This is a genomic window from Serratia montpellierensis, from assembly GCF_020858655.1.
Classification (GTDB): Bacteria; Pseudomonadota; Gammaproteobacteria; order Enterobacterales; family Enterobacteriaceae; genus Serratia; species Serratia montpellierensis.
This window is the reverse complement of sequence record NZ_VOSN01000013.1, coordinates 685957-738828: the sequence shown is the minus strand read 5'-3', so window position 1 is coordinate 738828 and position 52872 is coordinate 685957. Positions and strand designations below refer to the sequence as shown.

Genomic DNA, 52872 nt, shown 5'->3' with positions numbered 1-52872 from the left:
TGACGCCGGAAATGCTGCCGATGATCGTCAGCTCCAACCTGGCGAAAGGGGCGATCGCCATGTCGCGCCGCAAGGTGGTGGTGAAGCGCCTGAACGCCATTCAAAACTTCGGCGCCATGGATGTACTCTGCACCGACAAGACCGGCACCCTGACCCAGGACCGCATCATTCTCGAGCACCATATCGACGTCAATGGTGCCAGGGATAATGAGGTGCTGCACCTGGCCTGGCTGAACAGCTTCCATCAGAGCGGCATGAAGAACCTGATGGATCAGGCGGTGATCCGTTTCGGTCGCGGCAAACCGGGGATCGAAGCCCTGGGCCGTTTCAGCAAGGTGGATGAGCTGCCGTTCGATTTCGTGCGCCGCCGTCTGTCGATCGTGGTGGCGGATGAGAATGGCAAGCAGCAGCTGATCTGTAAGGGCGCGGTAGAGGAGATGCTGGAGATCGCCACTCACGTGCGTGAAGGCGACAAAACGCTGGAACTGGACGACGCACGCCGTGCGGCGCTGCAGGCGCTGGCCCGCGAGTATAACGAAGACGGTTTCCGCGTGCTGGTGCTGGCGACGCGCGAGTTGGATGCGCAACGCCCGGCCGAACCGCTGAGCGTGGCCGACGAGCGCGACATGGTGGTGCAAGGGCTGCTGACCTTCCTCGATCCGCCGAAGGAGAGCGCGCAGCAGGCGATCGCCGCGTTGCAGGAAAACGGCGTGACGGTGAAGGTGCTGACCGGCGACAACCCGGTGATCACCTGCAAGATTTGCCGTGACGTTGGGCTGGAGCCGGGTGAACCGCTCTCCGGGCTGCAGATTGAACAGATGGATGACGAAGAGCTGGCGCGCGAAGTGGAACAGCGCACGGTCTTCACCAAGCTGACGCCGCTGCAAAAATCGCGGGTGCTGAAAATGCTGCAGAGCAACGGCCATACCGTCGGTTTCCTCGGCGACGGCATCAACGATGCGCCGGCGCTGCGCGACGCCGACGTCGGCATCTCGGTCGACACCGGCACCGACATCGCCAAGGAATCGGCGGACATCATCCTGTTGGAAAAGAACCTGATGGTGCTGGAAGAGGGGGTGGTCAAAGGGCGCGAGACCTTCGGCAATATCATCAAGTACCTGAACATGACCGCCAGCTCCAACTTCGGCAACGTGTTCTCGGTGCTGGTGGCCAGCGCCTTCATCCCGTTCCTGCCGATGCTGGCGATCCACCTGCTGATTCAAAACCTGATGTACGACATTTCCCAGCTGTCGCTGCCGTGGGACAAGATGGACAAAGAGTTCCTGCGCAAGCCGCGCAAGTGGGACTCCAAAAACATCGGGCGCTTTATGCTGTGGATTGGGCCGACCTCGTCGATCTTCGATATTACGACGTATGCGCTGATGTGGTACGTGTTTGCCGCCAACAGCGTGGAACACCAGGCGCTGTTCCAGTCCGGCTGGTTCATTGAGGGGCTGCTGTCGCAAACGTTGGTGGTGCACATGCTGCGCACCCAGAAGATCCCGTTCATTCAGAGCACCGCGGCGCTGCCGGTGTTGCTGACTACCGGGTTGGTGATGGCGCTCGGCATCTACATTCCGTTCTCGCCGCTCGGCGCCCTGGTTGGCCTGCAGCCGCTGCCGTGGGAATACTTCCCGTGGTTGGCCGCCACGCTGGTCAGCTACTGCGTGGTCGCACAGTTGATGAAGCGTTTCTATATCCGCCGCTTCGGCGAGTGGCTCTAAGCCGCCTCGGCGTTCACTTCGGGGGCGAAATTCTTCGCCCCCGCACCCCTACAGCAGTTTGTTGACCAGCAGGCCGAGCATGATGGTCAGCGTGAAGGAAAACAGCGTGCCGAGCAGCACATACTCGGTGCGCATCTTATCGTCACTCTGGCGCAGATCCCCGAAACGGAAGATAGATTTGGCCGCCAGCAAAAAGCCGATCGCCGGGATTTGCCCCAGCAGCACAAAGGTCAGGATCAGCGTTCTTTCCAGATAGCCAATCTGTTTGCCCGCGCGCAGCAGCGAGTCGTTGTCGGCCTTGGCCGAAGGCGGCATTTGCGGCGTCCAGCGCGCCAGCAGCTGCCCGATCAACAGGCTCATCGGCAGATAGATCAGGCTGTAGGCCACCAGCACCAGGCCGGTTTGCCAACGCCCCAGTTGCCGCCCCAGTGCGGCGAGCAGTTCACCGGCATTCGGCGTCAGCCCCAGCCACAGCAAGGCGATCACCGCCAGATGCAATCCCTGATCGAGCAGGAAACTGCGGGCCGGGCTCAGGCGGCTCATCGCGGTGACTTTCAGCAAGTCGATCAGGTAGTGGCTGACGGCGATGACCAACAGGCTGGCCAGCACCTGACGTGAAGAAAGCCCGCCGTGCAACAGGCCGAAACCGGCCACCACCCAGGCGGCCAGCACCCCGTGCAGCGACGCGTGCAACACCAGAAAACGTGAACGCGCGCGATGTTGGATTTTATCTTCCACCCAACTCAGCGGCTGCAGCGGAAAATCCGCCAGCAGATGGACGAGCAACAGCCAGGCCAGCAAAGGCGCATAGGTCAGATCCATAGTCAGACGATCCTGTTAATGGCGTGAATAAACCGCATGATTTCCTCGTAGGCCGCGCGTTTCAGCGCGGCGGAGACCGTGGAGGCGGCTTTCTGCAGCTGGTCCGCCACGGCGGCGCCGCTGTCGGCGAATATTCTCGCCTGAACGATGCGCGCTTCGGCCTGTGACAGGCGGCCAATCACATGATCTAACATCGGCAGCAGATCGCTGACAATGGCGTTTGTCCGATCGTTGTCGGTTTTCAGAGCCAGCCGGCAATTTTTTGCCATGGCGTCCAGCGCGCTGCCGGAGTTGATAAAGGCGCTGCCGTAACCGGCGGCGTCGGGCCGTTGGCTGCCCAACCCGATGGCGATGCGCGCATCCCAGTGCGCGGCGCCCATCGCCCGCAGCGCAAGGCGAATGTACACCGCCAGCAGCAGTCCGTTCTCCGGGGCGGCCTGCGCCTGGAAGGCATCGCCGCGAAAGATTTCCACCTGATGCAGCCGCCCGTCGCGCCGCAGCCGATCGAGCAGGCTATGCAGCCCATTGAGGTAGTTGGCGGTGTCTGACCGGCGGGAATCGACCAGATCGCCGCTGATTACGCTGATTGGCGTCGGCATGGCGTGTTCCGTTGTTTGCAGAAGGATGACTATAAATTCGCACCTGGATACGAATATGTCAATAATTCGCCTGTAGATGCGAATTTATCGAATTTTCGCCGGTGAGGACGAAACGAGGTAGGGCGAGGGGGGGATGAACGGCCGGGAATGCGCGGGCCTGTCAGGCTCGCCACCGGCGACGTAGACGGAAAGTGGCCGGCAACCGGCCGCTCAGAAGCTTTTAACCAGCACCTCACGCGGCATTTCGCTGCCGTGTTTCAGCAGGTGCTCAAACGATCGTTCGCTGCTTTTCAGCTGCTGCAAAAACTCTTGTGGCGACAGATCGTGTTTTTTGCCGCTCATGTAAGCCAGCGCCAGTTCTTTTGCCTGATAGCGGGAGAAGTTGTACATGGTGTCCTCGATACGGTGAATGTCAGTGCTCACAATTGTAGCGAAAGAGCACATAATGAACAGTGGCTTTGGCGTATGGAATCGATAGCCGAAACTTAACTTGCCGGTTGCAACAGCTCATCGCACAGGCGTTTGATCACCTGAGCCTGCGGCAGGCCGTTGTGCAACATCTGACGGATATGCTCCGAATCGCTGATGCCCTGGCGGACATGGCGCTCGACGGCCTGTAGCACGGCCCGATCCTCCCGCCGCTCGGCGACATCGCTCAGCGCCTCCAGGGTGTGCAGGATGTGGGCGGTCAGGCTGCAGCGGCGCAGCGTCGCGGGATCGACGTATTCGGCGGCGAAACCGCTGCGATAGGCGTTGATCTTGTTGTAGTGGGTGAAGGCATCGTATTCCGGCGCGATCGGCGTCCGGCGTTGCAACAGAAAATCAGCCAGCAGACGGCAGTAACCGACCAGCAGCACGGCGTGCGCGAGGCGCAGTGGCGTATCGCAGATGCGGATTTCCACCGTGCCCAGCTCCGGTTTCGGCCGCGCATCCCAGTAAATATCCTTTACGCTTTCAATCACGCCGGCGGCGTTAAGCCGTTCGTAGTAGGCGGTGAATTCGCGCCAGCTATAGATGTGTTCCAGGCAGCCGTAGTTGGGGAAGGAATTCTGGGCGCTGAAGCGGGAGCTGGCAAAGCGCGTGTCGACGCCCTGATACAGCGGCGACGAGGCGCTGAGCGCGATCAGCTGTGGAAAATAGGGCGTCAGCGCATGGCACAGGTACATCGCCTCGTCCCCATCGTTGACGCCGAGGTGAATGTGTTGACCGAATACGCAGGCCAGCTTGGAGAGATAGCCAAAGCGGCTGGCCAACTGCCTGTAGCGCGCGTTGTCGCTGATGACCTGCTTGCGCCAGTCGTTGCTCAGATGGCGGCCGCCGCCGCAGACGTCGCAGCCCAGGCGCTGCGCGCTGTGCCGGACGATTGCGGTCAGGGCGCGCAGCTCGACGTGCAGTTCATCGAGGTCGCGGTGCACCGAGCTGTTCAGCTCCACCATCGATTGGGTGAGCTCGTGTTTGACGCGCCGGCGGTCGCCGATCTCGCTGACCACCCGGTCGGCCCGATCCGTAAGATCGTAGTGTTCGGCATCGACCAGCTGCAGCTCTATTTCGGTGCCGATAGAGAGCCTTTCCGAACGTTTGAATGTGAGTGACATGGTGCCTCCCCCTCAATACGCAACGTTAATTCAGTATACGTCGCGGGGGGAGGCTTTGCCGCCGAAGGGACGTTAGTGCAGTTCGGCCCCGCTGCGGTCGGCCAGCGCTTCCAGCAGCGGGGCGGAAGGCACGAAGAACAGGGTGCCGGTCACCGCGTGGCTAAAATCGAGCAGCCGATCGTAGTTGCCGGCCGGGCGGCCGATAAACATGTTTTCCAGCATCTGCTCGATCGGCTGCGGGGAGCGCGCATAGCCGATAAAGTAGGTGCCGAATTCGCGCAGGCCGGGGCGGCCGAACGGCATGTTGTCGCGCAGAATTTTCACCTCGTTGCCTTGCTCGTCGGTGATGGTGGTCAGCGAACTGTGCGATGACGACGGTTTGACCGCTTCATCCAGCTCGATGTTGGACTGCTTATGGCGGCCGATGATCTTCTCCTGCGTTTCCACGCTGAGCGAGTTCCAGCCCTGCATATCGTGCAGGTATTTTTGTACCAGCACGTAGCTGCCGCCGCTGAACGCCGCGTCTTCGTCGCCAATCACTGTATAGTCGAAGGCTTCGTGCCCCTCCGGGTTCTCCGTGCCGTCGACGAAGCCGATCATGGCGCGCTGATCGAAGTAACGGAAGCCGTGCACCTCTTCGATCACCGTCACGGCGTCGCCGAGCTTGGCGGTCAACTGAGAGGCCAGTTCGAAACACAGGTCCATTTCATCGGCGCGGATATGCAGCAGGATATCGCCAGGCGTGGCGACGGCGATGCGTTCCCCGCTGCCGATCGGGCTGAACGGATGCAGCTGGCGAGGGCGCGGCGCACCAAACAGCGTATCCCAGGCTTCGGAGCCGAAGCCGCAGACGCAGGTGAGGTTGCCCGCCGGCGCGCGTTTGCCGACCGAACGCACCACGGCGGCAATGTCGCCGCACCAGGCGCGCACCGCCGCCAGATGGGCGGGAACGGGCGACAGGGTGGCGACGATGAAGATGGCATGGCGCGTCACCGGCGTGAATACGGCTTGCGGCAGAGGGTTATTTGCATTCATTGCATTCGGCTCCAGTGTGTTCGGGTGAAATCGTCAGATCAAATTAAAGTGCTCGTCGGGTTTCATCGGCGGCGGCAGCGGGCTTTGGTCGTTCATTTCCAGCAGGTTGCGCTCGATGGTGTTGCAGATGGCGTTTAACGGCAGATGGTTGGCCGACACGCCAAACGGATCCTCCAGCTCTTCGGCCAGTGAGTCCCAGGATAAGAAGGTATAGGAAATGAACACCGAAACAAACGGTGTCATGTAATGCAGGTCGGTCACCAGGGCAAAAGGCAACAGGCTGCAGAACAGGTAAACGGTGCGCTGCAGGATCAGGGTATAGGCGAACGGTACCGGCGTGCTGGCGAGACGTTCGCAGCCGCCGAGGGTGTGCGACAGTTCGCTTAGCTTATCGTCGATCAGCCCGTAGGTAATGTCGCTCAGCAGCCCCTGACGGCGCAGCTCGCCGATTTCCTGGCCCAGCATCAGCAGGATGCGGTTGGTCGGCATCGGGCTGGCGATCACCTCCGTCAGCTCTTTGCTGGTGAGGTTGTGGTACAGATCGGCGGTCGGATCGGTGGCGCGCAGCTGATGCTTCAGGCTCCAACTGAAGGCGATCAGCAGTTTGGCGACCTTTTGCTGCACCGCCGGTTCGTCCGGCAGCAGGCTTTTGATCTGGCGCAGCAGCGATCGCTCGGTAATCAGCAGCGAGCCCCACAGGTTGCGCGCTTCGACAAAGCGGCTGTAGCCGGCATTATTGCGAAAGCCGAGAAAAATCGCGATGGCAATGCCCAGCAGGCTGAACGGCGCAATGGTTAAATGCACGCCGAGCTGTTCGTACCATTGGTAGCTGATCACCGCCACTATCGACATCAGTACGTTCAGCGACAGGCGAAAGGTGATCTTTGACAGCACGGAACCGTGCCAGGCGAACAGGCGAAAAAACCAGTTCTGATTCGGGCGAATTATCATGACGTGGGTGCTTCCTGGTGTCCTGCTATTGAGAATAGTCGATTCTTATCCGGCGGCGTTAGGCCGCCGTTGTCGATTGCCAGAGCCGCTGCGGATGCGTATAGACGGTGGCGCGCCCCGGTTTGCTGAAGCCCACCAGCGTCAGGTTGCTGCGTTCGGCCACTTCCACCGCCAGGCGGGTGGCGGCGGAAACGGCGAACAGGATCTCGACGCCGCACATGGCGGATTTTTGCACCATTTCATAGCTGGCGCGGCTCGACACCAGCGCCGCACCCTGCAGCCACGCCTGTTGGCTGCGGTAGCCCAGCAGCTTGTCGAGCGCCACGTGGCGGCCGACGTCTTCACACCCGCCGCTGAGCGCGCCGTCCGGCTGGATCCAGGCCGCCGCGTGGGTGCAGCCGGTCAGTTTTCCTACCGTTTGCACCTCCTGCAGCTGCGCTAACGCCCGGTCGAGCAGCGCCAAATCGAAACGTTGCGTGAAAGGCAGCGGCGCGATGGGCTGAGCAACCTCCTGCAGCTGTTCCACCCCGCAGACGCCGCAGCCGGTGCGGCCGGCCAGGCTGCGGCGCTTCTCTTTCAGCTGCATAAAGCGGCGGCTCGAGAGTTCTACATGCACTTCGATACCGTTGCAGGCCGGTTGTTGGCGGATGTCGTAGATATCGTCGGGGGAGGCGATGATGCCTTCGGACAGCGAAAAACCGATGGCGAAGGCCGCCAGATCTTTCGGCGTCGCCATCATCACCACGTGGGAAATGCCGTTGTACACCAGGGCGACCGGCACTTCTTCCGCCAGCCAATCCTGCTGCGCCAGGGCCAGATCGTTACGCTGCCAAACCGCGTGGCGCGACAGGCATTCCTGTTTGATATCGTCGGTTTCTGCGAGGAGTAGGTGCTTGTTCATAACGTTCTCGTGACTGTCGGTGACGAGGCGCCGACGGGGATGAATTCTTATTAGCAGGTGTGGGGATTATACAGGATTCTGATCCCGCTCGCGTAGGGAATCACGCCCTGCAGGTTATCCACAGTTTTAGTGGATAACGTGTGTGCAAGGCGGAGTGAAACCGTTAGCAGGCGTAAAAAAAAATCGCTCAGAAAATTATTATATTACGCGGGAAAGCGCGATCCGCAGGGGGATTGGGGGTTGCACGCGTTCGCGTTTTGTTTATGCTTAACTGTATAAATATACAGTTTGGTTATGATTATGCTGAGCAATTCAAGATTGTATGCTTTTTCACCAGGTGAACCCCTGACGTTACCGCTGTTTGCCGATCGCGTGGCCTGCGGTTTTCCCTCCCCGGCGCAGGACTATGTCGAGAGCCGGCTGGATATCGGCAAACTGCTGGTGCGGCATCCTAATGCCACTTATTTCGTGCGCGCCAGCGGTGAGATGGAGCGAGCAGCATGGATCAGGCACTGAATTTTTCACTCAGCTATGCGCAGCTGACCCGGGAAGCAGAAGATGCGATTAAAAAATGCAATCTGAACCAGGGCGGGATGGGTTACACCCTAGAGTTGGGTAAGGCTTCTGTCATTCTGAGTTTCTGGTACGGTCTGGCGCTGCAGGGCTATCCGGGCACAATAATGGATGAACGTGTTGATGCCGACCGGCTGCGCCTGCATGTCCTCATCTAGATGCGGAAGTATGCCGCCCCCAAACGGTAACTGATATTTTGCTGGTTGAGCAGATAGACCGCCTGACCCGTCTCAGCAACAGTGACTGGATGACGTTGAAAAAGCAGATTGAGCAGCATGAGTTACGGATTGTCAGCCTGCATGTCCCTACCTCATGGCAGGCGCTGTCAGAGAAAGATCCTTCACAGGCGGACCCGATCACCCGTGCAGTAATAACCGCCATCAATAACATGCTAATCGACCTGATGGCCGCGATGTCACATAAGGACTGGTTGAGTCGCCGCCAACGGCAAAAGCAGGGAATTGAACGGGCGCATACGTTGGGTAGATACCGGGGAAAGCAGGCAGATCAGGAACGACATCAGAAAGTCCTGTACTACCGACAGATTAAGAAACTGAGCATCCGAGAAACAGCAGACGCGACAGGCTACAGTACTTCCCAAGTTTGTCGCATTCAGGCCTTCTATAAAGAAGTTGAGACTGATTAAAAAGCAGCCTTAATGTACAATAATTTTCGATATCCAAACTGACCCCATGAACAATCAATGAGTTAGAGGTGAAAGATGATTTCATACAAAAAAATCATACCTGCTCTTGTCATATTCGCTCTATCTAATGCTGTGGCATATGCGAATGATTTCGACAAATCAAATGAAGCGATGGCAATTTCAGCAATAGGTTTTTCTGGCTCAAATGCTCGTGTTGCACATGATGTTTGTGGGGCAACCAATGAGATAATTGATAAATATAAAAAACAAATAAAAGACTCATTAACTAGAACATTAAAGTATGAACAGTCAGGATTCGATACGCATTGGGATAATGGTTGGAAAAATGCTGATTTTTTGGTTAAGTCATTAAGTAATGATGAAGCCTATAAAAAAGAATATTGCCGAGAGGTTTTAGATGGAATTAATAATCCTGAAATGAATTAAGGATTATTCCTTATTCGGGGTTCTACGCCGGAACCCCAGATTTTTCCGTCCGCTAAAATTATCCCGGTTGAGCAGCTTTATACCGTCAGCTCGCAGTGGACCATCAGGGGAAATGTGGCGGTACAGCGTTTGTCGGGTTATCCCAAGCTCCTGGCATAACGTACTGACTTTCGTCTCTGGCCGTCCCATTGATGCCATTACCAGTCGCAATTTTATTGGCGTCATTTTGTAAGGCCGTCCGCCGTTCCTCCCGTGGGCTCTTGCTGAGGCAAGGCCTGCCGCTGTTCTTTGCGGCGTTGTACGCAGCAGAGACCGACGGCCGCGCGCGACTGGCTCGACACCCGCTTAGCCCCGCCCTCTGGTCAAATGCAGGCTGACGTGTACAGCCTGCAGGCAGAGGATTTCGTCTGGCAACCGGTATCGCCCGCCGTCGGCGCCGTTCGCAATGACAATCCCTCACTCATCCTGCCCATCGATACGCCAACGGTCTGAGTGCCGCATTATCCACAGTTTTGGTGGATATCATGTGTGCAAACACACGTGAAGAACGCCAAAAGCTGCAGGAAAAATCGCTCAGAAAATTATTATATTACGCGGGAAAGCGCGATCCGCAGGGGGATTGGGGGTTGCACGCGTTCGCGTTTTGTTTATGCTTAACTGTATAAATATACAGTTTGGTTATGATTATGCTGAGCAATTCAAGATTGTATGCTTTTTCACCAGGTGAACCCCTGACGTTACCGCTGTTTGCCGATCGCGTGGCCTGCGGCTTTCCTTCCCCGGCGCAGGACTACGTCGAAGGCCGGCTGGACATCGGCAAGCTGCTGGTGCGGCACCCGAACGCCACCTATTTCGTGCGCGCCAGCGGCGAATCGATGATCGACGGCAACATTCGTGACGGCGATCTGCTGATCGTCGACAGCGCCTTGACGCCGGAGCACGGCAATATCGTGATCGCCGCGGTGGATGGCGAATTCACCGTCAAAAAACTGCAGCGTCACCCCGATGTGCGGCTGTTGCCGATGAACCCCGCCTACGCGCCGATCGTGTTCGACGACGAGGCGCAGCTGGAGATCTTCGGCGTGGTGACCTTTATCGTCTACGCGGCGCGGTGACTTCGGCATTTTTTTTTCACTTTTTTCTGCCCGATCTTTTTATTGGCGTGACCTCTCTACTGAGTTTCCAGTTCATTACACTCAGGGGAATCCTTCATGGCCATAAAAAACAAGAACGGCGCAGGGCGTACGTTCACATCAGCCAAACGTACCGCCGGGAAGCGGGTCGCTATCGGGGTAGGGTGCGCATTATCGGGCATGCTCACCTCCGCGATGGCGGCGCCCGGTGCGTCGGTGCCACCGGCGGCGGTCGAACAGTCCGCTATCCTGTCCTTCGCCATTCCCGCCGGTGACCTGGCGCCCGCCTTGCAGACGGCGGCCGCTAAGGCCGGCGTGATAGTGATTTTCACGCCCGAACAGACGCGTGGAAAAAACACTGCGGGCCTGCAGGGGCATTATCGCCTCACCGACGCGTTCGATACGCTGTTGGCGGGCAGCGGATTGCGCGCTCAGCAAACCGCACAGGGATATCGGTTGGTCGACGCCGGGCCGGTTCAGCCGTTGACGATACCGGAACTGTCGGTGGTCGGCGGTTTGTCCGACAGCGTCGCCGCCGGCCGTTCGGTGTTGGATAAAGAAGACATCGAACGCGTGCAGGCAGACAATATCGCCAGTTTGCTTGATCGCTTGCCTGGCGTAGGGATGGCGGGCTCGCCACGCCCGGGCGGCCAAAGCCTGAATATCTGGGGCATGGGGGACATGGAAGATGTGAAGGTGGTGCTGGACGGGGCGCCGAAGGGATTTGAGAAATATCGGCAGGGCTCGGTATTCATTGAACCCGAACTGCTGAAAAAGGTTGAGGTCGATAAGGGGCCGCATAACCTGTTGAACGGCAATGGCGGCTTTGGCGGGACCATTACGCTGGAGACCAAAGATGCTGGGGACATGCTGCTGCCGGGCGAAGATTTTGGCGGCTTGCTGAAGTACAGCTACCATACCAACGATCGCCAGGGTATTTACAGCGGTGCGTTGTACGGCCGTACGCCGGAAGGATCCGCCGACGGTTTGATCTACATGAGCAAGCGTGACGGCGGCAACCTGAAGCGGCCGGACGGCACGCGCTTTGCCTATTCCGCCAACGATCAGGCTTCCTACCTGTTAAAAACCAATATTTATCTGAGCGAGGCGCAAACGCTGACGCTGTCGGCGATGCGATCCGATTCCGATGGCTGGCAGCCTTTTGCCGCCAAGCGGGACGATATCGCCGCGCCCAGCCAGGCGGATATCGATAAATATGGCCGGGAAGAAGCGTGGCGCCGCATTCTGGTGTATCGCGACCAGACAGACACCAATTACTCGGTGAAATGGAATCTGGCGCCGGAAACGCAGCCGTTGCTGAATCTGACGCTGTCTTATGCCTATTCGAAGACAGAACAGCATGACAAGCGGCCGGATTCCGCTTCAAAGTCCAGCTATCTCGGTACGCTGGGCAATGAAAGCTGGGTGAACTATACCGATCGGCAGTTTGACGTCAGCAATGAAAGCCGTTTCGCCAGCGGGCCGCTGGATCACAAGCTGTTGCTCGGCGCGCGTTGGCATAAACATCAGCGCGATACCCTGATGTATTACCCCCCGCAGGTGAAAAACGCCAGTTACAACTACGGTTATTTCCAGCCGTACTACATGCCGGCGGGCGAACAGGAAACCCGCAGCGTTTATCTGCAGGATGCGGTCAGCTTCGGCAGCCTGACCGTGACGCCGGGCGTGCGTTACGATCATGTGACCAACACCGGGCAACCGAACCGGGCACCGCGCTATAACGACAGCGATCCAAGCGCGGGCCATGATTACAGCAGCGTGACCTATACCGGCTGGTCGCCGCATTTGGGCGTGATGTGGAAAGCGACGTCGAATCTGTCCCTGTTTGCCGACGTCAGCCGCACCTGGCGCGCACCGGTGATTGACGAACAGTATGAAGTGCAATCCGCCGCATCCAGCGTGCCCGGTACCAGCCGCGGCCTGCAGGTGGAACGCATGACGGGCGTTCGTCTCGGCGCGGTGCTGGACTTCAACGATGTGTTGATGGCGCGAGACAGCCTGCAGATCCGCACTACGTTGTTCCGCAATCGCGGCAAGGACGAGATTTTCTATCGTCGTGGCGTGTTGTGCGACGCCGCACGGCAGGGGGGCCAATGTGGGCAACCGTTGTCGAACTATCGCAACTTGCCGGGCTATACCATTGAGGGCGTGGAGCTCGAATCGTTTTATGACAGCGAAAGCCTGTTCGGCAGCCTGTCGTTCTCCTCGATTCGCGGCAAACGCGACGCTTCACCACGTGATCCGTGGGGCAGCGAAACCTGGATTGCCGAAATTCCACCCGTTACGGCACACGCGATGCTGGGCATGAAAGTGCCGCAGTGGGACATGGCCTTCGGCTGGACCGGCGATTTTGTGCGTAAACAGGATCGTTCACCGGCCGACGGCGATCCGATGGCCGTTGTCTGGGCGCTGCCGAAAACCTCGGGTTATGCATTGCACGGCCTGTTCGCCTCGTGGCAGCCCAGCGGTTTGCAGGGCTTCGAAGCTCGCGTCGCGGTGGACAACCTGTTCAACCGCGATTATTACCCTTACCTGGGCGAATCGGTGTCCGGCGTAGGGCGCAACATCAAGTTTAGCGTTAGCCAACGTTTCTGAATATCCTGCTGACAGGGGCCATTTCGGCCCCTTTTCACGTTTCCTCCCCCCGTATTTCCCTACTTTTTCGCCGTTTATAAATCATCAGCAATCGCTTGACACAGAAGTTACAATTTTAAAATAATAATAATTATCATTTTCAATCTCATTATCAATTGGTGTCACCGAATGGCGAGGAAAGAGGCCGCGGCAGCCAACGGGTTTGCTCAACAGCTTTACCTTGAGCATCACAGTTGGCTATGCCATTGGCTGCGACAGAAGGTTGGGTGTGCGCATCACGCCGAAGACCTGGCGCAGGATACTTTCATCAGTATTTTACTGAGCCCGCAGTTGCTCGCCATTCGGCAACCACGCCCCTTCCTGGCGACCGTAGCGCGCCGGCTGGTGGCGAATTATTACCGGCGTAAAACAATCGAAGAGAGCTATCTGCAGGCCTTGAGCGAGTTGCCGGCGATCGAGGCGCCCTCGCCGGAGGTTCGTCAACAAACCCTCGAAATGCTCGAACAGTTGGATCAGGCGTTGGACGGATTGCCGGCGCACGTCCGCGAGGCTTTCCTGTTGGCGCACCTGCAGGGCATGCGTTATTGCGACATCGCTGAACGTTTACGGGTGTCGACCAGCTCGGTGAAACAATATCTGCAGCGCGCTAATTTGCACTGTTTCTTTGCATTGGCGGCGTAACGGCAGGTGCGGAACCCATGATGGAATCGGATATCGATCGGCAGAGCGCGCGTGAGGCCGCCGCGTGGTTAACGCAGCTGATGTCGGAAGAGGCAAGCGACGCGGATAGGGAAAACTGGCGGCGTTGGTATCAGGCGAAACCGGAAAATGAACGCGCCTGGCGGCATATCGCCGCGTTTTCATCCCGTTTTTCTCTGCTTAACGGGGCGGCGGCGCAGCGTAGTCTGTCGCAGTTACCGAACCCGCAACGTCGTCGGTTGCTGAGAAGCCTGGCGGCCATCGGCGTGGTGGGGACGGTTGGTGTCGGTTCGGGCGCGCTGCCATGGCGCCCCTGGCTGGCGGATTACCGTACGGCGGTGGGGGAGCAGCAAACCGTCGCGTTGGCGGATGGCGCGCAGTTGATGCTGAACACGCAAACGGCGGTCAACGTCAGCCGTCAGCAGGCCACATTGCTGGAAGGCGAAATGATGGTGAATCTGCCGCCGGAAAGCGGTGCGTTGACGGTGAGATTGCCGCAGGGCGAGATCATGGTGCAGGCTGCTCGCTTCAGCATTCGCCTGTGGGAAACTTACAGTGATATCGCCGTTTATCTTGGTCGGGTCACGATCCTTTCACCGGCGCATCGGAACGCGGTGCTCAACGCCGGTCAGGGCGGCAGATTAAGCCGGCAAGGCATTGGCGAACCGTATCGCGTGACGCAAGAGCCCGGTTGGCGGCAAGGCATGCTGCTGGCCGACAACATGCGGCTGGACGACTTCCTGATGGAACTGGGGCGTTATCGTCAGGGCGTTATTCGCTGCCGGCCGGAGGTCGCCGGCCTGAGGCTCTCCGGTGCGTTCCCGCTGGCTGACCCCGAGCGCGTCATCGCGGCACTGCCCGGCGCGTTGCCGGTTAGGGTAAATATGCTGTCAAAATACTTCATCACCGTATCCTAAAGTTTTTTACTCTGCCATTAGGGTATTTCCTTTTCTATTGACCTGTTCTTTCTCGTTACCTGCCCGGTGCCGCGTGCCTAAACGACCTTTCTGACATACCCCGACTGCCGTTGACCGCTGCGTACGTTGGTCTGTTTTGCGCTTAACCTGAGTACCGTTTTCTATGTTCAATCACAACGTATTATCTGGCGATTTCTCTTTACCCCCTACAGGCGGGCGATGGCGCTGGGCTACCGCCAATGTGTTGGCGTTGGGTCTGCATGGTGCGTTGTTGCTTGGCCTTGGTTATCACCTGGTGCCACCGTTGCTGCCCGCGGCGCAACCGATGGTGTTGATGATGGTTGCCGAGCAGGCTGAATCGACACCCAACACGGAGCCGATGCCAACCGGTGTGCGCCAGGTACAGGCGGTGGCGCAACGGCAGGTAAATCGGGAACCGGAGGCGGCGATGCCTCCGCTGATTCATGCGCCGCGTGCAACGGAGCGGCAGAGCAAGGCCAAAGGGCAACGGAACGACCCCATCAAACCGAAGACGGAACCGCCGCGCCCAAGGCAAGAGGAACAGGAAAAAATGGCGTCTGCAAACTCAATAGCATCAAGTACCAGCGCGCCGCCGTCTCTGGACGGAAAGCGTGTTGCCGCGCCGCAAACCAGCGTGGCGTCGCAGCTTAGCCAGGATGCCTCGGTCTGGAGCGGCCTGCTGTTGGCGCATTTGAGCCGCTTCAAACGTTATCCCGCCCTGGCGGTACGCCAACAGCGCCAAGGTGTGGTTCAGGTTGCCGTGACGCTGGATCGGCAGGGAAACGTGCTGGGCGTGAAGCTATTGCGATCGAGTGGCGTTGCTTCGCTCGATCGGGAGGCGCTTCAGTTACCGCAGCGCGCTTCTCCACTTCCCGCACCCGGCAATGAGATCGCAGCGGGGCAGCGGGAATTCAGCGTGACTATTCCGATTCGTTTCGATCTGCGAGAAGTACGCCGTTAATGCAAAATTCGGCCCCGGGTAAACGGAGGCTGAGTTAAAAGCCAATGTGCATCAAACGGATAGCAGCGATAGGGTGGTTTCTACTTGATCGTCGCCAGAAAAACACAAATACTGTATGCATGAACAGTTATTTGGTGCCGCTATGAATAATAACCCACTGATGATAACGCCGGTCTGGCCTCTGGCGATGAAGGGGCAGTAGCCATGTTCGCCCTGGTAGACGTCAACAGCTTCTATGCTTCCTGCGAGACCATCTTTCGGCCCGATCTGCGCGGGCGGCCGGTGATCGTGCTGTCCAACAACGACGGCTGCGTGATCGCCCGTAGCGCCGAGGCGAAGGCATTGGGCGTACCGATGGGAGCGCCTTATTTCAAAATCAAAGAGGAGATGCGCCGCCGCAACGTTGCGGTGTTCTCCTCCAACTACGCGCTGTACGCCGACATGTCCCGCCGGGTGATGGACACGCTGGAAGAGATGGCGCCGGCGGTGGAGATTTATTCGCTGGACGAAGCCTTTCTGCGGCTGGACGGCGTGGCGCACTGCGAGGCGCTGGAGCCATTCGGCCAGCGGGTGCGCGATCGCATCCGGCGCGAGCTGCATTTGACTGTCGGGGTTGGCATTGCGCCGAGCAAAACGCTGGCCAAGCTGGCCAACTTCGCCGCCAAGAAATGGCGCGGTACCGGCGGCGTGGTGGATTTATCCGATCCGGCGCGCCAGCGCAAACTGCTGGCGTTGCTCCCGGTGGAAGAGGTGTGGGGCGTGGGCCGCCGCCTGACTCGCCAGCTGCAGGCGATGGGCATTCACACCGCGCTGCAGCTGGCGGACTGCGATACCCGGCTGGCGCGTAAAACCTTCAGCGTGGTGCTGGAGCGCACGATACGCGAGCTGCGCGGCGAATCGTGCCTGAAGTGGGAAGATGAGGCGGCCGCCAAAGAGCAGATCATCTGTTCCCGTTCGTTCGGCCAGCGGCTGACTCACTACCCACACATGCGCGAGGCCATCTGCAGCTACGCCGAGCGCGCCGCCGAAAAGCTGCGGCAGGAAAAGCGCTATTGCCGCAACGTGTCGGTGTTTATCAAAACCAGCCCGCATTCGGCGGGTGAAGGGGATTACAGCAATATGGGCACCGCCCGGCTGCAAACCCCGAGTAACGACAGCCGCGACATCATCGCCATGGCGGTGCGTGCGCTGGAAAGCATCTGGCAGGAGGGGCGACGTTACCTGAAGGGCGGCGTGGTGCTGGGGGATTTCAGCGCCGCCGCCATGGCGCAGATCGATCTGTTCGATGACTGCCCGCCGCGCCGCAACAGCGAACGGCTGATGGCGACCCTCGATCGCCTGAATCAGGAAGGGCGCGGGCGCGTGTGGTTCGCCGGGCAGGGGATCGTCAAGCCGTGGCAAATGAAGCGTGAAATGCTGTCGCCGGCCTACACCACCCGGCTGGCGGACATTCCGGTGGTGCGGCTGGGGGAGCGGGCGCCGTGCTCCGCCGAATCGAAGGAAGAAAAACGCCGCGGGTGACAACCGGCGGCGTGGGTAGGCTGAGTGTTACTTCACCGCCGCCGGATCCGGCTTATCGGGGGCGATGCCGTACAGCACCATGGCGCGGTTGACCTCGCTGCGGGCGATACGGCCTTCGTCTGCCAGCAGTTTCAACGCGGCGAGCGCGATGAAATGGCGGTTGACCTCGAAGAACTCACGCAGCGCCTCGCGGGTGTCCGATCGGCCAAAGCCGTCGGTGCCCAAGGCGATAAAGGTACGGTCGGGCAAGAACGGCTTGATCTGATCGCCGACGATCTTCATATAGTCCGTCACCACCACCACCGGGCCGGGATGCGCCGCCAGCAGGCTCTGGATATAAGGAACTTTCGGCGGATCTTCCGGATGCAACAGGTTCCAGCGTTCGGCCGCCATGCCGTTGCGGCGCAGCTCGCTCAGGCTGGTGGCGCTCCAGATATCGCTGGCGACGCCAAAGTCCGCCGCCAACAGCTCTGCCGCCGCCAGCGCCTCGCGCATGATGGCGCCGCTGGCGACCAGCTGAGCACGCGGGCTCTCTTGGTTTGCCGTTTCGCTCTGCTTGAGCAAATACGCCCCCTGGATAATCCCGTCTTCAACGTCCGCCGGGATCGGCGGCTGCGGGTAGCCTTCGTTGAGCAAGGTGATGTAGTAGTAAATATCCTCTTGTTCAACGAACATCCTGCGCATGCCGCTCTGGACGATCACCGCGAGTTCATAGGCATAGGTCGGATCGTAGGAGACGCAGCTGGGGATGACGGAAGACAGCACGTGGCTGTGGCCGTCGTCATGCTGCAAGCCTTCGCCCATCAGGGTGGTTCTGCCGGAGGTGGCACCGAGCAGGAAGCCCTTGGTGCGCGCGTCGGCCGCCGCCCAGGCGAGATCGCCCACCCGCTGCAGCCCGAACATGGAGTAGAAGATATAGAACGGGATCGTCGCGACATCGTGGTTGCTGTAGGCGGTGCCGGCGGCGATCCAGGTCGATATCGCGCCGGATTCGTTGATGCCTTCCTGCAAAATCTGGCCGTCTTTGGCCTCTTTGTAGTAGCTGAGCTGCCCGGCGTCTTGCGGGGTATACAGCTGGCCGAGCCAGGAGTGGATGCCAATCTGGCGGAACAGGCCTTCCATGCCGAACGTGCGCGACTCGTCCGGTACGATGGGCACGATCAGTTTGCCGATGTTGGCGTCTTTGAGCAGCGTGCCGAGGATATTAACGAAGGCCATGGTGGTCGACATGTTACGTTCGCCGCTGCCTTTCAGGAGGCCGTCGAAGCGCGATAGCTCCGGTATCGCCAGCGGGGCGGATTGGCCGAAACGGGCAGGGATGTGGCCGCCCAGCGCGGTGCGCGTCGCGGTGATGTACTTCGCCGCCGCGCTGTCGGGCTCGGGCTTCAGGTAAGGGATCTCTGCCAGTTGGGCGTCGGAGATCGTCAGCCCTAAACGGTCGCGGAAGGCTTTCACCGCATCCAGGCTCATTTTTTTCAGCTGGTGGTTGATGTTCTGCCCTTCACCGGCTTCCCCCATGCCAAACCCTTTGACGGTCTTGGCCAGCACCACCGTCGGCCTGCCCGTGGTATGCACCGCCTGATGGTAGGCGGCATATACCTTTTGCGGATCGTGGCCGCCGCGGTGCAGCGCCCAGATCTCATCGTCGCTCAGGTCGGCGACCAGCTCAAGCAATTCCGGGTACTTGCCGAAGAAATGCTCCCGCACATAGGCGCCGCTTTGCGACTTGAAGGTTTGGTAATCGCCGTCGACGCACTCCATCATGCGCTGCATCAGCAGCCCGGAGCGGTCTTTTTGCAGCAATTTGTCCCAGCCGCTGCCCCAGATCACCTTGATCACCTGCCAGCCGGCGGCTTTGAAGGTGCCTTCCAGCTCCTGAATGATCTTGCCGTTGCCGCGCACGGGGCCATCCAGCCGTTGCAGGTTGCAGTTCACGACGAAGATCAGGTTATCGAGTTTTTCTCGCCCGCCCAGCGCAATCGCCGCCAGCGATTCCGGCTGATCCATCTCGCCGTCGCCAAGAAACGCCCACACCTTTCTCCCCTGGTGCGGTTTCAGTTCGCGGTATTCCAGATAGCGCATGTAGCGCGCCTGGTAGGCGGCGGTCAGCGGCCCCAACCCCATCGAAACGGTGGGATATTGCCAGAAATCCGGCATCAGCCGCGGGTGCGGGTAGGAGGAGAGGCCGCGGCGCGCGGATTCGCGGCGAAAGTTGTCGAGCAGCTCCTCGTCGATGCGGCCTTCAAGATAGGCGCGGCCGTATATGCCGGGGGCGGAGTGGCCCTGGATATACACCATGTCGCCGGCGAAATCATCGGTGCGCCCACGGAAGAAGTGCGTGAATCCCACATCGTAAAGCACCGCGGCCGACTGATAGGTGGCGATATGCCCGCCGACGTTGGAATGTTTGCCGGCGCGCAGCACCATCGCCATGGCGTTCCAGCGAATAAATGCATTGATGCGCGCTTCAGCGGCCAGATCGCCGGGATACGTCGGTTGCTTATAGGCTGGGATCGTATTCACGTAGGGCGTGGTGACCAGGCTGAAGAAATCACCGTGTTTGCGTTGATCGGCTTCGGCCATTCTTTCCAACAAAAAATGCGCGCGTTCACGGCCGTCGATGTCAGTGACACCTTCAAATGCCTCAAGCCATTCAGCCGTCTCTTGTGGGTCAAGATCTGCTTTTACCGCGGGTTGGTTCATAAAAGCTCCAAATGTACTTACCTGATAAGGCGCTGAGCGATACAGGAATTTAGTTAATTGCAAGTGCAAGAGTTGCAAATGCAACAATGGCGAAAGCCACTCTATCCCTTTACAATTGCAATTGCAACTCACCGGCTTTGACGAGAAAAATGACATGACAGATAAACAACCCGACCTGTGGTTCTCCTTTGTGCGCGCGCATCGGGCGATTATCAGAAAGATAGAGACGAAGTTGTCGGAAGCGGGACTGCCGGTTTACGCCTGGTATGACGTGTTATGGGGATTGGAAAGCGGAGAAAACGGCACACGCCGCATGCATGAGCTGGCGGACGTGTTGGTGATTGAGCGTTACAACCTGACCCGCCTGATGGATCGTCTGGAAAAAGAGCGGCTGGTCACGCGTTTCCGATCGGATGACGATCGCCGGGCCTCCTTCGCGACTATCACCGAGGAAGGCAAGGCCCTGCGGAAAAAGATGTGGGAGATCTACCGCACGGTGGTCAAAACCCACTTTCTCAACCAGTTCAGCGATGAAGAGATCGCACGCTTCTCCGACGCGTTGAACAATGCGATGCAGCTGGCCAGAGAGTGATCAGGCATCGGGCGTGATGTGCAGAACGCGCAGCGCATCGGCGATCAGCGCCGAAGGGATTTTCTGCTCGTCGGCCAGCAGTTTGAGGGCGCAGAGCGCAATCCATTCCGCCTGCGGGTAGTGGATTTCGCCGCGCACCCGTGAATCTGAGCCCACCGCGGCAAAGCGTGCGGGAATGAATCGCCTGAGCTGGTTGGCAATCAGGTGCGAGTAGTCGGTGACGGCGACGACGGGGGCATTCCCGGCGCCCAGGCACGTTTTCAGATGGCATGCGCCGCCGCTGTCCTGGCGCTGCATGTCGGCGAGTTCGGCGTCCTGCGCCAACCGCGTGTAGCTGGGGCAGCTCCAGATTTCAGACGCAATCCCCCAGTTTTTCAACACCTCGGCCGCCTGCTGAACGCGGGCGAGCGCTCGGCCGGCGCCGCACAGACGAACCTGCAACGGTGAGTCTGTCGCCGCGGCGACGCGATACATTCCCCTGAACGCCTGCTCCCCGGCAAACGGTTCCGCTGAGGTGGGGGCCGCTGTGTCTGCGTTGGTCGCGAGATACACCATCTTCCTCGCGCCCTCCACATAGAGTGTGCGCAGGGCGTGATGGAGTATCGCGCCGGTTTCCCGGGCATTGGCCGGATCGAAAGGCAACCAGCCCGGCATGGCCGTGAGCTGAAGCGGGAACCAGGCCTGTACGCCTTTCGGCAAATCGGCACTGCCGGTATCCGCATCGCTGATGAAAATCCCCTTGCGATTGGTTTCCGGCTCAAGCCCGCGCAACATATCCACCGAGGGCGTGTTGACGACGTAAAACAGCGGTTTTTCATAACGCCCGGATTGATGACCAAACCAGAGCGGCCAGGCCGTGGCGTAATGGGAACTCGGCGGCTCGGCGCGCCTTCTGCCGTCAATTAACCAGATGTCGCCACTGGCGTTAAGTTCGCCCAGGGCTTGCGCCGTCCAGGCGGTGGAAGAGGGACACGCGGCGCCGATTTGCTGATAGGCGGTGGCCATCCTGCGGATACAGGCCTCGGCCAGCGTTAGGGTACCGGCTGCGGCGGCGGGCATTTTTATAGGTTGAGGCGACATGCACAGCTCTCTTTTTTGAATTGCAAGTGCAATGATTGTAATTGCAATTCAGTGCGTGTGCCAACGGCTTTATTTGGGTAAATCGCAGCGTAAGTGTGAGGCGGCGAAGTATGAGGGGGGGGATGCATCCCCCTCGCGCCTTTCACACCACCGGCGCCACCGTCAGCAGCAGGTTGGCGAAGCGGCGTTGTTCGCCGGAGGCGATCACTAGCAGCGTCCGATCCGATTTGACCGCGGCGTAAAACGCCTCACGCGGCAGGTGTTCGACCGGGCACTGCGCCGGCAGCAGCTGTCGGTATTCGGCTTCGATGGTATTGGTGAAGTCCGGCGGGCAGGCCATCAGCGTGGCGCTTTCCACGTTGATGCAGGCCAGCAGTTTTTCCAGGATCGGCGGGGCGGCGAGCGTGCCGGGCGCCAGGTTCAGATAGACCACGGTGGCGTCTTTCGGCGCGTGGGTCACGCAGGCGTAGTTGCCGTCGGCGATCAGCACCTGGGTTTTATGCCCGCATTGCGCCAGCGCGGCGAGCAGCGGCGGGTGGGTGATGGCGGATTTAATCATAAGGCGATACCTGAATAGGGGGCGGCAGCCGTGCCGCCCGCAGCTGAATTACATGCGGTAGATGCCGCCGTTGATGTCGAGGGTGGCGCCGGAGATGAAGCCGTCGTATTCCGCCGCCAGAAAGGTGATGGCGCGCGCCACGTCGTCCGGCGTGCCTGCGCGGCCCAGCGGGATGGCGCGAACGGTTTCCTCCGCCGATTCTTGGGTGGTGTGGCGATTGTGGAAGCGGGTGCCGAGGATCAGGCCGGGCGCCACCGCGTTCACCCGGATGCCGTATTCGCCCAGCTCCGCCGCCAGCGAGCGCGTCCAGGTGAGCACCGCACCCTTGGTGGCGGAATAGACCAGCGAGCCGGAGTGCCCGCCGGCGCGGCCAGCCTGCGAGGCCAGGTTGACGATGCTGGCGCCGTTTGCCGCCGCCTTCAGGAACGGCAGCGCGCTCTGCGTCACGTTCAGCATGGTGGTCATGTTTACGTCGATCACGGTTTGCCAGAAGGCGCGGTCGATCTCGCCCAGCCATTTGCGCCCGACGATGCCGCCGACGTTATTGACCAGAATATCGATGCCGCCGAGAAACTCGGCGCCGGCCGAGACGCAGCGCAGCGTTTCGTCGGTGTCGATGAGATCGGCGTAGCCGTAAGCGGCTTTTTGCCCCAGAGAATGGGCCAGTGCCACCAGCGCCTTGGGGCCGCTTTCGTCGCTGTGATAGTGAAAATAGATGTCGCAACCGGCCTTGATCAGCCGCTCCGCAGTGGCGCGGCCAATGCCCTGTTCCGCTCCGGTGATAAAGACCTTTTTGCCCGCAAGATCGCCCATGATTGACTCCTTATTGGTTCGTTAAGAATTAATGACGCCTTCACGCTGTTTGGCGCAGTAGAAAATGCAGATCAGCCCGGTGGCCAGCAGACACGAGGCCAGGAAAAACAGCCCCGGCGCGCTGCTGCCGGTCAGATCGTTCAGCAGGCCCACCGCATAGGGGGCGACAAAACCGCCGATATTGCCGATGCAGCTGACCACCGCCAGCCCGGCGGCCGCGGCCGCGCCGGTGGAAATGTTGGCGGGCATGGATAAAAACGGCGGCACGGCGGTGTAGATGCCGATGGCGGCGATGCACAGGAACGACAGCGCGACGAGCGGATCGAATTTAAAAAACGTCACCGCCCCCATCAGGCCGATAGCGGCGACCACCATGCTGAGGCCGGCGAACACGCCGAGCTTTTTGGTTTTGCTGGCCCACAGGCTCCACGGATACACCAGCAGCGCAGCCAGGCCGTAGGGAATGAGCGCCAGTAGGCTGACGCGGAAGATATCGCCGCCGGAGAGGGCGCTGATGATCGACGGCAGCCAGGTGCCGAAGCCATAAATGCCGCACACCATGCCGAAGTTGAGCAGCGCGTAGAGCAGGTATTTCTTGTTTTTAATCCCCTTCAGGAAGTCAGCCAGCGTGATTTTAGAGCCGGATTTGGAGCGGCCGGCGTTGCTCATTAGCCAAGCTTTTTCCTCCACGTTCAGATAGCCGACGTCTTTGGGGGAGTTCTTGATCAGGAACGGGATCAGCAGGCCGATGACGATCGGCGGCAGCCCTTCGAGGATAAACAGCAGCTGCCAGGGGGCGAACCCGAACCAGTCATGCTGAATATTGAGAATAAAGCCGGAAATCGGCGAGCCGACCGCGTTGGACAGTGGTTGGACGATGATAAACATGCCGAGAATTTTGGTGCGGTATTTCTCCGGAAAGAAAACCGTGAAGTAATACACCACCGAGGGAAAGAAACCGGCTTCGCACACGCCCAACATAAAACGGCAAATATACAGCTCCAGCGGCGTGCGCACAAAACCGAGCAGGGTCGCGAAGATGCCCCAGGAAATTAAGATTCTGGCGAACCAGATGCGTGGGCCGAATTTAATGGTGCCGGCGTTGCTGGGTATTTCAAACAGGAAATAGCCGATAAAGAAAATCCCGGAGGCGAAGCCGAAGGCCGAGGCGGTAAGGCCCAGGTTATCTTCCAGCGCTTTGGCGGCGTAGGCCATGTTATTGCGATCGAGAAAGGCCAGGAAATACAATAAAATCATGAGGGGGACGATATGCAGCGTCAACTTCCTGATAGCGCTGCGTTCAATATCCGTTGGCATTGTTTTTTTCATCATGGTTTTTCCCATGTGGTTAATCGGAATAATAGCGGCCCGGCCCAAAGTCATGAGCGGCGTGCTGAATAACGACGTTGCGTGCATAAAGCGTCGCGCCGTTTATTTATTGCGACGATTCTATTTTTTCTGCTTTTAGCTGCGACGATCCGGACGATGCCGACTGCGCATCGTCTGGGAAAGCCATTTTTACCGTATTAACCGGCGGCTTTGACCGAGCGCCGGCTGATGACCGACGGCGGGAAGAGAAACTCGCCGGGCGGTTGCGAATCATTGTTGATGCGGCCGATCAGGCGTTCGACCATCAGCTGCGCCATCTCCGCCAGCGGCGGGCCAATCGACGTCAACCCCGGTTCGGCCAGGCCGGCCAGCGCGATATTATCGATGCCGATCACCGAGATGTCTGCGGGCACCTGGACGCCGGCGGCGCGCAGGCCCACCATCAGCCCGATGCCGAGCGCATCATTAATCGCCACGATGCCGTCCGGGCGTGGCGCCAACGCGAGAACGCGCGGCGCCAGCGTCAGCCCCAATTCGAACATTTCCGTGTCGCCGTAGGCGCTGTTGGCTTTGCCTTCGATCACCCGTTGGCGTTCGCTCAGGCTGTGCCCCAGCGCGCTCAGAAAACCGTCGATCTTGTGGCTGCGCCCGACGGTCAGCGTCGCTTCGGTGGCGAACACGATGTGTCGGCAGCCGCGCTCGAGCAGGTGCTGCGCGGCCAGGCGCCCGGCGGCGATATTGTCCATCGACACGCTGTCGAACAGCCGGGTATCGGTGGCCATCGGCTCGGCGAACGGGCTGTCGTAGCTGACAATCTTCATGCCTCGCTCGGCGGCCCGAACAAAATGAGTCTGGCGAATATCGCTCGCCGCCACGATGATGCCGCGCACGCCGTGCAGGAACATATCGTCGATAAACGCGGCCTCTTCCTGTTCCTGGCGGTAGGCGTTGCCGAGCAAGACGCGGTAACGGTGAGCCCGCGCCGCGCCGTCGACGGCATGCGCCAGCGCCGAAAAGCTCGGGTTAACGATCGACGGCAGCAGCAGGCCGATGATCTTCGCCTGCGGCGCGGGCGCCGCCGCTCGGGCCGGCCGGTACCCCAGGGTTTCCATCGCCCGTTCGATGCGCTCACGGGTCTGCGCGCTCATCTGGTGGCTGCGATTGTTCAGCAGGTTCGACACGCTGCTGATGGACACGCCGGCCAACCTCGCCACATCACGAATATTTGCCATTTGCCGATACCTTGCTGCCTGCCGTTAGCCTGCAATCTATAAGGGAAGCCGGCCGCAGGCAAGCCGCAACCGGGGCGCCGCGCGCATGGGATTGCGCATTTGTGAGAGTCGTCAGGCGGCAGCCGTGTTGTTTACTAAACAACAAGGGGGAGGGGCAATGTGTTAACGCAGATGAGTGAGATCTGCGAAGCACATCTCGTTTATCGCCCTTCGGGGCGGCGGGTTCTGTACTATTGTTTTCTCTTTGCGGCACGTTCCAGGCCGATGGGGCGCTGGGCGCAACGGAGAGAACAGATGAACAAACGGGAATTAGAAAGCGCGATTGTCACCGATTTTTCCAAACGCATGAGCTATGGCGACTACCTGTGCCTGGACTCGCTGCTGGACTGCCAGCACCCGCTCTCCAACCCGCCGCATCATGACGAAATGCTGTTCGTGATACAGCACCAAACCTCCGAACTGTGGATGAAGCTGATGCTGCACGAGCTGCAGGCAGCGCTGCGGCTGGTGCAGCAGGACAAACTCAGCCACTGTTTCAAAATCCTCGCGCGCGTCAAACAGATCCAGCGGCTGCTGTTCGAACAGTGGGCGGTGCTGGAAACGCTGACGCCGTCGGAATACGTCGAGTTTCGCGACGTGCTGGGCAGCTCGTCGGGCTTCCAGTCGCACCAATACCGGTCGATCGAGTTCCTGCTCGGCAACAAGAATGCGGCGATGCTGGCGGTGTTCAGCAGCGATGCGGAAAAGCACGCTGCGCTGAAGGCGATCCTCGAAGCGCCGAGCCTGTACGACGAATACTTGCTGTACCTGGCACGCCACGGCCTGCCGATCCCGCAGGAGTGCCTCGAGCGCGACTGGACGCAGCCCTACCAGCGTAACCCGGATCTGCTGCCGGCGTTTAAAGTGATCTACGATAACCCGCAGACCTACTGGGAAGCCTATGAAATGGCGGAGAAGCTGGTGGATATCGAAGAGAGTTTCCATCTGTGGCGTTTCCGCCATATGAAAACGGTGGAGCGGATCATCGGCTTTAAGTCGGGCACCGGCGGTTCCAGCGGCGTCAGCTTCCTGAAAAAGGCGTTGGATCTGACCTTTTTCCCCGAGCTGCTGGACGTGCGCACCGAAATCGGCGCCTGAGATAATGAGAGAGGATAAGGGCGATGAGCGTGAGGATTATCGATAAGGCGGCGGAGAAGGTGGTGGGGGTCAGAGTCGTGGGACCGTATCCGCAGACCATCCCGCAGGGCTTGCAGCAACTGCTGGCATGGCGGCAGCGCTACGGCGTGCCGTTCGGCAAATGGCTGGTGCTGTATTGGGACGATCCGGCGGAAGTGGCGCCGGAAAAGCTGCGCGCCGACGTAGTGATAAGCGTGGCGGACGATTTCGCGCTGCCGGCGGGCAGCGAGGGCGTTACCGTGCAGACGCTGCCCGCCGGGCAGTATGCGGTCTACCGCGTACGCATCAGCGATGGCGACTTCGAGCGGGTGTGGGGCGAGTTCTATCAGAAGCTGCTGCCGGCCAGCGGCTACCAGCCGGTTGAGGGGGTGAGCTACGAACACTATCTCAACGACTGCGAAGCCGACGGCTATTTCGACCTCGATATTTACCAGACGGTGAAGAAGTGGTGAGGAAGGCGTGAGCTACGCAAAACGCCCTTAGGTGCGTTTTGCGTGCCGTTCGGAACGATTCTATTCTTAGGTCTATTTCCCTCCCGGGAACAGCTGATCGACGGCGCTCTGGATCGCCGCCTGATGGCCGCCGCCCGGTGCCGCGGTGCGTGCGGCGCCGCCAGGCTGGTTGAGATCCAGCTGGCCGCCAGTATTGATCTCTCCGTCCTCTTTCACCGTGATATTGAAGCTGGTGCCGGTGATGTTGATTTGGCCGTTCGCCAGCAGCTCGATCACGCTTTCGCCGCACTCCAGCCGCAGCGATTCGCCGGAGCCGAGGGTAAAGGCGTTAACCACGGCGTCGCTGCGCGTTTTGCCGGTCAGCGCGGAGGCGTCGCCTTTTACGCCGGTGGCCTGATTGAGCACCACCCGTTTGATCTGGTTGCCGCCCACCAGGTGGGTGTGGTCGTTATCGATGGTGTGGCTCTCATCGTTTTTGACCTGGGTGTCCATGTTGCGCTCCGCCTGGATCCACACCTGTTCGGCGCCGGCCTTGTCTTCGAAGCGCAGGGTGTTGGCGTTGTCGGCGGTGCCGTCCTTGGTGCGGCTCATAAAGCCCATCTGGGTGGCGGCGGCCGGCAGCGCCCACGGCGGCATGCTGGCTTCGTTATAAACGCGCCCGGTGACGATCGGCCGATCCGGATCGCCGTTGATAAAGTCCACCACCACTTCGTCGTTGACGCGCGGGATCTGCACGCCGCCGTAGCCCTGACCGGCCCAGGCGCTGGAGACGCGCACCCAGCAGGAGCTGCCGTCGTCCTTCGGCCCGAAGCGGTCCCAGTGGAACTTCACCTTGATGCGGCCGTATTTGTCGGTCCAAATCGATTCGCCGGCCGGGCCGACCACCCGGGCGGTCTGCGGCCCGTGGGTTTTCGGCCAGGTGGCCTGCTGCGGCGGGTGCCAGGGCACGTCCGCCGGCAGCACGATGAAGTCGATACGGTGTTCGCTGCTCTGATCGTCGCCGCTGGCATAGCGGTTCTCTTTCAGATGGTAGTTGGCCTGCAGCGTCAGGTACTCGCGGTTGTCGTCGGCGTGCGGGGCGTTATACAGCGCAAAGGTGCTGCCGGGAGCGATGCCCAGCGCAGTGGCGGTACCGCGGATCTGCTGATGCTCGGCCTGCCAGGCCTCCTGGCGCACGCGGGCGTAGAACTCCCCCTGCTGATGCTCGGTGTAGCGGCCCGGCCAGTCGTAGACGTCGATCTGCCCCGGCGTCGGCGAGACCGGGTTTTGCCGCGCCTGGAACAGCCAGGCGTTCGGCTTGCGGAAATCGTAGTCGTCCAGGCTGTAGATGCCCGGCGTGACGCGATCGGACAACGTCCACTGGCTGATGCCTTCCTCGCTGGTGCTGCCGCCGGACGGCGTCAGGTGGTAGGGGATCATCTCGTAGCCGGGATAGGGCTGGTGATGGTGGGGGGCGTCCCCGAGCACCAGCGTGTGTTTGCCCATCTCGTGTTTGAAATAGTAATAGATGCCCTCCAGCTCCATCAGGCGGCTGATGAAGTTGAAGCTGCTTTCGTTGTACTGCACGCAGTAGCCCCACAGGCGATAGTCGCCGGTCAGCTGATCTTCCAGCTGCACGTTGTGCTCCGCCAGCAGGGTCTTGACGATCTGCGGCACCGTCTGTTCCTGAAAGATGCGGAAATTGCGGTCTTTGATCATCGGCCACAGATCCGGCTGCACGTGCAGGTTATACACCGCGTAACGGGTGCCGCCGATTTCTTCGCTGCTGACGGCGATGGCGGTGATCTTGCCGTTCAGGTAGCGCGGGGCGCTGAGGAAGCCCTGGGTTGGGATCTCCAGCGTCAGCGGTTGACCGAGCAGCGCTTTGCGATCGAGCCGCGCGTCGGTGCTCAGCAATTCAATAGAGAAGTCAAAAGGGGTGGAAAGCGCTTCGATGCCGTCCAGTGAGCGGAACAGCAGCTGCTCCTGGCCCAGCGGCGTGTGCGCAATAATGCGGTCCAACATGAGAACGTCCTCTGTGATTGACGTCATGCCCTGCATACTCCGGCGTTGCAGCGGCCTTGCCGCGCGGCCAATGAGGATGGGCAGCGGTGCGTCAGTCTCATGAAATAGGGAAACCCCGCCGAGGCGGAGTTTCAGAACGGGATTAACCGGCGGTGGCCGGATTGACCAGCCAGGTGCCGGCGGTGTCGATGCTGAGTTGCTGCCGGCGGAGCCGATCGTTGTGGCGGATCTCCAGCTGATAACGGCCTGGCGCCAGATTCAGGCTGGCGAAGCCGTTTTCGCCCGGCGTTACCTGCTGCGGCTTGCCGTCGAGGCTGACCTGCTCGCCTGGCTGCAGTTTGAAGTACACCAACGCCACTGGCTGCGCGGTCGGCGGCGCTTTTTCAGGTTCCGCGGCTGCAGGCTGCGCGGTTTGCGGCGCGCTCGGCTGCTCCGTCAGGGTTTTCTGCGCCGGTGACGCCTCGGTATTTTGGGCCACGGCCTGGGTATCGTCCTTGCCGCCGCTCAGCCAGGCGACGGCGCCGATCACCAGCAGCGCCGCGACGCCGGCGCCGACCATCATCGGCCGCGAGAATTGGGTGCTGCGCGCGGTAACGGCACCGGCGGCCGCGGCGGCGGCTGCCGGGTTGGCGGCCACCAGCAGGCTCTCCGGCGCGGCGGCCGGGGTGCTGATGATTTCGTTTTCATCGGCGATCGGCAGATGCAACAGCTCGGCCATTTCATCGATGGTCTGCGGGCGGTCTTCCGGCTTCAGCGCCAGCGCGCGGTCGACGGTGCGCAGCAGCTCCGGCGAGTAACCGGCGGGGCGGCGCTCGGCCAGCGGCTGATAGCTGTCTTCGATGCTGCGCACCACGCTGACCGGCGGCGGCGAACCGACGATCAACGTGTGCAGCACGGCGCCCAGCGCGTAGATATCGGTCCACGGCCCCTGTTCGCCGTCGCTGTTTTCGGTGTACTGCTCGATCGGCGCGAAGCCCGGTTTGAGCATGATCTCCGTTTCGTCCGACAGGTTGCCGATCTCTTTACGCGCCGACCCGAAGTCCAGCAGCACCGGCAGCTGGCTCTCCTGGATTTGGATGTTATCCAGCGAAATGTCGCGGTGCAGATAGCCTTCCTGATGGATGGTGTTGATGGCGCTGAACAGCGGCGGCAGCAACCGGCGGATCCACGCCTCGTCGATCTTCTCCGGCTGCTGCGCCTGCAGGTTCTTCAGCGTGGTGCCGCTGTAAAACTGGGTGCCCATGTAGGCGGTGCCGTTCTCTTCCCAGAAGCGCAGTACGTGCAACAGGCCGGGGTGTGAGAAACGCGCCAGCAGGCGCGCCTCCTGAATAAAGCTGTTCAGCCCGGCCTGGAAGGTTTTGCCGAAGCGCTCGCCGCGCAGCCCGATGCTGAGATCGTCGTTGCGTTTCGCCAGCGAGGTTGGCATGTACTCCTTGATGGCGATGGTGCGTTCCAGTTGGTGATCGTAGGCGCGGTAGACGATGCCGAAGCCGCCTTCGCCGATCGCTTCCTGGATCTCGAATTCATTGAATCGATAGCCGCTCGGCAGGCTGTTCGAATTCGGTTTGGTTATCCCGGTTCCCGACATAGTGATGACTCTCTGTGTTCAAAGGGCCGCCGTCTCGGCGGCCGCGGCGTTATGCCTGAAATTGACAAATGAATTCGTGGTTCTGCAGCGCGATATGCAGCTGGCGATAGCGCTGGTCGTTGGCGCTGCCGGTCAGCAGGGTGTGGCTGATCTGCGGCAGCAGGGTGTTGGTCAGGATGGCGTCGACCATGCGGCCACCGGACTCCACCTCGGTGCAGCGGCTGACGATCTGCTCGATGACCGCGTCGTCGAAGGTGCAGACGATGTCGTGATTCTCCGCCAGGCGACGCTGGATGCGCCCCAGCTGCAGGCGCACGATGTTGCCCAGCGTGGCGTCGGTCAGCGGGTAATACGGCACCACCAGCAGGCGGCCGAGCAAGGCGGCCGGGAACACCGACAGCAGCGGCTGGCGCAGCGCGCCGCTCAGCGCCTCCGGTTCCGGCAGCAGCTCCGGATCGCTGCACAGCCCGGCGATCAGATCGGTGCCGACGTTGGAGGTCAGGATGATGATGGTGTTGCGGAAATCGATATGGCGGCCTTCGCCGTCCTCCATCCAGCCCTTGTCGAACACCTGGAAGAAGATTTCATGCACGTCCGGGTGCGCCTTCTCGATTTCGTCCAGCAGCACCACGCTGTATGGGCGGCGGCGCACCGCCTCGGTCAGCACGCCGCCTTCGCCGTAGCCGACATAGCCGGGGGGCGCGCCTTTGAGCGTCGAAACGGTGTGCGACTCCTGGAACTCGCTCATGTTGATGGTGATGACGTTCTGCTCGCCGCCGTACAGGGTTTCCGCCAGCGCCAGCGCGGTTTCGGTCTTGCCGACGCCGGATGGCCCGGCCAGCAGGAACACCCCAACCGGCTTGTTCGGATCGTCCAGCCGCGCCCGTGAGGTGCGCACCCGGCGGGCGATCAGATCCAGCGCATGGCGTTGGCCGATCACGCGCTGGTTCAGGGTGTCGGAGAGTTGCAGCACCGCCTCAATCTCGTTTTTCACCATGCGGCCCAGCGGGATGCCGGTCCAGTCGGCCACTACCGCCGCCACGATGTTGGCGTCGACGGCGGCGAAGATCAGCGGCGCTTCGCCCTGCAGCGCGCTCAGCTGCTGCTGCAGTTCGCCCAGTTGGGCGCGCAGCGCGTCGGCGTCAGGGGGCGCCTCCGTTTCTTCGCCGGTAGGCTCCGCTTCCTGCTGGTGCAACTGGGCGCGCAGTGTGATGATCTCTTGGATCAGCGCCAGCTCCTGCTGCCAGCGGTCGGTCAGCTGTTCCAGCTCCTGGCGCAGCGCGGCCAGCTGAGTTTCAATCTCCTGCGGGCGCTGGGGATCGCCGATGCCGACCTTGGCCTCGCGGCGGGCGATATCCAACTCTATCTGCAGCGCATCGATGCGATGGCGGCAGTCTTCGACCTGGGCAGGCTCGGCATGTTGGCTGACCGCCACGCGCGCGCAGGCGGTATCCAACAGCGCCACCGCTTTGTCCGGCAGCTGGCGGGCCGGAATATAGCGATGCGACAGCCGCACTGCAGCGTCCACCGCTTCATCCAGCAGCAGCACGCGGTGGTGTTGTTCCAGCGGGCTGACGGTGCTGCGCAGCATCAGCAGCGCTTTGTCTTCGCTCGGCTCCTGTACCTGGACCACCTGGAAACGTCGGGTGAGCGCCGGGTCTTTCTCGATGTATTTCTTGTATTCCGACCAGGTGGTGGCGCCGATAGTGCGCAGCTGGCCGCGCGCCAGCGCCGGTTTCAGCAGGTTGGCGGCGTCGCCGGTGCCTTGGGCGCCGCCGGCGCCGATCAGGGTGTGAATTTCGTCGATAAACAGAATGATCGGCGTCGGGCTGGACTGCACTTCGTCGATCACCGCCTGCAGCCGTTTTTCAAACTCGCCTTTGACGCCAGCGCCGGCCTGCAGCATGCCAATGTCCAGCAGGCACAGTTTCACGTCGCGCAGCTGCGGCGGCACGTCACCGGCCACGATGCGCAATGCCAGGCCTTCCACCACCGCGGTTTTTCCGACGCCGGCCTCGCCGGTCAGCAGCGGGTTATTCTGGCGGCGGCGCATCAGGATATCGATGATTTGCCTGATTTCCTCATCGCGGCCGGCCACCGGGTCGATCTCGCCGTTGCGCGCTTTGGCGGTCAGATCCTGGGCATACTGCGCCAGCACGCTTTCACCGCTGCGCGGTGCGCCGGATACGTTATCGGCGGCGCTTTCCGCCGGCGCATCCAGGGTATTTTCCGCCGAGTGGGCAGTGATGGCGGCGAACTGCTCCATCAACAGATCGGCGTTGATGCGCTCGAACTGCGGGGAAATGGCCTTCAGCAGATGGCGCAGGCTGTAGGTTTTCAGGATACCGAGCAGCAGGTGGCCGCCGCGGATGCGCGCCGCGCCGAATTTCAATGAGCCATAGACCCAGGCGCGTTCTACCGCGCTGTCGATGTGCTCGGACAGATCGGAGATGGCGCTGGCGCCGCGCGGCAGGCGATCGAGCGCCTCGACGATGTCGCGCGCCAGCTGCGCCTCGTCCAGCGCGAAGTGGCGGACGATCTGCTGCAGATCGCCGTCCGGCGATTGCATCAGCTGATGCAGCCAGTGCGCCAGCTCGACGTAGGGGTTACCGCGCAGCTTGCAAAACGCCGTCGCACTTTCCAGAGAGGTGAATAACAGGCTATCCAGTTTGCCAAATAATACCGAGCGGCTGATTTCAGACATGGTTTTCCTCAGGTCTCAGAGTGGCCTGGCGCCGCAGGGCGCCGGCCGAAATAGGGTCAGAACGGATTTTCCAGCGGTTCAGGGCTGAAGATCAGATCGTCGAGATCGCGTTGTCGCCGATCGTCGGCCAGCCAGCTGCTCAGGCCCAATCGCTGCGCGCCGCCGAGCTGGAGGCCGTGCGCCTGTTCCTTCTCCAGGATCAGGCGCACTTCCCAGACGAACTCGATGCCCAGGTATTGGCGCACCCAGTCGCGCAGCTGCCGGCACAGGTCGGCGCCGGGCAGGAAGCGGTCATAGTCCCGCTGCGGCATCGGCCCCAGCTCGATGCGGAATTTGTGCTGGATATCGCGCACCGCGATGCCGAGAAAGGCCGACTCGCCGAGCCGCGGTGCACCGCGCCCGGCCTTGAGCCGCGCCTGCTCGCGCGGCTCCACCCGCAGCCAGTGCGGCACGTTTTCGACGATGCGCACCGGCACCTTGAAATACTGCTGCAAAATCTTGCTCAGGCCTTCCGGATCGCGGCTGTGGCGAATCAGATGACCGGCCATAAAATGTTTGGCGTGGGCGTTGATGCTGTCGCGTTCCTGTTGCGCCGGCTGGCCGATGCCGATCAGGCTCGACAGGTATTCGTCGAAGCGCCGGTTGTCCGGGCGATCCAGCGATACCGTCGGCTGCGCGTCGGCCCAGGCGCGGTAAAACAGCAGCGTCAGCCGGTGATGGAACAGGTTGGTGAACGCCAGCAGGGTGGTGTCCTGGTGGTGGTACACCCGTTCGCGCACGTATTCGGTCAGGTGCAGCGGCAGCGGCCCGTTGGGGCCGAACAGGCCGAAGCTGAAGATCGAGACGTCGTGCAGCGGGCTGTTGGCGCGCGGCGCCACCTGCGCCAGCGTGGAGGGCGCGAACGACAGCGACGGCTCCTGGCCCAGGCGCAGCATCTCGTGGCGCGGCAGCGGCGCGCGCCCCAGCAGGTAAGGCTGGCCGCCCTGGGCGTCGATACGGCGCAGCAGCTGAAACAGGTCGTGCTTGTAAGGTGCGCTGCGCAGCCGCGGCCAGAAGTCGTCCGGCAGGCGATACAGCGCGTTGATCTGCGGCGGCGCCAGTTCGGTGGCGATCATCTCCGCGTTCATATCAGCGTCCTTTTGCCCATGCGCGCCTGCCAGTGGGCGATTTCGCCGCGCTGCTGGCTGGAGAGCGTCATCTCGGTGAAGGTGTTCATCGCCACCAGGCGCGAGAACAGGCGCTCCAGCACGCTGCCGAGCAGATAAGGGCTGTTGCCGGAGAACGCCTGCTCATCGACCGTCAGATCGATGGCGATGCCGCGCGCGAACACGATGGGGCCCGGCTCCGGCACTCGCCGGTAGACCGGCCGCAGGTTACAGTGGCGCACGCCCTGAATTTGTTTGGCGATCGCCGGTTCGCTCAGGTTGCCGTACAGCCCCAGCAGTTGGCGCAGGCTGGCGGCACCCTGTTCCGGATCGCCGTCCATCATGCTGAGGTAGTTCAGCTGCAGCTGGCTGATCAGCCGCCAGGTGATCATCCCTTCGGCCAGCGCCGGGCGCGGCGGGGTGGGGCCTTTGCGCAGCGAGACCTGCTTGATCGGGATCGAGTCGGGCATCACGAAGTTGCCCTGATCTTGCTGCAGCAACATCAACGGCAGGTCGCGGCTGGTGCACAATACGTCGGCGGTGAGGTATTTCAGATCGCTGTGCCACGGCGATTGCCGCTCGTCCACCAGCGACACGAACACTTCCGAACCGGCATAGCCGGTGCGGGTGCCGTAGCGGCGGGCGTGCTCCGACAGCGTGCGCTGTTCGCGCCGCAGCGAGAAGTATGCGCCATAGTTGCCGTCGTCCGCGCTCAGGGTGCTGTAAAACGGCCGAAACTCTTGCTCGTAGCGTTTTTCGCTGGCGCTGCCGCCGAGCCGCTGCACCGAGAATACCTCGTAATCCAGCGGCCGGATATTGTCGACCACCAGATGGTATTCGTGGTTTTTTTCGTTGATCGCGATGCGTTCGGCGACCTTCGGAAACAGGTTGATCACCGGCGTGCAGTGCAGCGCCAAATGGGCGGCGTCGACCACCCGATCCAGCGCGGCGTCGTGCCGATCCAGCAGCACCACGATCTCGAACTGGCGCAGCGCCTTTTTCCCTTCGCGCACGCTCTGCAGCAGCGGGCGCAGGCCGTTGACGCTGAAAAACTGGAAGCGCGCCGGGAAGGCGAAGTACTCCTGCAGCAGCCGGTAGCCTTCAAAGTTGCGCAGGTCGTTGGGCAGCAGCGCCTGTTCGGCGGCGAAGCCCTCCTGCCGCAGCCCGTCCAGCGCCAGCGCCCGCCGCTGCGGCTGCGGTTCCACCGTTTGGCAGACAAGCCCGACGCTGTGCTGCATCAGCAACTCCAGCAGCTGCTGCGCCTGCATGTCCGGCCCGGCCAGGTAAAACATCAGCTGATCCAGCCGCAGGTTGTTGAGCGTTACGCTTTCGTAGCACTCAAGACGAATGCGCAGCGCGCTGACGCAGCCGCTGTGCTGCAGCCCCAGCGAGGCCAGCGGGATATCGGCCGGAATGCCCCCCAGCTCGACGCCGGCGATGCGCACCGGCTGTAGCGTGACGTCATGCGCCGTGGTGTAACTGCAGGTAATGCCGCTTTTCTTCAGCGTCTGGCTGTCCATCATGGTGCCGCGCGGCACCACGAAGCCGTTGCTGATGTCGCCTTTACTGCTGTCCGGCTGCAGCTCGGCGATCGCCATCGACGGCGTCGGCGACAGGTAGTTGGGGTAGATGATCTCCAGCAAGCGCTGAGAAAAGCGCGGGAACTCGGCGTCCATTTTCAGCTGCACGCGGGAGGTGAGGAAGGCGAAGCCCTCCATCAGACGCTCGATATAAGGGTCCGCCACGTCGATGCCGCGCATGCCGAGACGGCCCGCGACCTTCGGGTACTGTTCGGCGAACTCGGCGCCCATCTCACGCAGATAGGCCAGCTCGCGGTTGTAATAGTCTAACAGTTTACTGTCCATCGCCTTACCCTATGTCTTTCAGATCGAAGTGGCCGTTTTCCAGATCCACGTCGGTACGGAACAGAAACTCCAGCGGATAGGGCACGCACCACAGGCGGCCCTTGATTTCGATCGACAGCACGTTGTGCAGCTCCAGCGAGCCGGTGTCCGAGATGCAGCGCACCTGCAGCCCCTCGGGCAAAATACGCGGTTCGAAATGGATAATGGACTCGGTCAGCGCGCGCTGAATGTCGAGCCATTCGATGTCCGACATGCGCTTGCCCGCCAGCGAGGCGATGCCGTAATTCAGCGTGGAGCGCCGTACCTGCGGAAAGTCGCCGAGATCCAGATTGGATTCGCTGTTGACGCAGTTGAACAGCCACTGCAGATCGCGCAGCACCCGGCGGCGCAGCTCGCTGTGTGACACCAGGTTGCGCACCTGCGCCTCCTGTTTTTTCTGCGGTTCGTCATCGGTCAGCATGTCGAGCAACACCGGCTGCATTTTGTCGCGCGACGTCAGGCGTTCGCTGTCCTGACGATAGCGATAGCCCTGGCGGCGCAGATCGCCGCCGTCGTAGTGGGGTGGGCGCTTATCGTTCATGTTCAGGCGCTCGCGTCGAAGCTCAGCTGCCGCAGGCTGTGCAGCGGGAATTCGTCGCTTTCGCTGAGCCAGGTCTTCAGGCCCAGCCCCGCATAGTGGGTACCGTCGCCCAGCGGTTGCCATTCGGTGCGTTTGCCGAGCAGCAGCGCGTCGTCGCTGCCTTCGGCCAGCGGATAACGGGCGGGCAGTTGGCACACCTGTTCGCGGCCGTCGGTGAGGCGCACCAGCGCGTGGCTCCACACCAGATCGATGGCGCTCTGCGGCGCCTGGAGCTGGATCGCGGCGATGTCGGCAAACGGTAGCCAGTAGTAAACGCCGTTCAGCGCCAGCTCGCACACCGGCCCAAGGCGGCCGTCACCGTCGGTCAGCCAGTCGAAGCTCAGCTGCCGTTCTTGGTCGCCTTCGGACAGCGTTAACCGCCCGGCGCCGGCCGGGGCGGCCTCCAGCGCTTCGTCACGCAGCGCCTGGGCCTGTTCGGCCGCGCCTTGTGCATCCTGATGCAGCGCCTGCACCATCAGTTTCAGCCAGGGCTGATCCTGCCGCAGCAGCGCCGGCGCAGCCGTACCGGCGAACACCGCCTGGCGTTGCAGCTCGGCGTTGACCGACTGCATCAGCAGCAGCGTGGTCGGTTGGGCGATCGGTTTCAGCGCCTGCCAGGATTTCAGCTGCGCGTTGGCGCGCGTCCAGTTGCCGCTCAGGCACAGCAGTTGCACCAGCGCGGCGCGCAGGTCGGCATCCGCCGGTTTTCCCTTGATCTCGTTTTCGACGGCGGTGATGGCCGCGCCGATCGACTGGCCTTGCAGCATGCTTGCTAATGATTTCACAGGCTTTCCTTATAATCAGTGAGTGGCGCCGTTAACCGACAGGTAGCTGCCGCTGGCGGGATCGACCCGGTCTGCGGCCAGCTTTTCCACCAGCTTGAAGGTCAGCGGAGCGGGGGCGCTCAGCAGCGGTTGCCAGGCGGTTTGCGCCTGCTGCAGGCGCTGTTTGACCTTGTTCTCGTCGGCGGCGTCGATGCGCGGCATTTCAACGATCGCTTCGCCATTGAACGCCCAGGCGTGCAGCTTCGGTTCGAAGCTCAGCAGCAGGAAGCTGCCCGGTGCCTGCGGGTTACCGCCCAGAACCAGCCGTTGGGCGTTGGCGCTGACGACGGTCAGCGCGCGATCGCCGCCGTTGATCTGCGCCAGCGGATAGCCCTGCAGGAACCACAATGTCGGCGAGAGGGTTTGGCCGCCCTGTTGTAGCGTGACCGCGCCGCTGCCCTGCAGCCAGCCGTCCTCGCCGCAGCGCAGCGCGTCGCCGGCGGGAATGAACAGCGCGCCGCCGTTGGCGTCGTCATGCCAGAAGGTGCGGAAGTGGCAGCCCTGCGGCAGGTTGAAACGCTGAGGCGGCGCGGGGTCGGCCAGCGGAGAGGTCACGGCGACCGCCGCAGGGATCGCCGGCTGCGGCGGGGCTTCCGGCTGCGCGACGGCCTCCTGTTTGACCACCGGTTTCCAGCCGCGCGCTTTGGCGGCTTCGCCGCTGGCCAGCTTTTCACCGCGCTTGTCGGTCAGCGTCCAGGGCAGGTGGCCGGCTTTCGGGCACTGCTTTTCCAACAGATTGCCGACGCGCGGCAGAAAGTCGTTCAGCACCGCCGGATCTTTGCCTTGCGCCGAGACGATGCGCAGCGGAATGCTCTTGCCGCACCAGCTTTCGGGATTGCTGTTTTTGACGTCATCGATAAACACTTCCAGCTTCTGGCTGGGGGAGTAAACCAGGCGATAGTTCATCGCCTGCGCGGTCGGTACCGCCATCAGGGCGACGAGCCCCGGCATCCAATATTTCATAGTGAACCTTGCTGTGAATGTGCGCTGCTCAGTCGCGGCTCAGAAACCGCTCCGCATCCGCCAGCGAATGCAGCAGGGTGGTTTCCTGCGGTGAGCCAATCCAGACGGCGATAGCGCTGTAGTTATCGCTGTTATTGTTTTTCTTCCATGCCTGCTGCATCAGGGCGATCCACTCGCTGGGGGAGTTGACCATGTGCAGCGACTGTTCCAGTTCGGCCTGGCTGAAGCTGTGCCAGAAGCCGTCGGTGCACAGCAGGAAAACGTCGCCGTCTTCCAGCTGCAGCACGTCGCTGTAGGTGGCGTCGCGCTCTTCGTTCAGCCCCAGCGCGAAATACAATAGGTTGCTGTTGATGCCGTTGGTCTGATAGCCGGCGTCCTGCATCTGCTGGATCAGGCTGTGGTCGGTGGTGACGGCATGCAGGTAGCCGCGGCGGAACAGGTACAGGCGGCTGTCGCCGGCGTGCGCCCAGTAGGCCAGCTGGTAATCGCGATCGATAAACAGGCTGACCAGCGTGGTGCCCATCTTGCTGTATTCGTCCGACTGCCGCTGCTGCTGGTGGATGGCGGCGTTGGCGCGCGTAATGTGCTGGCGAATGCTTTGGGCGTTCAGGTGCTTTTCGCCGTCGAAGTTATGCAAAATGGTGTCGCGCGCCAGTTTGGCGGCGATATCGCCGCCCGGAAAGCCGGCGATGCCGTCGCACACCACGAAGCAGGCGGCGCGGTTGCCGAGCACCTCGCCGGTCTGATCCTGGTTGGAGGCGCGGCCGCCCTGGTTGGAGGTAGAGGCTATGGTGATATTCATTACGCGTCCGGTTTGGTCTGTGAGTCTTTGTATTGATTCACTTCAACGTCATAGGCGTGCAGGAAGGCTTCGCCGAACAGGGTGTGGAAATCGTCCTCGATCTCGCCGGAGGTTTGCTGATAGTTCTTCACGAAGTAGTCCCACAGCGCAGCCTTGCGGTTGGCGGGCAGCGACAGACGCGGCGCCACGCCTTCCTTGCGCGCTTCCTCTTCGAGGCGCTCCGGGTTGAACGACTGCAGCATGGCGGCGATGATGGCGCGAATGCCGGCGATCATCCCCAGCTGGTGCGCCTGCAGATCGATCAGCGCATCGCGCACCGCCTGCTCCGGCGGCATAAAGCCCGGCATCTGGCTGCCGAACATCTGCATCAGCACCGTTTTGCCCGAAGGCAGCAGCTTGAACGGGTTGTTGGCCTCGTCGAGGATCATGGTCATCTCGGCCTTCACGCCGCGCTTGAGGATCGAGCGGGATGAAAGCAGGGCGACGGTGCCTTGCGAGAACAGGCTCAGCAGGCGGCCGGCCTGGCGGATCTGCCGTTCGTCGAAATGCGGCTGCGGCTGCAGATCGTCGAGGCCGATGCCTTGCAACAGCGCCGTCAGCAGCGGCCCCTCTAAGGTGTCGCCATTCGGCACGGCGGCATGCTGCCGCTGGGCGGACTGGTAAGCGACCGGATCGATGCCCAGACGGTTGCCCTGGCGCGGGCGCGGCGGCTGCGTAGGCGGTTCCTGCCGGCTGAACTGCGGCACGGGTTGGGGCTGTGGCTCAGGTGTCTGCACGGGTGGCGGCGTCGGCTGTGGGCGTGGCGCTTGCGGTTGTGCGGCGATCGGCGGCGGAGACGGCGGTGTGGGCAGCTGTACCGGCTCCTCCGGCTGAGCCAGCGGCACGGCGCCGCCCATCAGCAGCCCCAGCGGATCGTTGCTGTTTAGCGTCTCGGGCGAAGCGGGCGCGGATGAACCGCCGAACAGCGCCAGCGGATCCAGCTCCTGCTCCGGTTGCTGCGCATTCTGAGCCGGGGTTGCCGGCCGCGCTGGCGCAGCCTGCTCCGCCAGCAGCGCGCTGGGGGTGGTATCGGCCAGGATGTGTTCGCGCTCAAAGGTGGTGTCGGTGTTGAACAGCGCCGCCGGATCGGTTTGCTGCTGCTGCAGCTGGCGCAGATCGACATCGCCCGCCAGCTGCGCCAGCGGATCGGCCGGGTTCAGCTCGCGAGCGGGGGTATCCAGCAGCGGGTGGCTGCCTGGATTGGCGACCGGCGGCGGGGTGACGGCGGCCGGCGCATTCGGGGTAAATTCTTCCACCAGGCTGTCCCAGATTTCGTTGGGGATTGGCGCGGCGGATTTTTCTTTGGCGGCGGCTGCAGGGGCCGCAGCAGCGGCAACGGCGGCGGCCTTGGCCACCGGTTGAGCCTGTGGCGCGGCGTGCTGCTGCAGCGCGCTGACTTCAATCTGGTAATCGTCGATGCCGAGCACGTCGCCGTCCTGCAGTTCAACCTGGCGGCCGCGTTCCAGCGGAATGTCATTCAGCAGCACGCGGGTAACGTTGCCGCGGTTGGTGATGCGGCATTCGCCGTCAGCGGAAATATGCACAATCGCCTGCAGCCGGGAAATGGCGCGCTCTTCGTCCGGCAGCACCAGGTTGTTGTCCACGCTGCGGCCGATGGTGCCGCCCGGCGGCAGAAAATCGCAACTGCTCTGCGGCGGAACTTGGCCGCTTTTATTTTTTACAATGGAAAATCGCATAAGGCATTCCTGCTGATAGGGATTGTAGACTGCTTTGGACGTATGTTGATTTAGTCATCTAATCTGATGGCTAACTTCTATTCTTTTCTTTTTTGTAATAGGTGTTTTTTGGTAGTTGAGTTAAGTAGATAAAGGTGAATATCAAACTGCCGTAGCGAATAGAGGCATAGTTATCGTTGCCTAGTGGGTAGAAGAGATTAAGAAAGTCATTCCCGTATGCAAAGATTGAGAGCTGTATAACGCCCATGGCAACCACAATGAGACAGTTGAAAACAAAAAGTAGATAATTGTGTTTGCGAGCCGATAATTTTTTTAAGTAATATAATGCCACTAAAGTGATGAGTGATAATGAAAAATAGGAAAGTAAGAATCCATATGAGTAAGTTGATAGCGTTACGTCTGGAGTCATGTTAATAATCAATAAATTTTAATTCTCTTGAGTTGATAACTTTATGAAATTGGATTCAACAATCCTGACTATTACTTAGAGTAACGTTCAAAAATGGTTTCAGCTTCACTGGCGTTCTGTAGTGAAAGACAATCTAAAGTATGGTAAGTCCCTTGAACTGAGCCTTGGCTATTTTTATTTGCGTACTGTTCAGCCAGTTTTTCACCTTGTTCGAATGCATCCATCGGCAGTTTACTCAACTCTAAATAGGCGGAAGCGGAACGGAAGGCGTCTTGCTTGGTTCTTTCTGAGTCAGTGGACTTCCCAATGCAGCGGCTGGTTAACCAATTTTTATATAGTGCCTCTTGCGATAAAGCATTGAGTGAGTTTTCAGCAAGGACTACATGGCTTCCGAGCAGCAGAGACATTAAAAAGTACGTGTATCTTCTCATCCGAGATAACCTTTGATATGAGCCGTCGTTTGAGCAACTCTGATATCAGTTGTCGTCTTTCCCTTGGTATTTCTTGATGATGGCTTGCAGCGCTTGGCTATGTACAAGATCGATGCACTTGGCCATCGTCATCGGCTCCCCAGACATACTGTCATAGGGCTTTGCCAGAAATTCTTTTGCCAGCGTCCTGACGGCGGTATGCGCTTCCAGAGAGTAATCGCCGAATTCCATGTAACCTCGAGCGGCGGCGGCGGCATCGTTTTTGACTTCTTTTGCTGAGTACCCCTCGGCGATGCAAACGCTAAGCGCGTAGTTTTTGAGGTACTCAGCAGGGGAATAGTCAATTTCTGTCGCTGCATTGACGTTCAACGTTGCGGCGATGGCCACAGTTAGTGAGATTTTTTTCACTGATTATTTCCGAGGAGGATTTTCATTTACTCTGTCCGGATTGTCTTTCACCCAATTATCATTAGGGCGCTGTACATAATCTTTCGCAAGTTTGTCAAGTTCTTCACTATGGTACATATCCATGCACTTCATTAAGTCTAAGCGGATTTTCCCATCCTTAGCATTGTAATTCTTTTGCAAATACTGCTTTGTCAGCTTGATGATAGGGGATTCTTCATCACGAATTGCATAGTATGACCAAGCATCGATACCATTCGATGAGGCAATTGCATCTTTGCTAGCCTCTGGTGATGTCTTATAAGCGACGGAAATGCAGTAGGTCAGAGCGATATCCTTGTAGTTTTGCAAATAGTTTCGGTACGCCGCTTGCGGTGGCCACTTTTCAATGGGTTCTTCTTGGTTTTTCTGTGCTATAGTACAAGTAGCATATATACAAAGAAAAGAGATAAGGATTTTTTTCATCTCAATACCCAAAAGTTAGCGTAATTTGTTGTATAGCGAGCTTCTGGTTCATTGAAATAACAATGATCATAACAATCGCCGTTCCCATTCCAAAGCGTAGCATGTCCTCCAGCATCGCTCCAACCTGCAATTTCAAACAGTATGATCCCTTTCTTTCCGGCTAATTCACCACCACCTGGAGGAGGGAATTTGACTCGAAGGTCGGGTTTGCCCCAGATCTTTGTCAGATAAGCGATAAGATCTTTAACTCTAAAAAAATACCATTGACGATCGGCGCCTGATACGGTCTGATCTTTTACATAAGGAATGGGGAAGCCAGATTTATTCAAGATGTAGCTCATACGCACAGCGCAGGTGTTTTCCCACTTTCCATTGGGCGCAATATTCATGGCGACACGCCCGCCGATAATCTTGGCAACATTTTGAGCTGAATATTGAGCGTTATATATTTTAGTGCTTGCAGCCCATGCGGCTGAAAAAATGGGGCGATTATTATTCATTGTTATTTCCCTATATTAATCCCCCCGGCCGTAACCGGGGGGGCATGCAGATTAAGCTTCGCGGTTTTCCTTGATGTTCCAACCTGCGCTGCTTTCGGCGCCTTTGCCGCCTTTGTCGCTCTGCTCCCAGTATTGCTGTTTCACTTTCGCCGCCTGGAAGGAGTAGGTGACGCCCACGGTGTCTTCGCCGCCTGCACCGGTGTACTGCACGGCGGTGACCAGCACGTCTTCCAGGGTGATTTTTGCGTATTCAACCTGGCTACCACCCGCCTTACAAACCGACAGCTCAATCTTGGTCAGGTGTTTGCCGCTTGAGCAGTGTTTCAGCAAGGCCGGGGTTGACTTGTCGATCAGCGCGTTGACGTGCAGATCGTTGAAGCACACTTTGCCGGCGCCACCGCCGCCGCCAACGCCCATATTCCCCGGTTGAGAAGCGCCCCAGGAGAAAGAAGTAATGTCGGTCCAGCCTTTGTGATTCGAATCTTTGGATTCGCCGCTGGCACCTTCAACTTTCAGGAACATATCAATAGCCATAGTTTCTTCACTCTTTATTAAGGGTTAACAGTAGTATTAACGTTACGTTGAAAAACTCAGGTAATAGCAGCAGGAATTGCAAGTGTGGTAATGCATTACCAATTTATATCCTTGTGCCATGCACCTTCTTAAATACCGAAAACTATCGGTACGGGTTACCGAGCCACTATTAAGTGCTAATGGCTCAATGCTTAATTACTTCGCGTTGTCTTGATTCCACGTGCGATCTGGGTTGCCTGCTATAAGCAAACATGCAGTTAAACCAAACCTCATGCATTTACTGATAAGCCGATGAAACACTAGCTCAATTCCCAAAACCAGACTTCTTTGCAGTTAAAATAGCAATGGGAATGGCAGGTCAATAGCGAGTTTTCTGGTTCGATAAGATCAATGTGTCCGCCATCATAGTTGGTGATCTTATTAAAGAACACGACGCCTTTTTTATTGCCTATACCCTTCTCAGCATCTGGAGCATTAAAGAAAATGTTGGCTTTGCCAAAACTACTGGAGCGATGCAACTGATCGGCCAGCAGTTTGGCTCCAGGTTCAATCGTTTTACCCTTATAGGCGCCTTTTTTGATTGGCAGGCGGCCTTTGAAGCTGATGCCGGCTTTCAACAGCGCCAGGCTCATGCGGACGGCACAGGTATTGGCATAACCAGGGTTTTGCTTTAGAAGCGTATCAAGCTCATAACCAATCTCGGCGTAAACGGCTTCTGCTGCCAAATATCCCGGGCTAGAGTAATCAGAGGAGTAATGGCTGCTTTTTAGCTGACGATATAAAGGTTTCATGCTTTGCCTCCTTTGCAGGGGAAGCGAGTTGCCAGGGCCTCTTCAATCAGGGGGGCAGCCCTTTCGTGCAGGCGCGCAGCGGGAAGTTTATTAAAGAATTCGAACACAAACTCCTGCAGAGTGATGGTTTGTAGCTGGCTGTATTGGCACCAGCTTTTGCCTTCCGTCGCGTCCAGCACGCCCAGCAAATAAATCCGCGCTTTCTCTTTTTCCTGTTTATCTGCACTGCGATAGAAACGGAAAAAGTCGCTGCCTGGCAGATTGACATCATCGGACGTCAAATGCGCTATCGATGTCTGCTCTGCGAAAGCTGGCGGCGCGGCGGAAAGCGAGCAGACGACAGCCAACAGCGATGCCAGATAAAACCGTTTTGTCTTCATCTTTCTTTCCCTGTGATGAGGTTGATGTATCAGCCAGGCCGCACTATCGCGGCCTGACTTCAGTCCATCAGGACGCGTCGTTTTGCTTCAGTGAAGGCAGTTTCGACACCAGGCGCAGGGAGACGGTCAGGCCTTCCAGCTGGTAGTGCGGGCGCAGGAAGAACTTGGCGCTGTAATAGCCCGGGTTGTCTTCGATCTCTTCCACCTGCACTTCCGCCGCGGCCAGCGGTTTGCGCGACTTGGTTTCCTGCGAGGAGTTGGCCGGATCGCCGTCCACGTAGTTCATGATCCAGTCGTTCAGCCAGCGTTCCATGTCGTCGCGCTCGCGGAAGGAGCCAATTTTGTCGCGCACGATGCACTTCAGGTAGTGCGCGAAGCGACAGCAGGCGAACAGGTACGGCAGGCGCGCGGAAAGCTGGGCGTTGGCGGAGGCGTCGGCATCGTAGTATTCCGCCGGCTTCTGCAGCGACTGCGCGCCGATAAAGGCGGCGAAGTCGGAGTTTTTGCGGTGCACCAGCGGCATAAAGCCGTTTTTGGCCAGCTCGGCTTCGCGGCGATCGCTGATGGCGATCTCGGTCGGGCACTTCATGTCCACGCCGCCGTCGTCGCTCGGGAAGGTGTGGCACGGCAGGTTTTCCACCGCGCCGCCGGATTCCACCCCGCGAATGGCGGTGCACCAGCCGAACTCTTTGAACGAACGGTTGATGTTGGCGGCCATGGCGTAGGCGGCGTTGGTCCAGGTGTAATTGCCGTGGGTCGCGCCGTCGGTTTCTTCTTCGAAGTCAAACTCGTCCACCGGGTTGGTGCGGATGCCGTAGGGCAGGCGCGCCAGGAAGCGCGGCATCACCAGGCCCAGATAGCGCGCGTCTTCCGATTCGCGCAGGCTGCGCCAGGCGGCGTACTCGGTGTTCTGGAAGATCTTGGTCAGATCGCGCGGGTTGGACAGCTCCTGCCAGGACTCCATCTGCATCACGCTCGGCGCGGTGCCGGCGATGAATGGGCAGTGTGAGGCGGCGCCGATCTTGGCCATTTCGCCCAGCAGCTCCACGTCCTGCGGGCTGTGATCGAAGTAGTAGTCGCCCACCAGGCAGCCGAACGGCTCGCCGCCGAACTGGCCGTATTCTTCTTCGTAGACTTTCTTGAAGATCGGGCTCTGGTCCCAGCCCACGCCTTTATAGCGCTTCAGCGTGCGGCCCAGTTCCTGCTTGGAGATGCTCATAAAGCGGATCTTCAGCATCTCGTCGGTTTCGGAGTTGTTGACCAGATAATGCAGGCCGTGCCAGGCGCCTTCCAGCTTCTGGAAGTCGTCGTGGTGAATGATCTGGTTGATCTGCTGCGACAGCTTTTCGTCGATTTCCGCGATCAGCGCCTGAATGGTGCGGTAGGCGTCGGAAGAGACGGTGACGGTGTTTTCCAGCGCCTGTTGCGCCAGGGTTTTCACCGCATTCTCGACCGCTTCTTTGGCCTGATCGGTCTTCGGCCGGAACTCTTTGTTCAGCAGCGCGCTGAATTCATCGCTGGAAAAAGTCTCGGTGGTTTGCAACGCATTGTGTTGCTGAGGCGAGTTGCTCATCGATTAATCCTCACGCTCGTTGTTGTCATCGTTAACCGCCGGCTTCGGCGCGTCGGTCAGGGATTGCAGCAGCGCCGGGTTTTGCAGGATCTTGGAGATCAGTTCTTCGGCGCCGTTCTTGCCGTCCATATAAGACAGCAGGTTGGAAAGCTGGGTGCGGGCGTCCAGCAGATTGCCCAGCGAGTCGACCTTGCGGGCGATAGCGGCGGGGGAGAAGTCTTCCATGCTTTCGAAGGTCAGATCGATGTTCAGCTTGCCTTCGCCGGTCAGGGTGTTATCGACCTGATAAGCGACGCGCGGCTTCAGTGATTTCATGCGCTCGTCGAAGTTGTCGACGTCGATCTCCATGAACTTGCGTTCTTCCACGCTGGCTTGCGGATCGACCGCTTTCCCCACCAGATCCGCCATCACGCCCATCACGAACGGCAGCTGGATTTTGCGCTCTGCGCCATAAATTTCGACATCGTATTCAATCTGTACGCGCGGCGCGCGGTTGCGGGCGATGAATTTCTGCCCGCTGCGGGATTTCGAGTTTGACATGATTTACTCCATCTAATGGCGATTGGGAACGCGCCTCGTCCGACTGGGAGAGTCAGGTTCTGATTCGGGTCTGCGCCGGGGCAGACGGTATCGGGTGTCGTCAAGAGAACAAAAGTCGGCGGCTAGCTGTTCTCCTCGTTGTCGGGGCGACCGAGAATGGTCTCCAGTTGGTTAAGCCCATCGGGCGCCAAATCGCGGACGATTTGCATAAAGTCCAGCGTAATCAGCCGCTGGACCCGATCGATCATCAGCGGCGCCGGGTGGCTCGGCTCATGAAGACGAAAATAATTTTTCACCTTGTCCAGCATCAGCTGGGCGTCGTCGCGCGACTGGATCTGCGCGCTGCGCCAGTTGAGCGGTGCCGTGGCGCTTTGCATCGCAGCCGGTTGTTGCAGGGCGGCGGTTTCCGGCGGGGCTTCGGATTCGGCGGCGGCCGGGGCATCGCTCTGGCCGGCGAGCGCCACCAGAGAAAATACCTTGGTCAGCGCGCTCATTTCCGGCAGGGCGCTTTCCCCCAGATGGCGGGTCACTTCACTGCGAATGGCGCCCAGGGTGTTGGCGATGTGGATCACCAGTGCGCCTTCGGGGCGGCCCTGCTGCGCCAGCTCATCCTGCAGCCGTGCGCGGCCGCCGGGAAAGTTGGGGCACTCTTGCTTGCTGCCGTCGAGCAGGGCGCCGGCATCGCGCAGCGAGATTTCACCGGCGGCGCTTTTCAGCAGCGGCGCAGTGCGCACGCTGGCGGCCAACGCGGCTTTGTCGCCGAGGTCGGCCAACGCATTGATGCGAAACAGCGGGTCGGCTTCGCCGTCGAACGTCAATGCCGGCTGCAGGGCATCCCAGTAACGGAGTATCGACTGGTGGATCAGCGTCAGCCCGTCGGCGTAGCCCGGCAACCCGCGCAGCTGGGTCCAGGCGCGGGTGAGGTACAGCATGACGCGCAGGTCTTTGGTGCGCGCCAGCAGCGAGGTCGCGAGGCGTTCGACCTGCACCCAATCCGGCGCTTCTTCCGGAATGATGGTGCTGCCGAACTGCTGTTCAGCCTTGCCGGTGGCGGCGCGCGCCATGGCCAGAAAGTCGGCGTCGTATTCCAGGTTGTCGCCGCAGGGATTGTCCGCGTCAACCGGGGCCAGCAGGGTATCGGTGTCGATAGCCATAGAATTTCCTTCAACGAACGATGTTAATCAAACATTTGCGGGTACTGGCCACCGCGGCCGGGGCGCGCCCAACCGTTGGGCTCGAACAGCAGTGAAAACAGCTGCACGGTGAGGTTGCCGCTGTGCACGTGAGTGTAGAGCGGGTGTCCGTCGGCCTGATTGGTCCACCAGAAGCTGGTGTACTGCGCCGGGTCGAAACAGTCGGCGGCCTGTTGCCAGCCGAGACCCGGCACGTCCGGATGCTGAAAACCGATAATCGACAATATCTCGGAATCCGCTTCCGCCGGCGGGCTGGGCAGCGCCGGGATTGCCTGCAGCGTGCGGTCGATCTGTTCGGCGGAGAAGCCGTTGCGCACGCCGTTCAGCAGGGTATGGCCGAGCTGCTGGTACCAGCTCGCCGCCATGTTCAGCTGTTGCGGGCGCCATTCTTGCAGGCTGAACAGGCGCAGCGCGCAGATCGGGTAGCGCCGCCCGACGCGATCGCGCGCCGGCAACAGGCAGCCCATCTGCACGTACGGGCTGCCGAGCGTGGCGGGGATCGCGAAGTTCCACACCGGCGCGTTGCTGAACGGGTGGCCGTTTGGCCCCTGCGCATCGCGCTGCAAATTCACCAGCCCGTTATGGAACCAGTGGGCCCAGTTATTGACCACCGGATCGGGCAGGCGGCGCTGCAGAAAATCGCCGGCGGAAGGAAGTTTGCCGTACCAGCCGAGGCTCGTCGGGGCGCTTGAATCAGTGCTCATGGTCATGTCCTTTCGGGGCTACGGGCACGAGAAGGCCGGCAGTTGGAACGGATTGCGGATGCTGTTGGGCGTGAACTCCAGCGTGACGCGATGGCCGTCGAGATTAAACGTCGCCTGGCGGCCGAGGCCGCCGGTGCCCGAGGATTGCGCCATGTCCACCAGGCGGTTCAGCGCCCATGGCCCGCTGGTCACCAGGCTGGCGGTGGTGCCGTTGGCCAGCGCCAGCTGCAAATGCACCTGGTTGGTATTGCGGGTGCCCGGCCAGCTGACCACCAGCGGCACCTGTGGGCCGTGGCTGTATTTGAACAGCTGCCCGTCGATATCCAGCGTCAGGTTGAGGATGTCGTTATCCATCCGCACCGGCCGCACGGTCACGCGGTAGGAGGGCGTCGCGGTGCCGTTGGCGAAGAAGGCGTCGCGGATGCGCTGCGCCTGCTGGAACGAACGCAGGATGCCTTCGCCGCCGGGCAGCGTCTTACCGTCCACGCCGGGGGTGAAACGCCAGTTGGCGCGGGTGGTATCGACCTTGCCCTGCAGGTTGTCGCGGAAGAAGCTGTCCATCAGCCCGCTGTTCGGCGCGAACATGCGCGCCAGATCGTCCGGCGTCACGTCCTGGCGCGCCCGGGCCACCAGCGGATAACGCCCGGCGATCGCCTGGCGGCAGAAGCTACCGACCTCGAAACTGATGCGCTTTTTCACGTTCTCCATCTCTTTGCGCTGGGTGTCGCTGCTGGCGCCGATCGCCAGCGACAGCAGCATCTGTTTGAATGGCACCGGCAGGCGGCCGGATTCGGCCTGCAGGCGCGGGATGATGTCGCTCGGCGGCGCCGACATGCCGCTGTTGGCCGCACCCTGCACCGCGGTCAGATAACTGTACAGCTCATCGACCTGCTTCAGCACGCTGTCGAAAGGGATCGCCTTATTGCCTTCACCCTGACTTTGCGCCAGCTCCAGCAGCGGCGCGAAGTGCGCCATCACCAGCTGTTCCGGCTGGGCCGACACGTCGCCGTCGGCGTTGGCCGGCCGGTTAGTGAACAGTGCTTCCAGCGTGCGGTTGGCGTTTTGATTCAGCCTGTCTTCGGTTTTGGCCAGCAGCGAGCGGGAGTCGCCGTCGCTTTTCTCGTCGCGCAGGGTGACGTTTTTGCTGACGTTGACCAGCAGGTTGCGCATCGGCGACGGGTTGCCGGACAGCAGGCGTGCGCTGCTGATGCGCTGGGTCAGGTTGCCGATGTTGGCCAGTTGGATATCTCCCAGCAGCGCATCCCAGGCGCTGATGAAGTCCTGCATGTACAGCTGGCGGATGGTCTTGGTCAGATCGGCGCTTTTCTGCTCCGGCGTCTGGCTGTTCAACACCCAGACGTCTTCCTTGCGCAGGGTGTCGGTCACCGGGTCGATGTTGTCGTTGAACGCTTTCCAGTACCCTTGTGAGGTGAACAGGCCCGGCACGCCGTCGGTCACCGGTTTGCCGCTTTTGCGGCTGAACGCCAGTTCGGTCTGCGGGCCGGCCAAATCGACCAGGCTGACCGGCTTGATGTCGGTCTGTTTCAGCAGCAGGCGCTTGAGGCGGCCATAGACGCGCTGCGACAGCGGCGCCCGATTGATGGCGGCCTGCGCTTGCGCCACCAGCTGTTCATCTTTGGCGTAAGGCGAGGCCTGGATCTGCGCATCCAGCAGCTGGCTCAGGTGCCATTCGATCTGCTGCAGCTGTTTCTGCGTGCTGCCCTGCGGCAGGTTGCGTTGCAGGTTGAGCATCACCCAGGCGCGCAGGAATTTGCCGTCGTACTGCTTTGGCAGATACAGCATCTGATAGGCCTTCAGCGCTTCGTAGCTGAAGTCCGCGTCGCCGTGGTTGTCGTTGCGCAGCGTGGTGGCGATCTGCTGCGCCACCTGCGGCAGCAGCAGTTCTTTCAGCGCTTTTTGGTACAACGCATTGCCGGCGTCGCCCACCTGATCGCCGCGGAACAGCCCCATGCGGTAGGTGAACGGCGGATCGTCCAGCGAAAAGTTCTGGCTGTCCGGCAGGTGCAGCAGGCTGTTGAGGAACGGCAGCAGCGAGAACATGTCGCCGTTGCCCAACTGCGTCAGGTTTTGCCCCTGGCGCTCGACGCCGGGCACCTTGGCGGCCACTTCCGCCAGATAGGCCTTGTTGTTGCCGTAGCTGGTGAACCAGAGCATCGCCAGCACCGCCAGGATCACCGCCAGCGCGATGTACCCCGCCCAGTGCAGGGCGCGGTTGCGGTATTCCCACCAGCGGTTGCTGCCCGCCAGCCCGGATTCCTGGAAGACCACCGATTCCAGCGTCTCTTTCAGGAAGAAGCTCTGGCCTTTGGCCGCCGGGATCGGCGCTTCCTGGCCCACGCTGTCCCAGGCCGCGTTGGCCTGCGCCCCTGAGTTGGCCGCCGGCAGCTGCAGGTAGCGGTTCAGCTCGCCCATCACCCGGTCGAACGGCAGGCCTTCCTGCGTGCCGCTGGTGAAATAGATGCCGCGCGGGGTAAAGCGGGTTTCAAAACTGGAGGTGGCGAACACCTGTTCCAGGTATTGGCTCAGCAGCGGGCGCAGCGCGGCGAACTCCTGCGGGAACAGGTAGCTTTCGGCGCGCTGGCGCGCGTCGTGCTCCATCAGCAGCGTATCCGGCAGCGCCGCGTCCAGCCGCTGTTGCAGCAGGGCGTATTGCTGTTCGAAGGCGGCGTTCAGATTGAAGTCCGGCTGCCGCGAGCGCTCGTAAGGGAAGGTGAATCCCCAGATCTGGTCGCGCTGCGCTTTGTCGAAGCTGCCGAAGTAGGCCATAAAGCCGTTGAGCAGGTCGGTTTTGGTCACCAGCACATAGACCGGGAAGTGAATGCCCAACTGCTCGTGCAGTTCGATCAGGCGTTTGCGCAGCGCACTGGCCTGAGCGCTGCGTGCTTCGGCGCTGTCGCTCAGCAGATCGGCGACGCTGATGGTCACCATCACGCCGTTGATCGGCTGGCGGGTGCGGTATTTTTTCAGCAGCGCGACGAAGCTTTGCCACTCGCCGGCATCTTCTTCGCGCTGGCTTTCCTGGGTGGTGTAGCGGCCGGCGGTGTCGAGCAGCACGGCGTCGTTGGTAAACCACCAGTCGCAGTTGCGGGTGCCGCCCACGCCGCGCAGCGCGGCTTTGCCGAAGCGATCCGCCAACGGGAAGTGCAGGCCGGAGTTGACCAGCGCGGTGGTTTTACCGGCGCCGGGCGCGCCGATGATCACATACCACGGCAGCTGGTACAGATATTGGCGGCTGAAGCGGGTCATCCAGCGATGTTTGCCGTCGCCCTGGCCCGGTGCGAAGCGCGCCTTTTTCAGCAGCTGCGCGGCTTCGTCGAAACGCTGCGCCAGCTGATCGTCTTGTTTGACCTCGGGCTTGCCGTCTTCCACCGGCACCGCTTCGGCGGCGCGCAGATTGCTCAGCAAACGACTGTTGAACCAGGCGCTGTAGAGGCGCGGGATCAGGCGGCACAGGAACCAGATCAGGTAGATAACGCCGATGGCGATCTGGCGGTTGAGTTCCGGCTCCAGCGGGCGATAGTCGCCGATGGCCACCAGCGGGCCGATCGTCCAGATGATGAACGCCAGCGCGGTGATGCC

Annotated in this window: 47 protein-coding genes and 3 pseudogenes (1 of these 50 only partly in view); 15 read left to right on the top strand and 35 right to left on the bottom strand. The window is 60.4% G+C overall.

Features of this window, described 5'->3' with window-relative positions:
* On the top strand, nucleotides 1-1724 hold a 1724-nt coding region (gene mgtA, locus FUU19_RS15330; protein WP_230507159.1), incomplete at its 5' end, for a magnesium-translocating P-type ATPase.
* A 48-nt stretch (nucleotides 1725-1772) separates the two neighbouring features.
* Here mgtA and FUU19_RS15325 read toward each other — a convergent pair.
* The 7 genes from FUU19_RS15325 to fdhD form a co-directional block, all read right to left on the bottom strand.
* Entirely contained in the window at nucleotides 1773-2546 is a 774-nt protein-coding gene (locus FUU19_RS15325) for a DUF3307 domain-containing protein (RefSeq protein WP_141968066.1), read from the bottom strand.
* Nucleotides 2547-2548: 2 nt separating this feature from the next.
* On the bottom strand, nucleotides 2549-3145 hold the full coding sequence (locus tag FUU19_RS15320; protein WP_230490812.1) for a hypothetical protein: 597 nt from the start codon (nucleotides 3143-3145) through the stop codon (nucleotides 2549-2551).
* Between the two features lie 210 nt (nucleotides 3146-3355).
* On the bottom strand, nucleotides 3356-3535 hold the full coding sequence (locus FUU19_RS15315; protein ID WP_019453520.1) for a hypothetical protein: 180 nt from the start codon (nucleotides 3533-3535) through the stop codon (nucleotides 3356-3358).
* A 95-nt stretch (nucleotides 3536-3630) separates the two neighbouring features.
* Nucleotides 3631-4740: a YbdK family carboxylate-amine ligase gene (locus FUU19_RS15310; protein ID WP_230490813.1), complete on the bottom strand. Its 1110-nt coding sequence runs from the start codon at nucleotides 4738-4740 to the stop codon at nucleotides 3631-3633.
* 72 nt (nucleotides 4741-4812) lie between these two features.
* Nucleotides 4813-5775 (bottom strand): Dyp-type peroxidase, encoded by a 963-nt coding sequence (locus tag FUU19_RS15305; protein ID WP_141968072.1) that lies wholly within the window; start codon nucleotides 5773-5775, stop codon nucleotides 4813-4815.
* A 33-nt stretch (nucleotides 5776-5808) separates the two neighbouring features.
* Nucleotides 5809-6726, bottom strand: a complete 918-nt coding sequence (locus tag FUU19_RS15300) for a bestrophin family protein (protein ID WP_230490814.1) — start codon at nucleotides 6724-6726, stop codon at nucleotides 5809-5811.
* Nucleotides 6727-6784: 58 nt separating this feature from the next.
* Entirely contained in the window at nucleotides 6785-7627 is an 843-nt protein-coding gene (gene fdhD / locus FUU19_RS15295) for a formate dehydrogenase accessory sulfurtransferase FdhD (RefSeq protein WP_060418984.1), read from the bottom strand.
* A 294-nt stretch (nucleotides 7628-7921) separates the two neighbouring features.
* Between fdhD and FUU19_RS15290 the strand changes: the two are divergent.
* From FUU19_RS15290 to umuC, 11 genes and pseudogenes are all read left to right on the top strand, one after another.
* Nucleotides 7922-8113: pseudogene (locus tag FUU19_RS15290) on the top strand (S24/S26 family peptidase); the annotation flags it as partial.
* Between the two features lie 14 nt (nucleotides 8114-8127).
* A complete protein-coding gene (locus FUU19_RS15285; RefSeq protein ID WP_202670000.1) occupies nucleotides 8128-8358 on the top strand; it encodes a hypothetical protein in 231 nt (76 codons plus the stop codon).
* Nucleotides 8358-8846: pseudogene (locus FUU19_RS15280) on the top strand (recombinase family protein); the annotation flags it as partial. The gene FUU19_RS15285 and the pseudogene FUU19_RS15280, both read left to right, overlap by 1 nt.
* A 75-nt stretch (nucleotides 8847-8921) precedes the next feature.
* Nucleotides 8922-9293: a hypothetical protein gene (locus tag FUU19_RS15275; RefSeq protein WP_202669691.1), complete on the top strand. Its 372-nt coding sequence runs from the start codon at nucleotides 8922-8924 to the stop codon at nucleotides 9291-9293.
* A 312-nt stretch (nucleotides 9294-9605) separates the two neighbouring features.
* Nucleotides 9606-9785, top strand: a pseudogene (locus FUU19_RS24765) (SOS response-associated peptidase family protein); the annotation flags it as partial.
* A gap of 188 nt (nucleotides 9786-9973) precedes the next feature.
* Nucleotides 9974-10408, top strand: coding sequence for a translesion error-prone DNA polymerase V autoproteolytic subunit (umuD, locus tag FUU19_RS15265; protein WP_028128125.1), 435 nt, complete (start codon nucleotides 9974-9976; stop codon nucleotides 10406-10408).
* Between the two features lie 96 nt (nucleotides 10409-10504).
* A complete protein-coding gene (locus FUU19_RS15260) occupies nucleotides 10505-13042 on the top strand; it encodes a TonB-dependent receptor (RefSeq protein WP_430726472.1) in 2538 nt (845 codons plus the stop codon).
* A gap of 168 nt (nucleotides 13043-13210) precedes the next feature.
* Nucleotides 13211-13723: a sigma-70 family RNA polymerase sigma factor gene (locus FUU19_RS15255; protein WP_025303329.1), complete on the top strand. Its 513-nt coding sequence runs from the start codon at nucleotides 13211-13213 to the stop codon at nucleotides 13721-13723.
* Nucleotides 13724-13740: 17 nt separating this feature from the next.
* On the top strand, nucleotides 13741-14658 hold the full coding sequence (locus tag FUU19_RS15250; RefSeq protein WP_127146030.1) for a FecR domain-containing protein: 918 nt from the start codon (nucleotides 13741-13743) through the stop codon (nucleotides 14656-14658).
* 163 nt (nucleotides 14659-14821) lie between these two features.
* Nucleotides 14822-15640 carry an energy transducer TonB gene (locus tag FUU19_RS15245; protein WP_225528648.1) on the top strand — a complete coding sequence of 273 codons (819 nt, stop codon included), beginning with the start codon at nucleotides 14822-14824 and terminating at the stop codon, nucleotides 15638-15640.
* A 204-nt stretch (nucleotides 15641-15844) separates the two neighbouring features.
* Nucleotides 15845-17161, top strand: coding sequence for a translesion error-prone DNA polymerase V subunit UmuC (gene umuC / locus FUU19_RS15240; protein WP_230507157.1), 1317 nt, complete (start codon nucleotides 15845-15847; stop codon nucleotides 17159-17161).
* 27 nt (nucleotides 17162-17188) lie between these two features.
* Here umuC and aceE read toward each other — a convergent pair whose 3' ends face one another.
* A complete protein-coding gene (aceE, locus tag FUU19_RS15235; RefSeq protein ID WP_230490816.1) occupies nucleotides 17189-19864 on the bottom strand; it encodes a pyruvate dehydrogenase (acetyl-transferring), homodimeric type in 2676 nt (891 codons plus the stop codon).
* Between the two features lie 154 nt (nucleotides 19865-20018).
* On the opposite strand from aceE, the gene FUU19_RS15230 reads away from it, so the two are divergent.
* Entirely contained in the window at nucleotides 20019-20456 is a 438-nt protein-coding gene (locus tag FUU19_RS15230) for a MarR family winged helix-turn-helix transcriptional regulator (protein ID WP_141968084.1), read from the top strand.
* Here the strand turns inward: FUU19_RS15230 and FUU19_RS15225 are convergent, their stop codons facing one another.
* The 5 genes from FUU19_RS15225 to FUU19_RS15205 all read right to left on the bottom strand — a co-directional run bounded on the left by FUU19_RS15225 (nucleotide 20457) and on the right by FUU19_RS15205 (nucleotide 25469).
* A complete protein-coding gene (locus FUU19_RS15225; protein ID WP_141968086.1) occupies nucleotides 20457-21536 on the bottom strand; it encodes a transketolase-like TK C-terminal-containing protein in 1080 nt (359 codons plus the stop codon).
* A 142-nt stretch (nucleotides 21537-21678) separates the two neighbouring features.
* Nucleotides 21679-22095, bottom strand: a complete 417-nt coding sequence (locus tag FUU19_RS15220) for an RbsD/FucU domain-containing protein (protein WP_063990307.1) — start codon at nucleotides 22093-22095, stop codon at nucleotides 21679-21681.
* A 48-nt stretch (nucleotides 22096-22143) separates the two neighbouring features.
* Nucleotides 22144-22908: an SDR family NAD(P)-dependent oxidoreductase gene (locus tag FUU19_RS15215; RefSeq protein WP_141968088.1), complete on the bottom strand. Its 765-nt coding sequence runs from the start codon at nucleotides 22906-22908 to the stop codon at nucleotides 22144-22146.
* A 21-nt stretch (nucleotides 22909-22929) separates the two neighbouring features.
* Nucleotides 22930-24165 carry an MFS transporter gene (locus FUU19_RS15210; protein ID WP_230490938.1) on the bottom strand — a complete coding sequence of 412 codons (1236 nt, stop codon included), beginning with the start codon at nucleotides 24163-24165 and terminating at the stop codon, nucleotides 22930-22932.
* Between the two features lie 269 nt (nucleotides 24166-24434).
* Nucleotides 24435-25469, bottom strand: coding sequence for a LacI family DNA-binding transcriptional regulator (locus FUU19_RS15205; protein WP_230490817.1), 1035 nt, complete (start codon nucleotides 25467-25469; stop codon nucleotides 24435-24437).
* Nucleotides 25470-25763: 294 nt separating this feature from the next.
* Here FUU19_RS15205 and kynA point away from each other — a divergent pair, with 294 nt between their 5' ends.
* Nucleotides 25764-26606 carry a tryptophan 2,3-dioxygenase gene (gene kynA, locus FUU19_RS15200; protein ID WP_197833631.1) on the top strand — a complete coding sequence of 281 codons (843 nt, stop codon included), beginning with the start codon at nucleotides 25764-25766 and terminating at the stop codon, nucleotides 26604-26606.
* A gap of 23 nt (nucleotides 26607-26629) precedes the next feature.
* A complete protein-coding gene (gene sbmC, locus FUU19_RS15195; protein ID WP_230490818.1) occupies nucleotides 26630-27097 on the top strand; it encodes a DNA gyrase inhibitor SbmC in 468 nt (155 codons plus the stop codon).
* A gap of 72 nt (nucleotides 27098-27169) precedes the next feature.
* On the opposite strand, the gene FUU19_RS15190 is transcribed toward sbmC, so the two are convergent.
* From FUU19_RS15190 to tssM, 22 genes are all read right to left on the bottom strand, one after another.
* Complete coding sequence (locus FUU19_RS15190; RefSeq protein WP_230490819.1) at nucleotides 27170-29101, bottom strand: type VI secretion system Vgr family protein; 1932 nt, start codon at nucleotides 29099-29101, stop codon at nucleotides 27170-27172.
* Between the two features lie 142 nt (nucleotides 29102-29243).
* Nucleotides 29244-30689 (bottom strand): serine/threonine protein kinase, encoded by a 1446-nt coding sequence (locus tag FUU19_RS15185; RefSeq protein ID WP_230490820.1) that lies wholly within the window; start codon nucleotides 30687-30689, stop codon nucleotides 29244-29246.
* Between the two features lie 49 nt (nucleotides 30690-30738).
* Nucleotides 30739-33393: a type VI secretion system ATPase TssH gene (gene tssH, locus FUU19_RS15180; RefSeq protein WP_230490821.1), complete on the bottom strand. Its 2655-nt coding sequence runs from the start codon at nucleotides 33391-33393 to the stop codon at nucleotides 30739-30741.
* Between the two features lie 56 nt (nucleotides 33394-33449).
* Nucleotides 33450-34520, bottom strand: a complete 1071-nt coding sequence (gene tssG, locus FUU19_RS15175) for a type VI secretion system baseplate subunit TssG (RefSeq protein WP_230490822.1) — start codon at nucleotides 34518-34520, stop codon at nucleotides 33450-33452.
* The gene (gene tssF / locus FUU19_RS15170; RefSeq protein WP_230507151.1) at nucleotides 34517-36403 is read right to left on the bottom strand and encodes a type VI secretion system baseplate subunit TssF; all 1887 of its coding nucleotides are present in this window, start codon (nucleotides 36401-36403) and stop codon (nucleotides 34517-34519) included. Before tssF ends, tssG begins: the two co-directional genes overlap by 4 nt.
* Before the next feature lie 4 nt (nucleotides 36404-36407).
* Nucleotides 36408-36983, bottom strand: coding sequence for a type VI secretion system baseplate subunit TssE (locus FUU19_RS15165; protein ID WP_197833636.1), 576 nt, complete (start codon nucleotides 36981-36983; stop codon nucleotides 36408-36410).
* A 2-nt stretch (nucleotides 36984-36985) separates the two neighbouring features.
* Nucleotides 36986-37807: a type VI secretion system accessory protein TagJ gene (locus tag FUU19_RS15160; protein WP_347343973.1), complete on the bottom strand. Its 822-nt coding sequence runs from the start codon at nucleotides 37805-37807 to the stop codon at nucleotides 36986-36988.
* Nucleotides 37808-37822: 15 nt separating this feature from the next.
* The gene (locus FUU19_RS15155) at nucleotides 37823-38809 is read right to left on the bottom strand and encodes a type VI secretion system-associated protein (RefSeq protein ID WP_230490824.1); all 987 of its coding nucleotides are present in this window, start codon (nucleotides 38807-38809) and stop codon (nucleotides 37823-37825) included.
* Between the two features lie 28 nt (nucleotides 38810-38837).
* A complete protein-coding gene (locus tag FUU19_RS15150) occupies nucleotides 38838-39611 on the bottom strand; it encodes a PP2C family protein-serine/threonine phosphatase (protein ID WP_038876757.1) in 774 nt (257 codons plus the stop codon).
* Nucleotides 39611-41347, bottom strand: a complete 1737-nt coding sequence (gene tagH / locus FUU19_RS15145; RefSeq protein ID WP_230490825.1) for a type VI secretion system-associated FHA domain protein TagH — start codon at nucleotides 41345-41347, stop codon at nucleotides 39611-39613. The genes FUU19_RS15150 and tagH overlap by 1 nt, the downstream gene beginning before the upstream one ends.
* A gap of 480 nt (nucleotides 41348-41827) precedes the next feature.
* Nucleotides 41828-42163: a T6SS amidase immunity protein Tai4 family protein gene (locus FUU19_RS15140; protein WP_227255704.1), complete on the bottom strand. Its 336-nt coding sequence runs from the start codon at nucleotides 42161-42163 to the stop codon at nucleotides 41828-41830.
* Between the two features lie 69 nt (nucleotides 42164-42232).
* The gene (locus FUU19_RS15135) at nucleotides 42233-42586 is read right to left on the bottom strand and encodes a T6SS amidase immunity protein Tai4 family protein (protein ID WP_230490940.1); all 354 of its coding nucleotides are present in this window, start codon (nucleotides 42584-42586) and stop codon (nucleotides 42233-42235) included.
* Nucleotides 42587-42598: 12 nt separating this feature from the next.
* A complete protein-coding gene (locus FUU19_RS15130; RefSeq protein WP_230490826.1) occupies nucleotides 42599-43057 on the bottom strand; it encodes a T6SS amidase immunity protein Tai4 family protein in 459 nt (152 codons plus the stop codon).
* Nucleotides 43054-43557: a type VI secretion system amidase effector protein Tae4 gene (locus FUU19_RS15125; protein ID WP_071525932.1), complete on the bottom strand. Its 504-nt coding sequence runs from the start codon at nucleotides 43555-43557 to the stop codon at nucleotides 43054-43056. The genes FUU19_RS15130 and FUU19_RS15125 overlap by 4 nt, the downstream gene beginning before the upstream one ends.
* A gap of 51 nt (nucleotides 43558-43608) precedes the next feature.
* The gene (locus tag FUU19_RS15120) at nucleotides 43609-44091 is read right to left on the bottom strand and encodes an Hcp family type VI secretion system effector (RefSeq protein WP_038876771.1); all 483 of its coding nucleotides are present in this window, start codon (nucleotides 44089-44091) and stop codon (nucleotides 43609-43611) included.
* A gap of 299 nt (nucleotides 44092-44390) precedes the next feature.
* Nucleotides 44391-44882, bottom strand: coding sequence for a T6SS effector amidase Tae4 family protein (locus FUU19_RS15115; protein WP_033653618.1), 492 nt, complete (start codon nucleotides 44880-44882; stop codon nucleotides 44391-44393).
* A complete protein-coding gene (locus tag FUU19_RS15110) occupies nucleotides 44879-45262 on the bottom strand; it encodes a Rap1a/Tai family immunity protein (protein ID WP_149559209.1) in 384 nt (127 codons plus the stop codon). Before FUU19_RS15110 ends, FUU19_RS15115 begins: the two co-directional genes overlap by 4 nt.
* 67 nt (nucleotides 45263-45329) lie before the next feature.
* The gene (gene tssC / locus FUU19_RS15105) at nucleotides 45330-46835 is read right to left on the bottom strand and encodes a type VI secretion system contractile sheath large subunit (RefSeq protein WP_122016288.1); all 1506 of its coding nucleotides are present in this window, start codon (nucleotides 46833-46835) and stop codon (nucleotides 45330-45332) included.
* 3 nt (nucleotides 46836-46838) lie between these two features.
* Nucleotides 46839-47375, bottom strand: a complete 537-nt coding sequence (gene tssB, locus FUU19_RS15100; RefSeq protein ID WP_047730442.1) for a type VI secretion system contractile sheath small subunit — start codon at nucleotides 47373-47375, stop codon at nucleotides 46839-46841.
* Between the two features lie 122 nt (nucleotides 47376-47497).
* Nucleotides 47498-48529: a type VI secretion system protein TssA gene (gene tssA / locus FUU19_RS15095; protein WP_230490827.1), complete on the bottom strand. Its 1032-nt coding sequence runs from the start codon at nucleotides 48527-48529 to the stop codon at nucleotides 47498-47500.
* A 23-nt stretch (nucleotides 48530-48552) separates the two neighbouring features.
* Nucleotides 48553-49272 carry a type VI secretion system-associated protein TagF gene (tagF, locus tag FUU19_RS15090; RefSeq protein WP_197833639.1) on the bottom strand — a complete coding sequence of 240 codons (720 nt, stop codon included), beginning with the start codon at nucleotides 49270-49272 and terminating at the stop codon, nucleotides 48553-48555.
* Nucleotides 49273-49290: 18 nt separating this feature from the next.
* Nucleotides 49291-52872, bottom strand: the 3' portion of a protein-coding gene (tssM, locus tag FUU19_RS15085; RefSeq protein ID WP_230490828.1) for a type VI secretion system membrane subunit TssM. Its footprint extends 54 nt past the window's final position; the window shows 3582 of its 3636 coding nt (coding positions 55-3636); its start codon lies beyond the right edge, outside the window; the stop codon is at nucleotides 49291-49293.

Coding starts and splice junctions, on each gene's coding strand:
- FUU19_RS15190 (WP_230490819.1), bottom strand. CDS start 29,101: ATGTTGGACCGCATTATTGCGCACACGCCGCTGGGCCAGGAGCAGCTG.
- sbmC (WP_230490818.1), top strand. CDS start 26,630: ATGAGCGTGAGGATTATCGATAAGGCGGCGGAGAAGGTGGTGGGGGTC.
- FUU19_RS15185 (WP_230490820.1), bottom strand. CDS start 30,689: ATGTCGGGAACCGGGATAACCAAACCGAATTCGAACAGCCTGCCGAGC.
- FUU19_RS15255 (WP_025303329.1), top strand. CDS start 13,211: ATGGCGAGGAAAGAGGCCGCGGCAGCCAACGGGTTTGCTCAACAGCTT.
- FUU19_RS15115 (WP_033653618.1), bottom strand. CDS start 44,882: ATGAAACCTTTATATCGTCAGCTAAAAAGCAGCCATTACTCCTCTGAT.
- FUU19_RS15305 (WP_141968072.1), bottom strand. CDS start 5,775: ATGAATGCAAATAACCCTCTGCCGCAAGCCGTATTCACGCCGGTGACG.
- FUU19_RS15245 (WP_225528648.1), top strand. CDS start 14,822: ATGTTCAATCACAACGTATTATCTGGCGATTTCTCTTTACCCCCTACA.
- tagF (WP_197833639.1), bottom strand. CDS start 49,272: ATGAGCACTGATTCAAGCGCCCCGACGAGCCTCGGCTGGTACGGCAAA.
- FUU19_RS15140 (WP_227255704.1), bottom strand. CDS start 42,163: ATGTCTCTGCTGCTCGGAAGCCATGTAGTCCTTGCTGAAAACTCACTC.
- FUU19_RS15260 (WP_430726472.1), top strand. CDS start 10,505: ATGGCCATAAAAAACAAGAACGGCGCAGGGCGTACGTTCACATCAGCC.
- FUU19_RS15275 (WP_202669691.1), top strand. CDS start 8,922: ATGATTTCATACAAAAAAATCATACCTGCTCTTGTCATATTCGCTCTA.
- tssB (WP_047730442.1), bottom strand. CDS start 47,375: ATGTCAAACTCGAAATCCCGCAGCGGGCAGAAATTCATCGCCCGCAAC.
- FUU19_RS15110 (WP_149559209.1), bottom strand. CDS start 45,262: ATGAAGACAAAACGGTTTTATCTGGCATCGCTGTTGGCTGTCGTCTGC.
- tssA (WP_230490827.1), bottom strand. CDS start 48,529: ATGGCTATCGACACCGATACCCTGCTGGCCCCGGTTGACGCGGACAAT.
- FUU19_RS15225 (WP_141968086.1), bottom strand. CDS start 21,536: ATGTCGCCTCAACCTATAAAAATGCCCGCCGCCGCAGCCGGTACCCTA.
- FUU19_RS15210 (WP_230490938.1), bottom strand. CDS start 24,165: ATGATTTTATTGTATTTCCTGGCCTTTCTCGATCGCAATAACATGGCC.
- FUU19_RS15130 (WP_230490826.1), bottom strand. CDS start 43,057: ATGAAAAAAATCCTTATCTCTTTTCTTTGTATATATGCTACTTGTACT.
- FUU19_RS15315 (WP_019453520.1), bottom strand. CDS start 3,535: ATGTACAACTTCTCCCGCTATCAGGCAAAAGAACTGGCGCTGGCTTAC.
- FUU19_RS15220 (WP_063990307.1), bottom strand. CDS start 22,095: ATGATTAAATCCGCCATCACCCACCCGCCGCTGCTCGCCGCGCTGGCG.
- fdhD (WP_060418984.1), bottom strand. CDS start 7,627: ATGAACAAGCACCTACTCCTCGCAGAAACCGACGATATCAAACAGGAA.
- kynA (WP_197833631.1), top strand. CDS start 25,764: ATGAACAAACGGGAATTAGAAAGCGCGATTGTCACCGATTTTTCCAAA.
- FUU19_RS15125 (WP_071525932.1), bottom strand. CDS start 43,557: ATGAATAATAATCGCCCCATTTTTTCAGCCGCATGGGCTGCAAGCACT.
- FUU19_RS15205 (WP_230490817.1), bottom strand. CDS start 25,469: ATGGCAAATATTCGTGATGTGGCGAGGTTGGCCGGCGTGTCCATCAGC.
- FUU19_RS15320 (WP_230490812.1), bottom strand. CDS start 3,145: ATGCCGACGCCAATCAGCGTAATCAGCGGCGATCTGGTCGATTCCCGC.
- FUU19_RS15215 (WP_141968088.1), bottom strand. CDS start 22,908: ATGGGCGATCTTGCGGGCAAAAAGGTCTTTATCACCGGAGCGGAACAG.
- umuD (WP_028128125.1), top strand. CDS start 9,974: ATGATTATGCTGAGCAATTCAAGATTGTATGCTTTTTCACCAGGTGAA.
- FUU19_RS15285 (WP_202670000.1), top strand. CDS start 8,128: ATGGATCAGGCACTGAATTTTTCACTCAGCTATGCGCAGCTGACCCGG.
- FUU19_RS15325 (WP_141968066.1), bottom strand. CDS start 2,546: ATGGATCTGACCTATGCGCCTTTGCTGGCCTGGCTGTTGCTCGTCCAT.
- FUU19_RS15230 (WP_141968084.1), top strand. CDS start 20,019: ATGACAGATAAACAACCCGACCTGTGGTTCTCCTTTGTGCGCGCGCAT.
- tssC (WP_122016288.1), bottom strand. CDS start 46,835: ATGAGCAACTCGCCTCAGCAACACAATGCGTTGCAAACCACCGAGACT.
- FUU19_RS15310 (WP_230490813.1), bottom strand. CDS start 4,740: ATGTCACTCACATTCAAACGTTCGGAAAGGCTCTCTATCGGCACCGAA.
- tssH (WP_230490821.1), bottom strand. CDS start 33,393: ATGTCTGAAATCAGCCGCTCGGTATTATTTGGCAAACTGGATAGCCTG.
- FUU19_RS15150 (WP_038876757.1), bottom strand. CDS start 39,611: ATGAATATCACCATAGCCTCTACCTCCAACCAGGGCGGCCGCGCCTCC.
- FUU19_RS15300 (WP_230490814.1), bottom strand. CDS start 6,726: ATGATAATTCGCCCGAATCAGAACTGGTTTTTTCGCCTGTTCGCCTGG.
- tagH (WP_230490825.1), bottom strand. CDS start 41,347: ATGCGATTTTCCATTGTAAAAAATAAAAGCGGCCAAGTTCCGCCGCAG.
- umuC (WP_230507157.1), top strand. CDS start 15,845: ATGTTCGCCCTGGTAGACGTCAACAGCTTCTATGCTTCCTGCGAGACC.
- tssF (WP_230507151.1), bottom strand. CDS start 36,403: ATGGACAGTAAACTGTTAGACTATTACAACCGCGAGCTGGCCTATCTG.
- tssG (WP_230490822.1), bottom strand. CDS start 34,520: ATGAACGCGGAGATGATCGCCACCGAACTGGCGCCGCCGCAGATCAAC.
- FUU19_RS15165 (WP_197833636.1), bottom strand. CDS start 36,983: ATGAACGATAAGCGCCCACCCCACTACGACGGCGGCGATCTGCGCCGC.
- FUU19_RS15250 (WP_127146030.1), top strand. CDS start 13,741: ATGATGGAATCGGATATCGATCGGCAGAGCGCGCGTGAGGCCGCCGCG.
- FUU19_RS15120 (WP_038876771.1), bottom strand. CDS start 44,091: ATGGCTATTGATATGTTCCTGAAAGTTGAAGGTGCCAGCGGCGAATCC.
- aceE (WP_230490816.1), bottom strand. CDS start 19,864: ATGAACCAACCCGCGGTAAAAGCAGATCTTGACCCACAAGAGACGGCT.
- FUU19_RS15155 (WP_230490824.1), bottom strand. CDS start 38,809: ATGAAATATTGGATGCCGGGGCTCGTCGCCCTGATGGCGGTACCGACC.